50 protein-coding genes and 1 tRNA gene are annotated in these 57151 nt (G+C 63.9%); 13 read left to right on the top strand and 38 right to left on the bottom strand.

The genetic code is table 11. The annotated features are described in order from the left end of the window. Window positions 1-240: 240 nt before the first annotated feature. Together AC0L3A_RS22760 and AC0L3A_RS22765 are read left to right on the top strand one after the other, a co-directional pair. Complete coding sequence (locus AC0L3A_RS22760) at window positions 241-780, top strand: RDD family protein (RefSeq protein WP_007611123.1); 540 nt, start codon at window positions 241-243, stop codon at window positions 778-780. Between the two features lie 149 nt (window positions 781-929). Next, window positions 930-1706 carry an arginyltransferase gene (locus AC0L3A_RS22765; protein ID WP_007603416.1) on the top strand — a complete coding sequence of 259 codons (777 nt, stop codon included), beginning with the start codon at window positions 930-932 and terminating at the stop codon, window positions 1704-1706. Between the two features lie 119 nt (window positions 1707-1825). Here AC0L3A_RS22765 and AC0L3A_RS22770 read toward each other — a convergent pair whose 3' ends face one another. Beyond that, a complete protein-coding gene (locus AC0L3A_RS22770) occupies window positions 1826-3178 on the bottom strand; it encodes an Nramp family divalent metal transporter (protein ID WP_473255229.1) in 1353 nt (450 codons plus the stop codon). 168 nt (window positions 3179-3346) lie between these two features. Here AC0L3A_RS22770 and AC0L3A_RS22775 point away from each other — a divergent pair, with 168 nt between their 5' ends. Continuing rightward, window positions 3347-4591 (top strand): MFS transporter, encoded by a 1245-nt coding sequence (locus AC0L3A_RS22775; protein ID WP_007603414.1) that lies wholly within the window; start codon window positions 3347-3349, stop codon window positions 4589-4591. A 154-nt stretch (window positions 4592-4745) separates the two neighbouring features. Here the strand turns inward: AC0L3A_RS22775 and AC0L3A_RS22780 are convergent, their stop codons facing one another. Next, window positions 4746-6005 (bottom strand): adenylate/guanylate cyclase domain-containing protein, encoded by a 1260-nt coding sequence (locus AC0L3A_RS22780; RefSeq protein WP_219684701.1) that lies wholly within the window; start codon window positions 6003-6005, stop codon window positions 4746-4748. A 183-nt stretch (window positions 6006-6188) separates the two neighbouring features. On the opposite strand from AC0L3A_RS22780, the gene AC0L3A_RS22785 reads away from it, so the two are divergent. Both AC0L3A_RS22785 and AC0L3A_RS22790 read left to right on the top strand, forming a co-directional pair. After that, on the top strand, window positions 6189-7346 hold the full coding sequence (locus AC0L3A_RS22785) for an MFS transporter (RefSeq protein WP_473255230.1): 1158 nt from the start codon (window positions 6189-6191) through the stop codon (window positions 7344-7346). 31 nt (window positions 7347-7377) lie between these two features. Further along, on the top strand, window positions 7378-7569 hold the full coding sequence (locus AC0L3A_RS22790) for a hypothetical protein (protein WP_473255231.1): 192 nt from the start codon (window positions 7378-7380) through the stop codon (window positions 7567-7569). Here AC0L3A_RS22790 and AC0L3A_RS22795 read toward each other — a convergent pair. From AC0L3A_RS22795 to dmeF, 3 genes are all read right to left on the bottom strand, one after another. Beyond that, entirely contained in the window at window positions 7566-8444 is an 879-nt protein-coding gene (locus AC0L3A_RS22795) for a DMT family transporter (protein WP_354128886.1), read from the bottom strand. The two genes, AC0L3A_RS22790 and AC0L3A_RS22795, sit on opposite strands and share 4 nt — an antisense overlap. 83 nt (window positions 8445-8527) lie before the next feature. Further along, window positions 8528-9358: an N-acyl homoserine lactonase family protein gene (locus AC0L3A_RS22800; RefSeq protein WP_219684703.1), complete on the bottom strand. Its 831-nt coding sequence runs from the start codon at window positions 9356-9358 to the stop codon at window positions 8528-8530. A 78-nt stretch (window positions 9359-9436) separates the two neighbouring features. After that, the gene (gene dmeF / locus AC0L3A_RS22805) at window positions 9437-10387 is read right to left on the bottom strand and encodes a CDF family Co(II)/Ni(II) efflux transporter DmeF (RefSeq protein ID WP_354128884.1); all 951 of its coding nucleotides are present in this window, start codon (window positions 10385-10387) and stop codon (window positions 9437-9439) included. Between the two features lie 195 nt (window positions 10388-10582). On the opposite strand from dmeF, the gene AC0L3A_RS22810 reads away from it, so the two are divergent. Both AC0L3A_RS22810 and chrA read left to right on the top strand, forming a co-directional pair. Then, window positions 10583-11401, top strand: a complete 819-nt coding sequence (locus tag AC0L3A_RS22810) for a chromate resistance protein ChrB domain-containing protein (RefSeq protein ID WP_007603409.1) — start codon at window positions 10583-10585, stop codon at window positions 11399-11401. Further along, the gene (gene chrA / locus AC0L3A_RS22815) at window positions 11401-12786 is read left to right on the top strand and encodes a chromate efflux transporter (RefSeq protein ID WP_473255232.1); all 1386 of its coding nucleotides are present in this window, start codon (window positions 11401-11403) and stop codon (window positions 12784-12786) included. Before AC0L3A_RS22810 ends, chrA begins: the two co-directional genes overlap by 1 nt. A 107-nt stretch (window positions 12787-12893) precedes the next feature. On the opposite strand, the gene AC0L3A_RS22820 is transcribed toward chrA, so the two are convergent. The 14 genes from AC0L3A_RS22820 to rpoZ all read right to left on the bottom strand — a co-directional run bounded on the left by AC0L3A_RS22820 (window position 12894) and on the right by rpoZ (window position 28459). Further along, window positions 12894-13244 (bottom strand): hypothetical protein, encoded by a 351-nt coding sequence (locus AC0L3A_RS22820; RefSeq protein ID WP_007603407.1) that lies wholly within the window; start codon window positions 13242-13244, stop codon window positions 12894-12896. A 1045-nt stretch (window positions 13245-14289) separates the two neighbouring features. After that, complete coding sequence (locus tag AC0L3A_RS22825; protein WP_473255233.1) at window positions 14290-15834, bottom strand: GMC family oxidoreductase; 1545 nt, start codon at window positions 15832-15834, stop codon at window positions 14290-14292. A gap of 4 nt (window positions 15835-15838) precedes the next feature. Next, complete coding sequence (locus AC0L3A_RS22830; protein WP_473255234.1) at window positions 15839-17389, bottom strand: ABC transporter substrate-binding protein; 1551 nt, start codon at window positions 17387-17389, stop codon at window positions 15839-15841. A gap of 254 nt (window positions 17390-17643) precedes the next feature. Beyond that, on the bottom strand, window positions 17644-19902 hold the full coding sequence (gene parC, locus AC0L3A_RS22835) for a DNA topoisomerase IV subunit A (RefSeq protein ID WP_473255235.1): 2259 nt from the start codon (window positions 19900-19902) through the stop codon (window positions 17644-17646). 61 nt (window positions 19903-19963) lie between these two features. Continuing rightward, window positions 19964-20248, bottom strand: a complete 285-nt coding sequence (locus AC0L3A_RS22840) for a hypothetical protein (RefSeq protein WP_219684707.1) — start codon at window positions 20246-20248, stop codon at window positions 19964-19966. 99 nt (window positions 20249-20347) lie between these two features. Next, window positions 20348-21100, bottom strand: a complete 753-nt coding sequence (recO, locus tag AC0L3A_RS22845; RefSeq protein ID WP_007603400.1) for a DNA repair protein RecO — start codon at window positions 21098-21100, stop codon at window positions 20348-20350. Window positions 21101-21178: 78 nt separating this feature from the next. Continuing rightward, window positions 21179-21559 carry a hypothetical protein gene (locus AC0L3A_RS22850; protein WP_007603399.1) on the bottom strand — a complete coding sequence of 127 codons (381 nt, stop codon included), beginning with the start codon at window positions 21557-21559 and terminating at the stop codon, window positions 21179-21181. 21 nt (window positions 21560-21580) lie between these two features. After that, entirely contained in the window at window positions 21581-22507 is a 927-nt protein-coding gene (gene era / locus AC0L3A_RS22855; RefSeq protein ID WP_219684708.1) for a GTPase Era, read from the bottom strand. Continuing rightward, window positions 22497-23348 carry a ribonuclease III gene (rnc, locus tag AC0L3A_RS22860; protein WP_473255236.1) on the bottom strand — a complete coding sequence of 284 codons (852 nt, stop codon included), beginning with the start codon at window positions 23346-23348 and terminating at the stop codon, window positions 22497-22499. Before rnc ends, era begins: the two co-directional genes overlap by 11 nt. Beyond that, window positions 23345-24109 carry a signal peptidase I gene (lepB, locus tag AC0L3A_RS22865; RefSeq protein WP_007603395.1) on the bottom strand — a complete coding sequence of 255 codons (765 nt, stop codon included), beginning with the start codon at window positions 24107-24109 and terminating at the stop codon, window positions 23345-23347. Before lepB ends, rnc begins: the two co-directional genes overlap by 4 nt. A gap of 248 nt (window positions 24110-24357) precedes the next feature. Then, window positions 24358-24777 (bottom strand): holo-ACP synthase, encoded by a 420-nt coding sequence (gene acpS / locus AC0L3A_RS22870; protein ID WP_354128879.1) that lies wholly within the window; start codon window positions 24775-24777, stop codon window positions 24358-24360. Next, entirely contained in the window at window positions 24774-25526 is a 753-nt protein-coding gene (locus tag AC0L3A_RS22875; protein ID WP_473255237.1) for a pyridoxine 5'-phosphate synthase, read from the bottom strand. Before AC0L3A_RS22875 ends, acpS begins: the two co-directional genes overlap by 4 nt. A 45-nt stretch (window positions 25527-25571) precedes the next feature. Beyond that, entirely contained in the window at window positions 25572-27857 is a 2286-nt protein-coding gene (locus tag AC0L3A_RS22880; protein WP_219684710.1) for a RelA/SpoT family protein, read from the bottom strand. A gap of 209 nt (window positions 27858-28066) precedes the next feature. Then, window positions 28067-28459, bottom strand: coding sequence for a DNA-directed RNA polymerase subunit omega (gene rpoZ, locus AC0L3A_RS22885; protein ID WP_007603391.1), 393 nt, complete (start codon window positions 28457-28459; stop codon window positions 28067-28069). Window positions 28460-28788: 329 nt separating this feature from the next. Between rpoZ and AC0L3A_RS22890 the strand changes: the two genes are divergently transcribed. Together AC0L3A_RS22890 and AC0L3A_RS22895 are read left to right on the top strand one after the other, a co-directional pair. Then, complete coding sequence (locus AC0L3A_RS22890; protein ID WP_007603390.1) at window positions 28789-29436, top strand: LabA-like NYN domain-containing protein; 648 nt, start codon at window positions 28789-28791, stop codon at window positions 29434-29436. After that, window positions 29417-30091 carry a uracil-DNA glycosylase gene (locus tag AC0L3A_RS22895; RefSeq protein WP_007603389.1) on the top strand — a complete coding sequence of 225 codons (675 nt, stop codon included), beginning with the start codon at window positions 29417-29419 and terminating at the stop codon, window positions 30089-30091. The genes AC0L3A_RS22890 and AC0L3A_RS22895 overlap by 20 nt, the downstream gene beginning before the upstream one ends. On the opposite strand, the gene AC0L3A_RS22900 is transcribed toward AC0L3A_RS22895, so the two are convergent. From AC0L3A_RS22900 to dapA, 4 genes are read right to left on the bottom strand one after another with little or no spacing between them, the layout of a single operon-like run. Further along, entirely contained in the window at window positions 30088-30681 is a 594-nt protein-coding gene (locus AC0L3A_RS22900) for a peroxiredoxin (RefSeq protein WP_473255238.1), read from the bottom strand. The genes AC0L3A_RS22895 and AC0L3A_RS22900 overlap by 4 nt on opposite strands. A 4-nt stretch (window positions 30682-30685) precedes the next feature. Then, window positions 30686-31159 (bottom strand): SsrA-binding protein SmpB, encoded by a 474-nt coding sequence (gene smpB, locus AC0L3A_RS22905; RefSeq protein WP_007603387.1) that lies wholly within the window; start codon window positions 31157-31159, stop codon window positions 30686-30688. A 59-nt stretch (window positions 31160-31218) separates the two neighbouring features. Further along, window positions 31219-31662, bottom strand: coding sequence for a large conductance mechanosensitive channel protein MscL (mscL, locus tag AC0L3A_RS22910; protein ID WP_473255239.1), 444 nt, complete (start codon window positions 31660-31662; stop codon window positions 31219-31221). A gap of 25 nt (window positions 31663-31687) precedes the next feature. Beyond that, window positions 31688-32578 (bottom strand): 4-hydroxy-tetrahydrodipicolinate synthase, encoded by an 891-nt coding sequence (dapA, locus tag AC0L3A_RS22915; protein WP_007603384.1) that lies wholly within the window; start codon window positions 32576-32578, stop codon window positions 31688-31690. 293 nt (window positions 32579-32871) lie between these two features. On the opposite strand from dapA, the gene AC0L3A_RS22920 reads away from it, so the two are divergent. Both AC0L3A_RS22920 and AC0L3A_RS22925 read left to right on the top strand, forming a co-directional pair. Then, the gene (locus AC0L3A_RS22920; protein ID WP_473255262.1) at window positions 32872-35277 is read left to right on the top strand and encodes a lytic transglycosylase domain-containing protein; all 2406 of its coding nucleotides are present in this window, start codon (window positions 32872-32874) and stop codon (window positions 35275-35277) included. Window positions 35278-35356: 79 nt separating this feature from the next. Beyond that, complete coding sequence (locus AC0L3A_RS22925; RefSeq protein WP_035994781.1) at window positions 35357-36166, top strand: YkgJ family cysteine cluster protein; 810 nt, start codon at window positions 35357-35359, stop codon at window positions 36164-36166. A gap of 138 nt (window positions 36167-36304) precedes the next feature. Here AC0L3A_RS22925 and AC0L3A_RS22930 read toward each other — a convergent pair whose 3' ends face one another. The 6 genes from AC0L3A_RS22930 to AC0L3A_RS22955 all read right to left on the bottom strand — a co-directional run bounded on the left by AC0L3A_RS22930 (window position 36305) and on the right by AC0L3A_RS22955 (window position 46549). Continuing rightward, complete coding sequence (locus tag AC0L3A_RS22930) at window positions 36305-37960, bottom strand: arylsulfatase (RefSeq protein WP_354164302.1); 1656 nt, start codon at window positions 37958-37960, stop codon at window positions 36305-36307. 56 nt (window positions 37961-38016) lie between these two features. Next, window positions 38017-38940 carry a formylglycine-generating enzyme family protein gene (locus AC0L3A_RS22935; RefSeq protein ID WP_473255263.1) on the bottom strand — a complete coding sequence of 308 codons (924 nt, stop codon included), beginning with the start codon at window positions 38938-38940 and terminating at the stop codon, window positions 38017-38019. Between the two features lie 123 nt (window positions 38941-39063). Next, entirely contained in the window at window positions 39064-40092 is a 1029-nt protein-coding gene (locus AC0L3A_RS22940; protein ID WP_473255240.1) for an HAD family hydrolase, read from the bottom strand. Between the two features lie 352 nt (window positions 40093-40444). Next, on the bottom strand, window positions 40445-41557 hold the full coding sequence (locus AC0L3A_RS22945) for a SphA family protein (RefSeq protein WP_376707528.1): 1113 nt from the start codon (window positions 41555-41557) through the stop codon (window positions 40445-40447). Between the two features lie 264 nt (window positions 41558-41821). Beyond that, entirely contained in the window at window positions 41822-43429 is a 1608-nt protein-coding gene (locus AC0L3A_RS22950) for a porin (protein WP_007603368.1), read from the bottom strand. 504 nt (window positions 43430-43933) lie between these two features. Beyond that, window positions 43934-46549, bottom strand: a complete 2616-nt coding sequence (locus tag AC0L3A_RS22955; RefSeq protein WP_473255241.1) for a tetratricopeptide repeat protein — start codon at window positions 46547-46549, stop codon at window positions 43934-43936. A 465-nt stretch (window positions 46550-47014) separates the two neighbouring features. On the opposite strand from AC0L3A_RS22955, the gene AC0L3A_RS22960 reads away from it, so the two are divergent. Next, window positions 47015-47107: transfer RNA gene (locus AC0L3A_RS22960), tRNA-Ser, on the top strand. A 154-nt stretch (window positions 47108-47261) separates the two neighbouring features. Here the strand turns inward: AC0L3A_RS22960 and AC0L3A_RS22965 are convergent. The 9 genes from AC0L3A_RS22965 to AC0L3A_RS23005 form a co-directional block, all read right to left on the bottom strand. Continuing rightward, window positions 47262-47528 carry a hypothetical protein gene (locus AC0L3A_RS22965; RefSeq protein WP_007603354.1) on the bottom strand — a complete coding sequence of 89 codons (267 nt, stop codon included), beginning with the start codon at window positions 47526-47528 and terminating at the stop codon, window positions 47262-47264. 1704 nt (window positions 47529-49232) lie between these two features. Continuing rightward, window positions 49233-50717 carry an Asp-tRNA(Asn)/Glu-tRNA(Gln) amidotransferase subunit GatB gene (gatB, locus tag AC0L3A_RS22970; RefSeq protein ID WP_007603352.1) on the bottom strand — a complete coding sequence of 495 codons (1485 nt, stop codon included), beginning with the start codon at window positions 50715-50717 and terminating at the stop codon, window positions 49233-49235. Further along, complete coding sequence (locus AC0L3A_RS22975) at window positions 50714-51610, bottom strand: class I SAM-dependent methyltransferase (RefSeq protein ID WP_473255242.1); 897 nt, start codon at window positions 51608-51610, stop codon at window positions 50714-50716. The genes gatB and AC0L3A_RS22975 overlap by 4 nt, the downstream gene beginning before the upstream one ends. Further along, the gene (locus AC0L3A_RS22980; RefSeq protein ID WP_473255243.1) at window positions 51607-51912 is read right to left on the bottom strand and encodes a hypothetical protein; all 306 of its coding nucleotides are present in this window, start codon (window positions 51910-51912) and stop codon (window positions 51607-51609) included. The genes AC0L3A_RS22975 and AC0L3A_RS22980 overlap by 4 nt, the downstream gene beginning before the upstream one ends. Continuing rightward, on the bottom strand, window positions 51903-53378 hold the full coding sequence (gatA, locus tag AC0L3A_RS22985; protein WP_473255244.1) for an Asp-tRNA(Asn)/Glu-tRNA(Gln) amidotransferase subunit GatA: 1476 nt from the start codon (window positions 53376-53378) through the stop codon (window positions 51903-51905). Before gatA ends, AC0L3A_RS22980 begins: the two co-directional genes overlap by 10 nt. After that, on the bottom strand, window positions 53375-53587 hold the full coding sequence (locus tag AC0L3A_RS22990; RefSeq protein ID WP_007603337.1) for a hypothetical protein: 213 nt from the start codon (window positions 53585-53587) through the stop codon (window positions 53375-53377). Before AC0L3A_RS22990 ends, gatA begins: the two co-directional genes overlap by 4 nt. An 83-nt stretch (window positions 53588-53670) precedes the next feature. Then, a complete protein-coding gene (gene gatC, locus AC0L3A_RS22995) occupies window positions 53671-53958 on the bottom strand; it encodes an Asp-tRNA(Asn)/Glu-tRNA(Gln) amidotransferase subunit GatC (RefSeq protein ID WP_473255245.1) in 288 nt (95 codons plus the stop codon). Between the two features lie 76 nt (window positions 53959-54034). Further along, on the bottom strand, window positions 54035-55111 hold the full coding sequence (locus AC0L3A_RS23000) for an NAD(P)H-dependent flavin oxidoreductase (RefSeq protein ID WP_473255246.1): 1077 nt from the start codon (window positions 55109-55111) through the stop codon (window positions 54035-54037). A 17-nt stretch (window positions 55112-55128) separates the two neighbouring features. Then, a complete protein-coding gene (locus tag AC0L3A_RS23005; RefSeq protein ID WP_219684735.1) occupies window positions 55129-56103 on the bottom strand; it encodes an NAD(P)H-dependent flavin oxidoreductase in 975 nt (324 codons plus the stop codon). Between the two features lie 95 nt (window positions 56104-56198). Here AC0L3A_RS23005 and AC0L3A_RS23010 point away from each other — a divergent pair, with 95 nt between their 5' ends. Then, complete coding sequence (locus tag AC0L3A_RS23010) at window positions 56199-57089, top strand: LysR family transcriptional regulator (protein WP_473255247.1); 891 nt, start codon at window positions 56199-56201, stop codon at window positions 57087-57089. The last annotated feature ends 62 nt before the right edge of the window (window positions 57090-57151 follow it).

Raw genomic sequence — 57151 nt, forward strand, 5'->3', positions numbered from 1 at the left:
TGGTACGTTCGCCGGTGTCGATACCGCGTGCTCTTGATAGATCACGCGGTATGGGTCTTGGCTTTCGCCAGGACGACACTGAGGGGTGTGGCGCCAGCTCCCTCTCTCCCGGCTACCGCCGCCCCCGAATCGCCGGAATATTTCGGCTTGTTAATGTCGGCACCCTTGGCGCGCGGACGACCTGTTCCCATGTCCTTCCACGGGAGTCCTGCCACGGGAGTTTCCCTCGGGAGAACGGTCATGTCGTATTCGGACTCGGGCAATGCCTGGCGCAATGACGGCGGGGCGCAGCCGCATGCCTATGATCCCTATCTGCACCCAGAACTGTTCCGCGGCGTTGCGACGCGGCGGGTGTTCGCCTTCCTGATCGACATGGTCGTGATCTCGGTGCCGGTGATCCTCGGCTACCTCTTCATCGCGGTGTTCGGCGTGGTTACGCTCGGCATCGGCTGGGCGCTGTTCTGGCTAGCCTGGCCGGCCTCCGTGATCTGGGCCATCGTCTATTACGGCGCCTGCATCGGCGGTCCGTCGTCCGCGACCATCGGCATGCGCGTGATGGATCTGGAGCTCCGCACCTGGTACGGCGCGCCCGGCTATTTCGTGCTCGGCGCCACCCACGCCGTGCTGTTCTGGGTGACCGTTTCGTTCCTGTCGCCCTTCGTGGTGCTGGTCGGGCTGTTCAACGGCCGCAGGCGCTTGCTGCAGGATTTCGTGCTGGGAACGGTCGTGATCAACAATTCCGTTCGTGCGCCGGTGCCTCAGGGCGCCAGAACCTACTGATCAAAGGACCTACTGATCAACCAACCCGGATCAAGAACCTATCAACCTGGACCCGCTATGCTGACCGATCTGACCTGCCGAGTAGACCGATTGACCGGGGGCTTTTGTAGCGCGATGCTGATGCACATTTTGGAGGCCCACGACGTCCCTTGACCCAGCACTCGCGCGACACCCCACAATTTTACCTCACGGCGCCGTCCCCCTGCCCCTATCTGCCGGGCCGACACGAGCGCAAGGTGTTTACGCACCTCGTAGGTGAGCGCGCCGGTGACCTCAACGACCTCCTGACCCATGGCGGCTTCCGTCGTAGCCAATCCATCGCCTACCGTCCGGCCTGCGACCAGTGTCGCGCCTGCGTCTCGGTCCGGGTGATCGCCAACGAGTTCCGCCCCTCCCGCAACTTCCGCAAGGTGATCGCGCGCAACGCCGACATCATCGGTGAGCAGCGCAGCGCGGTGCCGACCTCCGAGCAATATTCGGTGTTCCGCGCCTATCTCGATTCCCGTCACCGCCACGGCGGCATGGCCGACATGACCGTGCTGGACTACGCCATGATGGTCGAGGACAGCCACGTCGAGACCCGCATCATCGAGTACCGCAAGCGTGGTCCCGACAGCGGCATCACCGGCCGCGGCGAGGAGCTGATCGCGGTCGCGCTGACCGACGTGCTCAGCGACGGCCTGTCGATGGTCTATTCGTTCTTCGAGCCCGGCGAAGTCAGCCGCTCGATGGGCACCTTCATGATCCTCGACCACATCGCCCGCGCTCGCCGGCAAGGACTGCCTTACGTCTATCTCGGCTACTGGATCGAAGGCTCGAAGAAGATGGACTACAAGGCCCGCTTCCTGCCGCAGCAGCGCCTCGCGCCGTCAGGCTGGCTGCGCATCGACGCGCAAGGCGACGCGGCATCCGAGCCGCAGGATTAGCTCTCCGTCGTGCCGCGAAATCGGGGCATCCAGTACGCCGCGGCTTCTCGGGTCAATCACAACCGTCTCTGGAATACTGGGTCGTCCGGTCGAGCCGGACGACGACAGCCGCGATGTGTTCACCCGAACAGCGTATCCGCCAGCAGCTTCAAGTTCAAAACCACGATGATGCCGGCAACGATCCACGCGATCGCCGCGACCCACGCCGGGATGACGAACTTGCCCATCTTGCGGCGGTCGGAGACAAAGCGGACCAGCGGGATGACGGCGAAGGGCAATTGCATCGACAGCACGACCTGGCTGAACACCAGCAGATCAGCCGTGCCGCGCTCGCCGTAGATCGCGGTGACGACGATCACGGGAACGATCGCGATGCCGCGCGTCAGCAACCGGCGCGCCCAGCTCGGCAGGCGCAGGTCGAGAAAGCCTTCCATCACGATCTGTCCGGCGAGCGTCGCCGTCACCGTTGAATTGAGGCCCGAGGCGAGCAGCGCCACCGCGAACAGCGTCGAGGCGATGCCGAGGCCAAGCAGCGGAGACAGCAGCTCGAAGGCCTGGCCGATCTCGGCCACGTCAGAATGGCCGCTCTTGTGGAAGGTTGCGGCAGCCACGACCAGGATCGCGGCATTGATGAACAGCGCCAGCATCAGGGCGACGGTCGAGTCCGTCGTCGCCCATTTGATCGCCTCGCGCCGGCCGGTGTCGTTGCGCTCATAGGCGCGGGTCTGCACGATCGAGGAGTGCAGATAGAGATTATGCGGCATCACAGTGGCGCCGATGATGCCGATTGCGATGTAGAGCATCTCGGGATTGGTGAAGATCTCGGTCTTCGGCACGAACCCCCTCAGCATCTCGGCCACCGGCGGTGCTGCCGCGGCAAGCTGGACCGTGAAGCAGACAGCGATCACGACGAGCAGTGCGATGACGAAGGCTTCGAGGAAGCGGAAGCCACGGTTCATCAGGATGAGCAGCAAAAAAGCATCCAGCGCAGCGATCAGCGCGCCGCCGATCAGGGGAATGCCGAACAGGAGTTTTAGCGCAATTGCCGTGCCGATCACCTCGGCGAGATCGCAGGCGATGATCGCCGCCTCGCAGGCGAGCCACAGCATGAAGTTCACCGCCGGCGAATAGGTCGCGCGACAGGCCTGCGCGAGGTCGCGGTCGGTGACGATGCCGAGCCGCGCTGCCAGCGACTGGAGCAGGATCGCCATCAAATTCGAGAGCAGAATGACCGAGAGCAGCGTGTAACCGAACTTGGACCCGCCTGCGAGGTCGGTCGCCCAATTTCCGGGGTCCATGTAGCCGACCGAGACCAGATAGCCCGGGCCGACAAAGGCGAGCAGGCGCCGCCACCACACCCCCGCGATGGGGAGGGCGACCGAGGCATTCACCTCCGCCAGGCTCTTGGTCGCAGGCGCATCATTGCGCCAGCCGGCGGCGTCTCGGGTCAGATCGGGAGAGCGAGCATCCATGGGGCGAGAATACCGAAGTCGAGCCTTATTGCAACTCATTTGCAACTGCATCTAGCCGCATCGGTCCCTCGGCGGCCGCTATGTGCCGCCCCTGTCGGGAAGCGGGTGGGTTTGGCGGCCTTCCGAGGCAGATACTCGGCGCCAACCCGACTTTGCAGGAAATGAGCCATGTCAAATCCGCTTCGCCTCCCCGAGACATTCAACCGCCTCGCCTGGTCGAACCTGGCGGCACAGTCGGCCGAACAGATCGCGCTGGCCGCGGCCCCCATCGTCGCGGTGCTGACGCTCGGCGTCGCCGAGGGCCAGACCGGCCTGCTCCAGACCGCGCTGACCCTGCCCTTCGTCCTCTTCGCCATCCCGGCCGGCCTGCTGGCCGACCGCATTTCCCGCCGTTCGCTGATGGCGGGCGCCGAGGCGCTGCGGGCCGCGGCCCTTGCAGCGATCGTGCTGCTGCTCGCACTCGGCGCGCTCAATCTGCCGCTGCTGGCTCTGCTCGGCTTCGCCGCCGTGTGCGGGACCGTCGTCTACAGCGTGGCCGCGCCGGCGCTGGTGCCCTCGCTGGTGAGTTCGGACCTGTTGCCGGCGGCCAATGCGCGGATCGAGCTTGCACGCACCATCGCCTTCGCCAGCGGGCCTGCGCTTGGTGGCGCGCTGGTGGGGTGGTGGGGCGCGAGCCCGGCCTTCGGCTTCGCGGCCGCGCTCTCGGCTATCGCCGTCGTGCTGCTCTCCGGCATCTACGAGCCCGCCCGCACGCCGGCGCCACGGCGGCATCCGCTCCAGGACATCCGCGAGGGCGCGGCCTTCGTGTTTCATCATCCGCTGCTGCGGCCGGTCTTCATCACCCAGTTCATCTTCAACACCGGATGGTTCCTGCAGATCGCGGTGTTCGTGCCCTACGCCGTACGTCACCTCGGCCTAAACGCGGTCGGCGTCGGCACCGTGCTGACGATGTACGGTGTCGGCATGGTGATCGGCGCGCTGTTCGCCACGCGCGTGATGAAGCGCGTCGCGTTCGGCACGGTGGTCGGCCTTGGCCCCGTCACCGGCTTCGTCGCCGCAATGGTGATGGCGCTGACGGTGCTGGTCCCCTCCCCCTGGCTTGCCGCCTTGAGCTTCTTCCTGCTCGGCGTCGGGCCGATCCTGTGGGTGATCTCGACCACAACGCTGCGCCAGTCGGTGACGCCGCCTCGCCTGCTCGGCCGCGTTTCCGCCATCAACATCATGAGCTACGGCGCCCGCCCGGTCGGCTCGGCGCTGGGTGCGATCGTCGGCGGCCTCTGGAGCGCGGAAGCGTGCCTCTATCTCGCCGCCGCCGTGTTCGGCGTGCAGGCGCTGGTGATCTGGCTCTCGCCCGCGGTGGCCCTGGACCGGCAGCCCGACATGGTGGGCGATGAGGCGGTGGCGCGGTGTTAGGCAGTTCCTCCGCCGTCGTCCTGGCGAAAGCCAGGATCCATTACCCCAGGGAGAAGTTTGGCAAAAATCGCCAACTATGAGTCTTCGCAAAACTGCAGGCGGTGGTTATGGGTCCTGGCTTTCGCCAGGACGACATTGGGGGGCACCGCGGAATTTAATTCGCCAGATACCGCTCGTAGCTCCCCGTCACCGGCTCGCTCGCATCCACCTCGGGATCGAGCGTGTAGAGATCCTGCGCGCGGCCGATGCCGCGCAACGCGTAGCGGCCGGTGGAGACGAGATAGCGGCGGCCGGCGGCATCGAGGCCCTTGTAGAACTCCGCCGAGGCCAGCAGCTCGCGATCGACCGAACGGCTCATCGAGGCGATGCGACTGACCTCGTTCACGGTCGGACCGACCACGGTGAAGTCGAGCCGGTCCTCGCTGCCGATATTGCCGTAGAAGACCTCGCCGACATGCAGGCCGATATAGGCGGACGTGGTGGGACGGCCCTCGGCGCCCCGCCGCAGATTGAGCGCTGCAACGTTCTTGCGGAATAGATGCTCGGCGCGCAGCGCCGCGCGCCGGGCATACGCCATGTCTTCGCCGGTGAACATCGCGAGCACGCCGTCGCCGATCAGCTTCAGCACGTCGCCGCCGGCGTCGTGGATGGCATCGATCACGGCCTGCGCATAGTCGTTCAGGAACGGGATGATCTCGTCGGGGCCGATGCTCTCGCTGATTCCGGTCGAGCCGCGCAGATCCGAATACCACAGCACGGCGTTGATGCGCTCGGTGACGCCGCGCGAGATGCGTCCGCTCAAGACCTGCTCTGACGCATCGCGTCCGAGATAGACGCGGCCGAGCGTGCGCGCGATGTCGACCTGCTGCGCCGACTTGATCGCGAGCCCCAGCACCGGCACGAGATCGCGCAGCGCGGCGAGCTCGCCTTCGGCGAAGCCGCTGTCGCGTCGCGTTGTCCAGGAGGAGTAGAGGCAATCCATCTGCCCGAGCGCTCCGGTCTCCCCGAAGCGATGCACAAAGGCCAGGAAATGGCGGTGACCCGTTTCAGCGAGCTCGCCGATCTGCGAGAAATCGAGCGAGGGCGCGTCGGCGAGATCGATCACCATCTCGTCGTGACCATGCTCGAGCAAATGATAGAACACCGACCGGCGCCAATTGTTGGCCGCGTCGCCCTCGGCCGTCGAGCCGTATTCGACCACGTCGCTCTCGTTGGTCGGCGTATCGCTCCAGCGGAAGGCGCGTCCCTCGTAGATCGGGTGCAGCGTATCGATGACGACAAGCCCACGCGAGAGTTCCAGCCCCTCGGCGCGGCAGCGCTCGCAGAAGCCCCGCAGCAGTTCGGGTTCGGGCAGGCCGGTGAGCCCCTGGCCGGCCAACCAGTTCATCAGCGCAAGGCGCGAGGTCAATTGCATGCGCCATTATGCCGTGCATTCGTGACGAGCGAAAGGCGGCGCGCGGAGCTTGCGCCGCCAAAGCTCCGCTCACGGGCAAGGCTCCCACCGGCGGCAGGTCGCATATGTCGCGGACGCTGTTGACGTCCCCCCGCCTCGGGCGCAAATGCGAATGATGACACGGCCGATCAGAAATACGGGGATATGAGCCAGCGCCAGCTTCCGATCATCCTGGCGCTCGGTACCACGCAGACCCTGGCCTGGGCCTCGAGCTACTATCTGCCGGCGCTGCTTGCCGATCCCATGGCGCGCGATCTCGGCATCTCCTCCAACTGGGTCTTTGGCGCGTTCTCGGCCTCGCTGGTGATCTCTGCGCTGCTCGGGCCACGCATCGGGCGACAGATCGATCTGGTCGGCGGCCGGCAGGTCCTCTCGGTGTCGAACCTGACGATCGCTGCCGGTCTCGTTCTGCTCGGCCTCTCGCAATCGGTGGCGGTGATGGCGATGGCCTGGCTCGTGCTCGGCATCGGCATGGCGATGGGGCTTTACGACGCCGCCTTCGCCGCGCTCGGCCGCATCTACGGCACCGAGGCGCGCAGGCCGATCACCGGCATCACGCTGATGGCGGGCTTCGCATCGACCGTCGGCTGGCCGCTCACCGCCTGGGGCCTTGCCCATATCGGCTGGCGCGAGACCTGCTTCGCCTGGGCCGTCGCCAACATCCTGATCGGCCTGCCCCTGAATTTCTTTGTGCTGCCGACGATCAAGGGCGCCAGGCAAGCTAAGGCGGCGGCAGAGAAGCCGCATCTGCCGCTCGACCGCACCATGATCCTGCTCGCGTTCGTCTTCGCCGCAGTCTGGACTGTCACCGGCGCGATGGCCGCGCATTTCCCGCGCATCCTGGAGACCACCGGCGCGACGCCGGTCGAGGCGATCGCGGCCGGTGCGCTGATCGGCCCCGCGCAAGTGGCCGCACGGGTTCTGGAGGCGGGCTTCCTCAGCCGCTTTCATCCGCTGTGGTCGACGCGACTGGCCTGCCTCACCCACCCGATCGGCGCTGTGGTCGTGGCGATCTTCGGAGGCGCCGCGGCCAGTGCGTTTGCGCTGTTCCACGGCTCCGGCAACGGCATCCTGACCATCGCGCGCGGCACGCTGCCGCTGTCGATCTTCGGTCCCAAGGATTTCGGCTATCGCCTCGGCATCATCGGCGCGCCGGCACGGATGGCGCAGGCCGTGGCGCCGCTGGCCTTCGGCCTGCTCATCGATGTCATGGGCGCCAAGGTGCTGATCGTCTCGTCCGCGCTCAGCCTCTCGGCGCTGGCCGCGCTGTTCATGATCCGCGCGCAACCGCGGCCGGATTGACCGGGCGGGAGCTTTCGCGCACAAGCGGAGCATGACCGAAGACACCCGCCCGCCCCGCACATTCAAAGGCCTCTTGCGCTGGGCGACCACGCCGCCACAGGCCTGGGGTGTCTATCTCCTCGCCATCATCCTGGTCTGGCTGATCTCCTTCTACGCCGGCTCGCTGAAGCCGAAGAAGGCGCCGGACGCGATTCCGCCCGCCGTGACCGCACCGCGCAGCTAGGCCGGCTTGGTTTCACTGGTCGCGATCCAGATGCCGGCGAACACGGCGACCAGCCCGATCAGGAGATTTGGCGTGATCGGCTCGCCGATCAGCAGCGCGGCGAGCAAGGTGGCGGCGATCGGGTTGACCGTCATCGTATTGGCGACCCGGGTCGGTGTCGCGCGCGCCAGCGCCATGACCCAGAGGATGAAGGCGAGCGCGCCGCCGCCGATGCCGAGATAGATGCCGGCGATCCACTGCCCCGTCGTGAACTGCCCGAGCGCTGCGAAACTCCCCTTCACCAGACCCGCCAGCACCAGCACGGCGGCGCCCGCGCCCATGCCGACCGTGAGAAAGCCGAGCGGACTGGAGCGCTGCATCAGCGGCCGCGACAGCACGTTGTAGAACGCCATGCAGAACACGGCACCGGTCATGATCAGCTCGCCACGCCAGGCCTCGGGCGGGCTTTGCGCCAGGCCCGCGGCCAGCGCCGCCGCCACGCCGAGCACCGCGATGCCGACACCGATGATCTTGCGCGCCGTCAGCCGCTCGACGCCGAGGATGGCGCCGACCACCATGGTGTGGAGCGGCAGCGTCGCCAGCGCGAGACTGGCGCGCGCGGCGGTCGTGTAGGACACCGCGATGTTGTAGAGGATGAAGAACACGCCGAAAAAGCAGATGCCGAGCAGCGCCACGGCCGGCCAGTCGGACCGCTGCGGCCAGCGCACGCCGAGCAGAAGCGCGCACGGCAGGAGGCAGAGAAAGCCGATCCCCCAACGCAGGATCGCGAGCAGGATCGGATCGGCGCCGCCGACCAGATAGCGGGTGATCGCCGCGGCCGTGCCGCCAAGGCTGCTCGACGCCAGCGCGATCGCAACCCCGGCCCACTCACCCACAATCGTCTCCCGTTGCGGAGCTTGTCGAGGGCGCTAGCACGCCCCTGCTGCCACCGTAGTGGCAACAGGGGCGTCTCGGGAAGCTAGTCGTAAAACTCCGGCGACATCTTCTGGCTGTCGCGCTGGATCTTGTCGTGGTTGATCCAGAGCTGCGCCTTCTCCTTGCCGAGGGTGTCGGCGATCTTCTGCATCGAGGCCGCGCTCTGGTCCTTGTTGGCGTTCATGCTGGGCACACGGCGGTTGTCCCAGTTGTCTTTGAAGTGCACCGCATCGCCCGACAGCACCACGGCGCCGGTCTTCGGCAGCTTCACCAGCAGCGACTGGTGTCCCGGCGTATGGCCGGGCGTCGACAGGATGGTCACGCTGCCGTCGCCGAATACGTCCTTGTCGCCCGCAAGCAGCTCGACCGGATGCGACGGCTTGAATCGCGGCTCGTTGTTGGCACCGGGCCAGTCATACTCGGCCTTCTGCACGTAGAGCATGGCCTGCGGGAACAGCTCGACATTGCCGGTGTGGTCGGGATGGGTGTGCGAGACCGCCATCATCTTGACGTCATCCGGCTTGAGGCCGAGCTGTTCGAGCTGGGCGGCAAGCGTCTTCGGCCGCCGCCAGGTCACCGCCTTGGGATCCGCGGGCGCAAGACCATTCGGCATCGCGGCGACTGCGTCGGCGATGCCGGTGTCCCACAGGAACCAGCCCTTGGCGTGCTTGACGAGATAGCAGCTGTCGACGAAGTCCATCGTCTTGCCTTCGTTGAGGCCGGGCGTCCACCGCGAGATGTCGCCGGCGGTGCCCTCCCCGCAATTGAGCACGTAGAGCTTTTCGACACCGGTCTTTTCCGATTGCGCCAGCGCCGCATGGCCGGACAGAGCGAGCGCGGCGACGGCGAGAGCGAGCATGATCCTTGGCGTCATTCGTTCCTCCCTTGCAGCCATTGTCGGCTGTGACCGAGGGTCAACCCCGGCCAGTTCGCAGAATTCCCGCAGACCGCTTCAATGCGGGCAGGTCTCGACCTCGACGGTGACATGGCTGAGGCCCTTCAGCCCGGCGAGCCGCTTCTTGTAGACCGCCGGCTGCTTCGGCTTGTCCGAGACCACCGACACCAGCACGGCGCAATGGCCGGGACCGACCTGCCACAGATGCAGATCCGTGACGCGGTCGTCCCCGATCTCCATGCGCGCCCGGATCACACGCTCGAGCTTCTCGTCGGCGCGCACATCGAGCAGCACCGCGCCCGATGTCTTGATCAGGCCGAACGCCCAGCTTGCGATCACGGCACTGCCGATCAGGCCGACCGCCGGATCGGCCCAGGCCCAACCCGAATACATGGCGACCACGAGCGCGGCGATCGCCAGCACCGAGGTCGCTGCGTCCGCCATTACGTGGACATAGGCGGCGCGGAGATTGTTGTCGTGGTGGTGATGATGATGATCGTGGTCATGATCATCGTGATCATCATGCGCATGGCCATGATGGTGGTGATCGTGGCTGTCGCGGAGCAGCCAGGCACTGGCGAGGTTGACGCACAGGCCGAGGGCAGCGACCGCGATGGCCTCGCCATAGACGATCGACACCGGCGTGAACAGCCGCAGCACGCTCTCATAGGCGATCTCGACCGCGATCAGGCCGAGGATGACCGCGCTGGCGAAGGCGGCGAGATCGCCGAATTTGCCGGTGCCAAAGCTGAAATGCGAGCTCCCCAGGTGCCGCCGCGCAAAGCGATACGCGAATGCGGCAATCCCCAGCGCCGCCGCATGCGTGCCCATGTGCCAGCCGTCGGCGAGCAGCGCCATCGAGCCGAACAGCGAGCCGGCGACGATCTCGCCGACCATCATGACCAGCGTCAGCACGACCACGAGCCAGGTGCGCCGCTCGTTCTCGTCGTGCTTGTCGCCCAGAAAGGCGTGGTCATGGGTCCATTGTTCGATGGAATGGGAATGCATCGCAAAGTCTCCGAAAGGTCCGGGCCGTTGACCCCTAATATAGACCTGCGAGTCTTCTGGGCAAAATCGCCGGAATGAGCCGATTGACAGGTCGGTGCCGTTTCGGTGTAATGAAGGCCATGGGGATTTGAGCGATCTCCCCACGAGGCGACATGCCCAAGTATCGCGTCCCGTTTCTTCTTACGAGGGCGCATCATGTCTTCCTACACGACGATATCATCTGAAAAAATGGCACGGCTGATCGGCACGGCGAATGCCCCTGTCCTGATCGACGTGCGCACCGACGAGGATTTTGCCGCCGACCGGCGGCTGATCCCCGGCTCGATCAAGCTCAGCCACGAAAATGTTCCCGACTGGGGCGCCAACTTCGCCGGCCGTTCCGCGATCGTCTCGTGCCTGCGCGGCGAAAAGCTCGCGCAGGGCACGGCGGCCTGGCTCAGGCAGCTCGGCGTGCAAGCCGAGACGCTGGAGGGCGGCTTCGAAGGCTGGAAGGCGGCAAAACTGCCGCTGGTCGACACCCGCAAGCTGCCGCCGCGCGACGCCAAGGGGCGAACCGTCTGGGTCACGCGGGCGCGGCCCAAGGTCGACCGCATTGCCTGCCCCTGGCTGATCCGCCGCTTCGTCGACCCTACGGCCGTGTTCCTGTTCGTGGCGCCTTCGGAAGTGGCGGCCGTCGGGCAACGCTTCAACGCAGCCCCCTTTGACATCGAGAACGTGTTTTGGAGCCACCGTGGCGAGCTCTGCACCTTCGACGTGATGATCGAGGAGTTCGGGATTGCCGCGCCGGCGCTGCTCCGGCTGGCAACGCTGGTGCGCGGCGCCGACACCGGGCGGCCCGACCTTGCGCCGGAGGCGCCCGGCCTGCTCGCAGCTTCGCTCGGGCTGTCGCGGATGTATGATGACGACCTCGAACAGCTCGAAGCCGGCATGCTGCTCTACGACGCCTTCTATCGCTGGTGCCGTGACGCTACGTCTGAGACCCACAACTGGCCGACCAACAAGGCGAAGGCTTGATGGATACGCGTACGATCGAAGCAGGAGCTGATGCCGGTCACGGCGTCAGCTTCAGTGAAGCGTTTCGCGTCTGGCTCCGTGTCGCCTGCCTGAGTTTTGGCGGGCCCGCGGGCCAGATCGCGGTCATGCACCGCATCCTGGTCGAGGAGAAGAACTGGATCTCGGAAGCCCGTTTCCTCCACGCGCTCAATTACTGCATGCTGCTGCCGGGCCCGGAAGCGCAGCAGCTCGCGACCTATGTCGGCTGGCTGATGCATCGCACCGCCGGCGGGCTGATGGCTGGCGGTCTGTTCATTCTGCCCGGCATCATCGCCATCATGGGCCTGAGCTACGTCTACGCCGCCTACGGCAATGTCAGCTTCGTGGAGGCGCTGTTCTTCGGCTTGAAAGCCGCCGTGCTCGCCATCGTCGTCGAGGCCGTGGTGCGGGTCGGCAAGCGCGCATTGAAGAACCGCATCATGATCGCGCTCGCCGCGATCGCCTTCGTCGCGATTTTCTTCTTCGCGATCCCCTTCCCGGTCATCATCATCGCCGCCGGCATCATCGGATATATCGGCGCCAAACAGGGCCGTCCGGAATTCGCGCCGGCCGGTCACGGCTCTGCCGGCAGCAGCGCCGTGATCGACAGCATGCTCGGCGACGCTGTGCCCGAACATGTACGCCCCAACACCGCGCGCGCGATTCGCGTCGGCGCGCTCTGGCTTGCGCTCTGGCTGGTGCCGGTGATCGCGCTGTTGCTCGCTGTTGGACAAGACAATGTCTTCAGTCACATCGCGCTGTTCTTCTCGAAGATGGCGCTGGTCACCTTCGGCGGCGCCTACGCAGTGCTGGCCTATGTCGCCCAGCAGGCGGTCGAGCATTATCACTGGCTCAAGCCGCACGAGATGCTCGACGGTCTCGGCATGGCCGAGACCACGCCGGGCCCGCTGATCATGGTGCTTCAGTTCGTGGGCTTCATGGCCGCCTACCGCGACGCCAGCGGCCCGTCGCCGATGCTCGCGGCCACGCTCGGCGGATTGCTCGCGACCTGGGTCACCTTCACGCCCTGCTTCCTCTGGATTTTCGTAGGCGCCCCTTACGTCGAACGGCTGCGCGGCAACAAGGGCCTCGGCGGTGCGCTCAGTGCCATCACCGCTGCCGTCGTCGGCGTGATCCTCAACCTCTCGATCTGGTTCGCGCTGCACACGCTGTTCCGCGACACCGTGCCGGTGCACACCTTCCCGTTTGCCTTCGACATGCCGGTCCTGACCAGCGTCGATATCCCTGCGCTCGTGCTGTCGATCGCGGCCGCAACCGCGATCTTCCGATTCAAGCTGGGGATGTTGACGGTGCTGGCCGGCAGCTGCGCGGCTGGTGTGGCGCTGCGGCTGGCGGGGGTGATTTAGGACGCGGAGTCATTGGTTCGTCGCGTCCGGTTTGCCAATGGAAGGCGTCACTAAGCCGTCAGAGTTGCATGGCGGCTGCTATCGACCACAAGCCGGCATCGCTGCCGCTAACTCCGTGGCCCCGGCTGCGGTGGCGACGGTTTCGTTTCCGGCTGCTGCGATGACGTAGCGGGGGGTTGCTGCTGCTGAGCATTGACCGGCTGCTGATCGCCGCCACCATGCGGGACACACGTCCCAACGTTGCTCAGCAGTCGTTTAGCTTCGACATCGCGAGCTTTCTTGTAGTCCCTGCGCCGGTCGATCCTTGCCGCAGCCATGCGATCCCACGCCTCGAAGGCATCAGCGTAGTGCTGTCGCATTTGCTCTTCAGCGGCGAGACAATCACTGAACTTGTCGAACACAAGATCGGTGTTGACGGGCGAGACGCCGCTTACCAAAACCACCAGCATCCATTTCATAGCTTCTGCCTGCGTTCGCCCCGCTCACGGGAACGACGAGGCCTTGGCAAAGTTCCCAGTGGCTTTGCAAGGCCGCCGGCTGATCCATCGAGGTGGGCAGATGGATCTAGCTACAAACTTCAACAGTTTCGTTGACCGAGCCGAACGACTTCCGCTCTGCCCTCAAACGCTAGCGTCTCTTGGCACACGCCTTGGGCGAAAGCCGTCACCCTCGCCCCCGCATGCCCGTCGGGCAAAACAGCCGACCACTTACGCCACTCTCCCTGTCAAGCCCACCTCGCAAAATATTCCACTTTACCGAAATTCGGATTTGACGTATAAGCGACACACCCTGGCCCGAGACAAGGGGCGGATCGCGATCGTCACGAACCGCGGGTTGGGTAGCGATGGACGCGACGGCGTCGAGTACGATCGGCATTGCAGGGCGGCTTCGGCTGTGAGCAATGGCTTTCGTGCCTACGACACGACGCCGAAAGCGTTTTCGCATGGCCTCGGGTGTGAGCACACGCCAGCACTCGAAGTTCCAGCGAAGACGTGCGCGGACGAACAAGTCGTGTGGTCCTGACGCCCGGGGTCTGTGCGTCAAGTCCTGCGGTGATGTGGCGGCCCGACCGGGCGCGCGCATCAGTCATCTGCATGGCGACGGGGGCAATAGTGCATCGCTCCCCGGGGAGAGCACGAAGGACACGTTAAAACCATCGCGCAGGGAAGGCCGGGCGATCCGGCGAACCTGTGATCCACCCCGTGTGCATTTCTATCGCCCACGGATCTGCGGGTGCCAGCCGGCGCCCGGTCTTCCCTGCGCCCTTGTCTCAACGAGGGCAATGCGCCGACGCAAAACTCGGGCGGAACGCGCCGCGAGAGGGCGAACGCTCGTCCGTTGTTTGAAACGTGTATCGGCGCGACGACTAGTCTAGCCCACTCTCCGTGTCATCGTCCGCGAAGGCGGGCGATCCAGTATTCAACGGCGGCATTGTGCGAACCCAGCGGCGCCTCGGAGTACTGGATGCCCGCCTTCGCGGAGCATGACACTGTCGTTTTCGCTCTACCGCATCATCATCCGCGCAATCGCTTCCCCGATCACCACCGTCGTGAAGTGGGTGTTGGCCCGGCAATCCGACGGCATGATCGAGGCGTCGGCGACGCGCAGGCCCGCGATACCCTTCACCGTGCCGTCAGGGTTGACCACGCCGTCGGCGTCGTTGACACCAGTCATGCGGCAGCTGCCGGCGGCGTGCTGGATGTCGCCGGTCTCACGGCGCAGCAGCGCGTCGAGCTCGTGATCCGGCAAGGCCGCGGCTTGCTGCAGCGTCAGATCGGTGTCGGCGAGCCGGATCCAATCGGTGATGCCTGATAGCGCCGGCTGGGCGGTGATCACGGCTAGCCGCTTCACCGCATCCATCATGCGCAGCATGTCGCGGGGATCGGCCAGCATGTTCTCCTCGACGACAGGATCGATCGCGGGGTCGGTCGAGGCCAGCTTGAGCGTGCCACGCGAATACGCGTTGAACAGCCCGGCGCCGATGGCCCCCGGCACGCCGATGCCGCGATGATTGAAAGCGATCATGATCATGTCGCGCTTGCCTCCGTCGGCGAGGCCCGACGAATAGGTCACGCAGCAATTGGTGTGGCGGGTGTCGGGATCTGTGGGCCGCAGATTTTCGTGGAGCTGGATCGTGGCGCGAAACAGCGGGTGGTCGAAGAAGTGCCGACCGACCGGCAGGTCGCGCTCGACCGCGATCCCCATCGCCTTCAGCTCATCCGCAGGTCCAATGCCCGAGCGCAGCAGGATTGCCGGACTGTGGATGGCGCCGGCGCACAGCACGATCTGGCGCGCGCTGATCTCGCTGGTGCCCTGCCCCTCGATGTGAACGCGAAGGCCGGTCGCCCGGCCGTCGCTGATCAGCACGCGGTCGACCAGCGCATGCCCGCGAATTTCCAGATTGGCGCGGCCCCGCGCGGGCTCCAGATAACCCTCGTTCGTGGTGATGCGGCGGCTGTCGCGGCTGTTGATGGGATAGCAGGCGGCGCCCTCGCCGTCCGGGCCGTTGACGTCGGCGCACCAGGGATGGCCGCTCGCCAGCGCCGCATCGCGCAAGCCGCGATCGATCGGTCCCCATTTGTCCGGCGGCGCGCGATAGACCGGCAGCGGTCCGCCGCGGCCATGGCCGGCAGTGTCGCCGAATTCCAGATCATCCTCGATCACCGAGAACAACGGCATGACGTCCTTCGCCGACCAGCCGGTGCAGCCATTGGCGGCCCATTCGTCGAACGCAGCGGCGACGCCGCGGATGGCGATCTGGCCGTTCATCATCGACGAGCCGCCGAGCCCCTTGCCGCGCCAGTAGAAGCGCGGCTCCTGGCCGGCCACACGGCGCGTCAGAAGATCCGGCCATTGCCATTTCTCCTGGTACTCGCGCTTGTGAATGATCGGGATGGGATTTGGCGTCATCACTTCCCAGGGCGCCTCGTCGGCGCGCCAGTCCAGCCCCGCTTCGAGCAACAGGACGCGCCGTGCGGGATCTTCCGAGAGCCGCGCCGCAACGGCGGCGCCGGCGGAGCCGCCGCCGACAACAATGACATCGTACATCGGGCTACTTCTCAACGTTCCAGAACACCGGGATGGCTGACGGTATCAGACCGCGCAAACTGGCGCGAGAGGCGGCAGGCTGGGCGAATTGGCCCCACGGTATTGCGGGTGCCTGATCGTACATGACGGCCTGGATCTCGCCTGCGATCTTCTTGCGATCCCCCTCGGCGGGCGCCTTGGCAAAGGCCTCCATCAGCGGCGTGATGCGCGCGTCACACTGCCAGCCGGTGAAGTCGGCGCAGTTGAAGGCGACCATGACGTTGGTCAAGGGCGAGCCGAGGTCGAAGCCGCCGGCGTGAACGCCGTAGACGCTCCAGCCCTCCTTCTTGGCGCGGCGTGCCAGCACGCTCGCCCAGTCCATCACCTGGAGATCGACGGTGAAACCGGCCTGCTTCAGCCGCTCGGCCAGCACCTGCGCCGAGACGCGCGGGGCTTCGAGATCGTTCGCCTCCATCACGATAACAGGCTCGCCGGCATATTTCGTCGCCTTCAGTGCCGCCCTCGCCGCCTCGATCGACGGGCTCACCGCGGCCTCGGTGCCGGCCTTGCTGTCATAGGTGGTGCCGCAGGTGAAGTATGTCGCGCAAGGGGCCGCGTATTTGGCGTCCAGGCCGAGTGCGTCCAGCACCTCGCGCTGATCGACCAGCTTCCACAGCACGCGCCTGATGGCGGGATCGTCGAACGGCTTCGATGCGGCGTTGAGGCGATAGGCGCCCGCGAACATGTTGCCGCCGGTGAAATTGACGAGCTTGACCCGTGAGTTCTTCTCCATGGTCGGCAGCAGATCGAATGGCGCGTATTGCATGAAATCGACTTCGCCGGCCTGCAGCGCGGAGGCTGCGGTCGCACCATCTGGAATGACGCGGATCTCGAGTGTGTCGATGTTGACGCGCTTGCCGCCGGCGAGGAAGTCGGCAGGCTCGGGACGCGGCACGTAGTCGGCGAACTTCTTCAGGACCATGCGATCGCCAGTGCGGTGATCGGCCATGCTGTAGACGAACGGGCCGGAGCCGACGATCTCGGTGATGCGCCGGTCGCCAGGCGTCTTGGCAATGCGCTCAGGCATCATGAAGGCGACCGGACTGACGGGATTGCCGAGCGCATCGATGACGAGACCAGATGGCTCCTTCAGCGTCAGCACGAAGGTTTTTGCGTCGGTGGGCTCGAGCGAGGTCGTGATCGCGAAGATGCGGCGGCCGAGCGCACTGCGGGTGCCCCAGCGGCGTAGCGAAGCGACGCAATCGGCGGCCGTGACCGGCTGGCCGTCATGCCATTTCAGGCCGTCGCGCAGCGTGAAACTGTAGGTCAGGCCATCGGCCGAGACATTCCAGTCCTGCACCATCTGCGGCTTGATCTCGCCTTTGGAATCCTTCGCAAACAGCGTGTCGAACACCATGTAGCCGAACGTGCGCGTAATATAGGCCGTCGAGAAATGCGGATCGAGCGTGACGATCTCCGCCTCGAGCACCGCGACGAGATTACCCGCCGCATGCGCCGGCGGCGCGGTCAGCGCCAACGCGAACAGCGCTGGAATGAAAGCCTTCAGTTTGGACATTGGTGCCTTTTGCCTTTTGACCAGCTGTTTGCTGTCGCCAGGAAAAGGCAATGTTCGTGCCCGTTCGAGGAAGGCACTCATGCGCTCACGGCTATCTGCCGCGCGTTTGCGCGCTACACCCTGGCTGTCATCGCCCGGCTTGACCGGGCGATCCAGTATTCCAGAGAAAGCTATGATTGAGCCGAGAGGTCGCTGCGTACTGGATGCCCCGCCTACGCGGGGCATGACACTGTCGTTCGGCGACGGCCTGCGCCCTACCCGATCACCCTGCCGAACTTGTTCGACTTCGGGAATCCCTTCGGCGGCAGGCGGCCGGCATCGGCGCGGGTGCCTTGCCACTCGGCGAGCTCCTTCATGGTCGCGGAGAATTCGCGGCCCGCGGAGTCCTTCCAGGTCAGCCCCGCCTTGGCGTCGAACACGACGACGTCCGAGAGGCCGCCGTCCTTGTATTTCTGCAAGCGAACGCCGCGGCCGCGGGCCATCTCCGGCACCTGGTCGAGCGGGAAGACCAGCATCTTGCGGTTCTCGCCGATGACCGCGACGGTGTCGCCGAGCACTTCGGTGACCGTGCGCGCCTCGTTCGGCATATCGACGTTGAGGACCTGCTTGCCCTTCTTGGTGGTGCCGACGCAGTCGTCCTCGTTGACGACAAAGCCCTGGCCCTCGTGGCTCGCGACCAGGAATTTGCGTCCGCCCTTGTTGACGAACAGCACGACGGGAGCGGCCTCCGGCTCCAGGTCGATGAACTGGCGGATCGGCTCGCCATGACCGCGACCGCCCGGCAGCTTTGCGACATCGAGCGAGTAGAATTTGCCGTTGGTGGCGAACAGCAGCAGCTTGGACGTGGTCTCGGCGAAGAAGGCAAAGCCGAGCTTGTCGTCCTGCTTGAAGGCAAGCCCCGAGAGATCCTCGACATGACCCTTCAAGGTGCGGATCCAGCCCTTGTCCGAGACGACGACGGTCACCGGCTCGCGCTCGACCAAGGCCTCCTCGATGGCGGCGAGATCGTGCTCGGGCGCATCGGCAAAAGTAGTGCGGCGCTTGCCGAGCGGCGTCTTCGGCCCGAACATGTCGCGGACCTTGGCGACCTGCTCACTGACCTTCTTCCACTGCTCGGGCTCGGACGCCAGCAGTCCCTCGATCCCCTTCAGCTCCTTGCGCAGATCCTTGTCCTCGGTGCGGATCTCCATCTCCTCGAGCTTGCGCAGGCTGCGCAGCCGCATGTTGAGGATGGCTTCGGCCTGCACCTCGGTGAGCTTGAACGCCTTGATCAGCGCCGGCTTCGGCTCGTCCTCGTTGCGGATGATCCTGATCACCTCGTCGATGTTCAGATAGGCAATCAGCAAGCCGCCGAGAATCTCCAGCCGGCGCTCGATCTCGGCCTTGCGATGGTTGGTCCGGCGGATCAGCACGTCGCGCAGATGGTCGAGCCATTCGCGCAGGCACTCAGCGAGCCCCACCACCTTGGGGACGCGGCCCTTGATCAGCACGTTCAGGTTCAGCGGAATCTTGTTTTCGAGCTCGGTCAGCCGGAACAGCGATTCCATCATCAGCGCGGGATCGACGTTCTTCGACTTCGGCTCGATCACGATGCGGACGTCTTCGGCCGACTCGTCCCTGATGTCGCCGACCAGCGGCAGCTTCTTCTGGTCGAGCAGCTCGGCGATCTTCTCGATCAACCGCGACTTCTGCACCAGAAAGGGTATCTCGGTGACGACAACGACCCAGGTGCCACGCGCGCCCTCTTCCTGCTCCCATCGGGAGCGGACGCGGAACGAGCCGCGGCCGGTGGTGTAGGCTTCAGCGATCGCCTGCTTGGAATCGACGCAGATGCCGCCGGTCGGGAAATCCGGACCCTTGACCCATTTCAGCAGCGCTTTGGATTTCGCGTCCGGTTTCTCGATCAGATGCAGCGCGGCCTCGCAGAGCTCGGCGGCGTTGTGCGGCGGGATCGAGGTCGCCATGCCGACCGCGATACCTTGCGCACCGTTGGCGAGCAGGTTCGGGAAGCCGCCCGGAAGAACCACCGGCTCCTTGGACTGGCCGTCGTAATTGGGACGAAACTCGACCCCGTCCTCATCGATGCCGTCGAGCAGAAGCCGCGCGACGTCGGTCATGCGCGCTTCGGTGTAGCGATAGGCGGCGGGATTATCGCCGTCGATATTGCCGAAATTGCCCTGGCCGTCGACCAGCGGGTAGCGCGAGGAGAAATCCTGAGCGAGACGCACCATGGCGTCGTAGATCGCCTGGTCGCCGTGCGGATGGAACGAGCCCATCACGTCGCCGACGATTTTGGCGGACTTCTTGAAAGCCGTGCCCGGATCGAGCCGGAGCAGGCGCATGCCATAGAGGATGCGCCTATGCACCGGCTTCAGGCCGTCGCGGGCATCGGGCAGTGCGCGGTGCATGATGGTGGAGAGCGCGTACGCGAGATAGCGCTCTTCCAGCGCCTCACGCAGCGGCACCTCGTGAATTTCGGCCGGTTCCTCCGGCGGAATCAATCGTTTTCCCATGCCGCCCGGTTAAACCGTGGGAGCGAATCGGGCAAGGATCGATTGGTTCCCTGTGGGCGGCCTACTGGCCGGCCCAGCCTGCGGTGAAGGTCTGGGTGGGTTGGGCGTTTTTGGCCTGCGTGGTGGCCGGGGTATTGGTCAGGCACCGCCGGGCCGTCTCGATCTCGGCCTCCGTCGCGCCCTTGGACCGGGCCCATGCCTCTGCTGCCACAGCAGAATATTTGGCCACATAGAATCTGACGACGGTACAGGAGGCACGGCGAAAGACGCCCGGCTGCTCACCCGCGAGAGCGTCCGGCGCCAGCGCGATCAGCGCTGCCGATATCACAAGTCCCTTGATCAGCATCAGGATATCCCCGGTTGGAACCCCGGGGGCAAGTCAGGGAAACCCGATTTCGTTCCACGGCGGGCCGACATATTGCGACAATGCAGAGCCGCGTTTGGCTCATGGCGCGGGAATCGCGGCCTTTGCCTGCTGCCGCGTCAACGCGCTGATGAAGCCTGCCCGCGCGTCGGAATGGCCTTGCCCGCGCGGCTCCAGCACGTGGCGCAACAGGAAAAGGCCGGTCAGTCGAAAGCCGTCCTGAAGATCCTCGTCGGTGAGGTCGCCCTGCACCTCGCCCTGGCGCAGGAACGGCGGCAGCCGCAATAGCCGGTCGCGCCACGGTTCGCCCGCCCCGCGCGACACCGCGCCGCCGGATTTGGGCGAGACGTAGATCAGGTCGGTGGTCTCTCCGGTTACGGCGCAGTTTTCCAGCGCCAGCCCGAAGCCGAGCTCGGTGAGCATTGCCAGTTCGAAATGGATCACGTGTACGGCGGCGCTGCCGATGTCGTCGAAATCGTCCAGCGAATGTTCGAGCAGCGCCAGGAGGTTTTCGTGCGGATCGCGCTCCGGCAGCAACCGTGCGATCGAAGCGAGGTGGGTGATGCCGTAGACTCCGTGGGATGATCCCAGCAGCGTCGCCGCCCGCAGCTTGAGGCCCTCGATGGCATAGGTGCCGAGATGCTCGTCGAGCCGCGCCCGCCACACCACGCTGAGGCTGTTGCCGGGCTGCAGCAGCGGCCGCATCCGCGAGCCGGCGCCGCCGCGGACGAGACCGAGATGGCGGCCGTGCGCACGGGTCAGCAGCTCGACGATGGCGCTGCTCTCGCCATGCCGCCGCACCCCCAGCACGATGCCTTCGTCGGTCCATTCCATGGGTGAAGTCTAGCGGATTCCGGTCTTCAATCGTAGGGTGGATTGGCGGGATTGCGCGCCAATCCACCCGACGCGGCCTCACGCGTTGAACCAGCCCTGCGCGTCGCCGCGGAACGAGAAATACAATCCCATCGCCGTCAGCACGCAGGAGACGATCTCGATGGCGCTGTCGAGTTCCATGCCCTTCTCGCCGATGATCTGGCCGAGCGAGATCACCGACAGTACGAGTGCTGCCGCCAGCACCCAGCGCGGCCAGTTCTTGCGCCCGCGCGCGGCCAGCCGGACGAAATAAACCAGCAGCAGGATCATGCCGCCGGCAAGGAGCGACGACGTCATGATCATCTGTTCGGTCATCTCGGCAGTCGGCGTGCGGTCCTGCACCGCCACCGACAAGGCATCCAGCATCAACGATGCATAGAGCAACGCTTCGAAGCGCCGTACGTTGCTGGGTACGCTCATCGCCGACCGATCTTTTCTTGGTTATTCTTTGGGAAATTCCAGGCCCATCTCGCGGTAGCGATCGGGATCGTCGCTCCAGTTCTCGCGCACCTTGACGAACAGGAACAGGTGCACCGGCACGCCCAGGATCTCGCCGATCTCCTTGCGCGAGTCCGCGCCGATCGACTTGATGGTGGCGCCGCCCGCGCCGAGCACGATCTTGCGCTGGCTTTCGCGCTCGACGAAGATCGTCTGCTCGATGCGCACCGACTTGTCCTTGCGCTCCTCCCACTTGTCGGTCTCGACGGTGGACTGGTAGGGCAATTCCTGGTGCAGCTTGCGAAAGATCTTCTCGCGGGTGATCTCGGCCGCAAGCTGCCGCATCGGCGCGTCCGACATCTGGTCTTCGGGATAGAGGAACGGCCCCGGCGGCACGATCTCGGCCAGTGTATGCCTGAGGTCGTCGACACCGTCGCCGGAGATCGCCGCGATCATAAACGTCTGTGCGAAGGCCATGCGCTCGTTGGCGGCCTGCGCCAGCGCCAGCAGCTTCTCGCGCTGGACCAGGTCGACCTTGTTGATGACCAAAATCTTCTCGTGCTTGACGCTGGCGACCTTGGTGAGGATCGCCTCGGCTTCCTCGTCGATGCCGGCCTTGGCATCCAGCAGCACGCACACGAGGTCGGCGTCATGCGCGCCGCTCCAGGCGGTCGAGACCATGGCGCGGTCGAGCCGGCGCTTGGGCAGGAAGATTCCGGGCGTATCCACCAGGATGATCTGCGAATTGTTCTCGATCACGATGCCGCGGATCAGCGCGCGCGTGGTCTGCACCTTGCGCGAGACGATCGTGACCTTGGCCCCGACCAGCGCATTGACCAGCGTGGATTTGCCGACGTTGGGCGCGCCGATCAGCGCGACGAAGCCGCAGCGCGTAGCAGTGGGCGCCTCGCCGCTTGCTTCAACCGTCATTGCCGCCGCCAACGCCTTCACGTTCGATCATCACTGAAGCTGCCACTTTCTCTGCCGCGCGCTTGCTGCCGCCGATGCCTTCCGCCGGCGCCAGCCCCGGCAGATCGACCGCGACGCGGAATTGCGGATCATGATGCGGGCCGGTGCGCTCGACCTCGCGGTAAACGGGGGTCGGCAATCCCTTGCCCTGTGCCCATTCCTGGAGAACGGTCTTGGGATCGCGCAACGGACGCCGCGGCTTGTGCATGCGCTCGGTCCAGTTGCGCTTGACGAAATCGGCCGCCGCCGCGTAGCCGCCATCGAGGAAGACGGCGCCGATCACGGCCTCGCAGATATCGCCGAGCACGCTCTTGCGCAGGCGCGCGTCGGCGCTGGAGCCGACCGAGCCGAGCTTGATGTCGTCGAGCAGACCGAGCGACTTGGCGACATCGGCGCAGCTCTCCTTGCGCACCAGTTCGGCAAGTCGCTTGGACATCTCGCCTTCGTCGGCGTTCGGGAAGGCGTGATAGAGCATGTCGGAGACGACGAGCCCGAGCACGTGGTCGCCGAGGAATTCCAGGCGCTGATAGCTGTCACCGCGCTTGCGCCCGGACTTCAACGCGGAGACATGCGTGATGCCTTGTATCAAAAGGTTCGGATCGGCAAAGCTGTAGCCGATGCGTGCCTCGAGCCCCGCGTTCGCATCCGAGCCCCTGGCCTTGCTGCTCCGCACCCGCTTCTTCTTTGCAGGCGTCTTGTTTTCAGGCGTCTTGCTCTCAAGGCTCTTGGTCGCAGCTTCGCCGTCGGGGCCCGCTTGCGCCTCGGTCGGCAGGGTCGCGATGTCCTTGGCTTCGTCTTTCATCGGACGATTTTGAAGAAGCGATTCCAGCGCACCGCCCACGGCCAGCGCCAGAACATCCATGCATGCTCGCCTTCGGCGATCGAGAAGAAGATCATCTGGGCGCGCCCGATCAAATTCTCCTGCGGCACGTAGCCGACCTGGCCGAGAAAGCGGCTGTCGGTGGAGTTGTCGCGGTTGTCGCCCATCATGAAGAAGTGGCCGGTCGGCACGGTGTAGACGTTGGTGTTGTCGACGTAGCCGTTGTCGGCGCAGTCCAGCGTTTCGTAGGACACGCCGTTCGGCAGCGTTTCCTTCCAGCGCTTCACCCGGGAGACGCCGCTGCCTTCGGCGCCGCAGGGGTCCTCGCCGACAAATTCGCTCATGCGCTGCCGTTCGACCGGCGTGTCGTTGATGTAGAGCAGCCCGTCCCGCATCTGGATGCGGTCGCCGGGCAGGCCGATCACGCGCTTGATGTAGTCGGTGGAATCGTCCTTCGGCAGGCGGAATACGACGATGTCGCCGCGGTTCGGGTCCGAGCCCCAGATCCGCCCCGAGAACAGCGGCGGTGAGAACGGGATCGAATAGTGGCTGTAGCCGTAGGAATATTTCGAGACGAACAGATAGTCGCCGACCAGCAGCGTCGCCTTCATCGAGCCGGATGGGATGTTGAACGGCTGAAACAGGAAGGTGCGGATCACCAGCGCGATCAGGAGAGCGTGGATCACGACCCGGATCGTTTCGCCGACGCCGCTCTCAGTTTTCGTTCCTGAAGTCACGCTCATTGCTCTCTCAATTCCGGCGGGCGGTCACAGCGCGCCCTCCTCCCGCGAACAGCCCATCGCTCGCGGCCCAAGGAGATTGTCCTGATTCTGATAATGAGGGCCAATTCCGGCGTAAAGCCGAATTCGCCCAGCCTGATTTGCGTCCGCGGACTTTTAGACGGTTGTCGGAGGCCACGCAATCAAGGATCGCATCAAAACTGCATAAGCATTTGATTTTGAATGCGAATTATAAAATGATCGGTGCCCAATCAGGGTTTGGCCAGCGGCACGGCGGAAATAATGACGAAGGCCTGTGCCAACGGCCAGTCATCGGTGATCGACAGGTCGATCTGCGCCGTGAACCCCTCCGGCGTCAGGGCCTGGAGCCGGGCCAGCGCCCCGCCCGTCAATTGCATGGTTGGCCGCCCTCCCGGCAGGTTGACCACCCCCATGTCGCGCCACCAGACGCCGCGCCTGATGCCGGTGCCGAGCGCCTTGGAACAGGCCTCCTTGGCGGCGAAGCGTTTGGCGTAGGTTGCCACCACCATCTTCTCGTTCTTGGCGCGCCGTTCCGCCTTGGCCCGCTCGGCCGCGGTGAAGATGCGGTCGAGGAAGCGCTCGCCATGGCGGTCGATCACCTTGCCGACACGGGTGATGTCGATCAGATCGGAGCCGATGCCGATGATCATGCCCGGCTCCGGCCGCGGTCCATCGCCGCGCGCATGCTGCGCACCGTCTCGGCGAGACCGACGAACAGGGCTTCGCCGATCATGTAGTAGCCGATGTTGAGCTCCATGATCTCAGGCAAGCCGGCGATCGTCTCCGCCGTCGCGTAGTCCAGCCCGTGTCCGGCGTGAACCTCCAGCCCCGCTTCCCTCGCCAGCTTCGCTCCCGCCACGATCCGCCGCCATTCGGCCTCGGCCTTATCAGTGTGGCCGTCGACGACGGCGTCGCACCAGGCGCCGGTGTGGATCTCGATCACGGGCGCGCGCAGTTGCGCCGCCATCTCGATCTGGGCGGGATCGGCCGCGATGAACAGCGACACCCGGATGCCGGCATCGTTCAGCCGCGCGATATAGGGCGCCAGCGCATTGTGCTGGCCGACGACGTCGAGCCCGCCTTCGGTCGTCACCTCCTGGCGCCGCTCCGGCACGAGGCACACCGCGTGCGGCCTGGTGGCGAGCGAAATGCGCATCATGTCGTCGGTCGCCGCCATCTCGAAATTGAGCGGCTTGGAGATCTCGGCTTTCAGCCGCGCCATGTCCTCGTCGCGGATGTGCCGGCGATCCTCGCGCAAATGGGCGGTGATGCCGTCGGCACCGGCCTCGATCGCCAGCAGCGCCGCGCGCACCGGATCGGGATTGCGGCCGCCGCGCGCGTTACGCAGGGTCGCGACATGATCGACATTGACGCCGAGGCGGAGCGGAGGTGCAGGCATTTCGGGACTCACGGAATCACAGGAATAGACCAGGACGGAAGGCGTCTATCCATTAACACGTTCGGCGCGGGCGACGACCGCCTTCGCGCGCAGCTGGGCCAGGATCGCGCTCAAATGCTTGAGATCGTAGACTTCGAGATCGATCGTCGTCTCCGTGAAGTCCGGTGAGCGGCGCTGCATGCTGATGTTGTCGATGTTGCCGTCGTGCTCGGCGATCACGGTCGCGATCTGCGCCAGCGCGCCGGGCTCGTTGACGTTCTCGACCTTGATGCGGGCCGGGAAGCGCTGCGGCGCGGAGTCCTCGATGTCCCAGCGCACGTCAAGCCAGCGCTCCGGCTCTTCCTCGAAATCCTTCAGGGCCGGCGCCTGGATCGGGTAGATGGTGATGCCCTCGCCCGGCGTGACGATGCCGACGATGCGGTCACCGGGCACCGCGCCGCCGTTCGGCGCGAACTTCACCGGCAGATCGGAATTGATGCCGCGGATCGGAATCGCGACCGGGCTGCGCGGCGGTTCGGACGACTTCTCCTTGAGCTTGCCGGCAAGCCCCTTTTTGACGCCGTAGCGCGCGATGCGCTCCTCCTTGTAGTCGGGATACATCGCACGCGCGACGTGGGAGGCCTTGATCTCGCCGCGTCCCACAGCCGCCATGACGTCCTCGATCGAGGTTCGTGCCAGTCGCGGCAGCGCGCCCTTGAGCTTGTCGTCGGCGTATTCGATCTTGGCGCGCTCGAACAGGCGCTCGACGATGCGCCGGCCGAGACCGACATATTGATCGCGCACCGCAGTCCTGGTGGCGCGACGGATCGCAGCGCGTGCCTTGCCGGTGACCGCGAGCGTTTCCCAGGCCGACGGCGGCGCCGCTTGCGCTTCCGAGGTCAGCACCTCGACCTCGTCGCCGTTCTGGAGCTCCGAGGACAGCGGCGCAAACTGACCGTTGATCTTGCAGCCCACTGCGCTGTTGCCGACGTCGGTGTGTACGGCATAAGCGAAGTCGATCACGTTGGCATGGCGCGGCAGCGCGATCAGCTTGCCCTTCGGGGTGAAGCAGAACACCTGGTCGTGGAACAGCTCGAGCTTGGTGTGCTCGAGGAATTCCTCGGGGTTGGCGCTCTCCGAGAGAATGCCGATGGTGTGGCGCAACCAGGCGAACGCATTGGACTCGCGCTTGAGGAATTCGGTCGGCGAGCCCACGCCTTCCTTGTAGAACACGTGCGCGGCGATGCCGCGCTCGGCGATTTGGTCCATCGCCTCGGTGCGGATCTGCAACTCGACGCGCTGGTTGCCGGGGCCGATCACGGTGGTGTGGATCGAGCGGTAGTCGTTCTGCTTCGGCGTCGAGATGTAGTCCTTGAACCGGCCGGGCACGACCGGCCAGTTGGTGTGGACGATGCCGAGCGCGCGGTAGCAGGCCTCGATGTCGTTGACGACGACGCGGAAACCGAAGATGTCGGACAATTGCTCGAAGCCGACCGACTTGCGCTCCATCTTGGTCCAGATCGAGAATGGCTTCTTCCGGCGGCCATAGACCCGCGCCCCCAGGCCCCGGTGGCGCAGATTGTTGGAGAGCTGGTCCTCGATTTCGCCGATCAGATTGCGGTTGCGCTCGGCCAGCGCATCGAGCCGCTGCATCACCACCGAATAGGCTTCCGGGTCGAGGGTCCGGAACGACAGGTCCTCCAGCTCCTCGCGCATCTCCTGCATGCCCATGCGTCCGGCCAGCGGCGCATAGATGTCGAGCGTCTCCTCGGCAATGCGCCGTCGCGATTCCGTCGGCACGAAGTCCAGCGTGCGCATGTTGTGCAGGCGATCGGCGAGCTTCACCAGGAGCACGCGGACATCGTCGGCAATGGCCAGCAACAATTTGCGCAGATTCTCGGCCTGCTTGGCCTCCCGCGATACCAGTTCCAGCCGCTTCAGCTTGGTCAGGCCCTCGACCAGCGCGCCGATCTCGGGCCCGAAGATCTGGTCGATCTCGGCCCGCGTCGCTTCGGTGTCCTCGATCGTGTCGTGGAGCAGCGCAGCCACGATGGTGGCGTCGTCGAGCTTCAGGTCGGTGAGAATCGCCGCCACTTCGAGCGGATGGGAGAAGTACGGGTCGCCCGAGGCGCGGGTCTGCGAGCCATGCGCCTTCATGGCGTAGACATAGGCGCGGTTCAGCAGATCTTCGTCGGTGTTGGGATTGTAGGACCTGACGCGCTCGACAAGGTCATATTGACGCATCATGCGGGCGCGAGGCTTCGCCGGGCGCGCCACCGGCGCAGTCGGGGCCACGGCAACCGATTCGGTTGCGGCCTGCATCTGCGTTGGTGTGCGGCGTCGATATACCATGCCGTCCTGCCTTCAAACGGACCACGACAGAGCCCGTTGTATACATCTTAGCTCCGATCGCGCGCGTGTCCGATCAATTCAGTGACAGGGACAGGCGCGAACCGACGACGCTATGGTAACCACGAAAACGCAAACAAAAGCAAAGGCCCGAACAACGGTTCGGGCCTTTGATCAGATCACAAAGAAGTCGATGAGCGCGACGGGACGATTTACTCGTCCTCCTCGGGCTGCTCCTCGGGAGGCGCGAGGCCTTCGAGACCCTTCAGGAGCTCTTCTTCGGTCATGCGCTCAACCGCGACTTCGGTATCGTCTGCATCCACGCTTGCACCGGCGGAACCGATCAGCGGCACAGTGTCCGGCTCGGGCTCGTCGACCTCGACGAACTTCTGCAGCGAGTGCACCAGTTCCTCGCGGAGGTCCTCCGGCGAAATGGTGGTCTCTGCAATTTCGCGCAAAGACACAACAGGGTTCTTGTCGTTATCGCGGTCAACCGTTAGTTGTGAACCAGACGAAATCATGCGGGCACGGTGGGCGGCCAGCAGGACCAGGTCAAACCGGTTGTCGACCTTGTCGATACAATCTTCTACGGTGACGCGAGCCATCGACTGTCGCTCCGTTGTGGGTGGGACGAAATATGTGGATGAATGCCGGTAGTTATAGGTGCCGGGAGGGTTTCGCAAGGCCAATTTGTGATTTGGTCTCGCCAAACGGCTCTGCTACCCCCACATTGGGGCTGGGATGGGTGGTTTCCCGGGCTGCCGGCGACGGCGGCGCCGGGAGTGTGCGAGTTGGCCATAACTATACCTTGATTGCACCGACTTCTCCGGATTTGCGGTTTCGACGGGTTTCGGCGGGACTTTAGAAGTGCGCGGCTTGCTGTCGCCGCGCCAACAAAAAACGATCAATCACGAACTCTACGCGAGCAAACTGAATGTCACCTTCCTCTACCGACAAGATCGCGCTCTTCATCGATGGAGCCAATCTCTACGCGACGGCGAAAACTCTGGGCTTCGACATCGATTACAAGCGTCTGCTGAAGGAGTTTCAGAGCCGCGGGACGCTACTTAGAGCGTTCTACTACACCGCGATCATCGAGGATCAGGAATACTCCTCGATCCGGCCGCTGATCGACTGGCTCGACTACAACGGCTACACCGTGGTCACCAAGGCGACCAAGGAGTTCATCGACGCCTCCGGCCGCCGCAAGGTCAAGGGCAACATGGACATCGAGCTCGCCGTGAACGCCATGGAGCTCGCCGAGCACATCGACCAGATGGTGCTGTTCTCGGGCGACGGCGACTTCCGCTCCCTGGTCGAGGCCGTTCAGCGCCGCGGCGTGCGGGTCACCGTGATTTCCACGATCGCCAGCCAGCCGCCGATGATCGCCGACGAGCTGCGCCGCCAGGCGGACGTCTTCACCGACCTCGTCGAGCTGCAGTCCAAGCTCGGCCGCGACCCGTCCGAACGCCCCGCACCGCGTGACCGCGGCGACCGCGAGGCGCGCCACCACGCTCCGCAGTTCCTCCAGCGCGCAACCACGATGGCGCCGGCGAGGGGCGATGACGACTTCGAGGAGTGAGGCGGCCCGGTCAAGCCGCCAGCCTCTCAGCCTCGTCCCCGACCGTGACTGTCCGCTCTGTCCGCGCCTGGTCGCCTTTCGCGAGGCGAACCGCGCGCGCGAGCCATTGTGGCACAATGCACCGGTTGCGCCTTTCGGCGACATCAAGGCGCGCCTGCTGATCGTCGGCCTCGCGCCGGGGATGCAGGGCGCCAACCGCACCGGCCGTCCCTTCACCGGCGATTATGCCGGCGATCTGCTCTACGCCACGCTGCTCGAATACGGCTTCGCCAAGGGCCAATATCAGGCGCGTCCCGACGACGGCCTGAAGCTGGTCGACTGTCGGATCGCCAATGCGGTACATTGCGTGCCGCCGCAGAACAAGCCGCTGCCGGTCGAGATCAACACCTGCCGGCAGTTCCTCGCGGCTAATCTCGCAACGATGCCGAACCTGCGCGCGATCGTCGCCCTCGGGCGTATTGCGCACGACACCGTGCTCAAGCCGCTGAACCTAAAGGGATCACAGGCCCCCTTCGGCCACGGCGCCGTGCATCAGGCCGGCGCATTCAGGCTCTACGACAGCTATCACTGCTCCCGCTACAACACGAACACCCGCGTGCTGACGCCGGACATGTTCCGCTCCGTGTTCGCGAAGGTGAAGAGCGACCTCGATTAATCCTTAGACGAGCCCTTGGCCGGGTTGGCCTTCAGCCAGTCCAGGACATCGCCGGCGTTCCGGTCGGGCGGAAACACCGGATAGAACACATGCATGATCCTGGCGTCGTCGACGATCAGCGCGAGGCGCTTGATCAGCGTGAGGCCCGCGACCTCCATGGTCGGCAAATTCAGGGCGCGCGTGAGCACCAGCTTCTCGTCCGAGAGCACCGGGAACGGCAGATGCAGCCGCGAGGCCATCTCGGTCTGGTACGCGTTGCTCTGGGTCGAGAGGCCGTACACCTGCGCGGCACCGGCGGCCTTCAGCTCGGCGAACAGATCGCGAAATGCGCAAGTCTGCGGCGTGCAACCGCGCGCGCCCGGGATCATGTCCCAATCGTCGACCAGCGCGATCTTGCCGGGCTCGCCGGTGCGCGGATAGGCGAACACCACGGTCCGGCCACGCAGCGCCGACAGCGCGACTGACGTGTCGTCAGTGGCGAGCAGACTGACCGGCGGCAGCGTCATGCCTTGCAGGTGCGCGGCGCCGCCGTCATCCGCCGGGGCGGGAATCCGGGTCCAATCGACCTCGAGCAGGTTTCTCTGAGTCATCCCGCTATCCCCTCGCCCGCATCAGGCGGCCCTTCTCCCGGCTCCAGTCGCGCTTCTTCTCGGACTCGCGCTTGTCGTGCAGCTTCTTACCCTTTGCAACCGCGAGCTGTAATTTGGCGCGACCCCGCTCGTTGAAGTAAAGCTTGAGCGGGATCAGCGTCATGCCTTCGCGGTCGACCGCGCCCATCAACTTGTTGATCTGCTTGCGATGCAGCAGCAGTTTTCGCGGCCGCTTGGGCTCGTGATTGAAGCGGTTGCCCTGGAGATATTCCGGAATGGTGGCGTTGATCAGCCAGATCTCGCCGTCCTTGGAATCGGCGTAGGATTCCGCGATCGTGCTCTTGCCGTTGCGGATCGACTTGACCTCGGTGCCGGTCAACGCAATGCCGACCTCGATCGTATCCTCGATCGCATAGTTGAAGCGGGCCTTGCGGTTTTCCGCCATGACCTTGATCGGACGTTCGTTCTTGTCGGCCATGGAAGACAAACCTGATCGAGATGCGCGAGGACGCTAACAGTTTGGATGAAGCGAGCGCGTCAAGACTTCTTGAGGAGATCGCGGATCTCGGTCAGCAGATCGACCTCGGCCGACGGCTTTGGTGGAGCGGCAGGCTGCGCCTCGTCCTTGCGCTTCAACTTGTTCATGGCACGGATCACCAGGAACAGCACGAAGGCAATGATGATGAAGTTGATCGTCAGCGTGAGGAAGTTGCCCCAAGCCAAGACGGCGCCCTGCTTTTTCGCGTCCGCGAGATTTGCGGCGGTGACCTTGCTCGAAAGCGGCGTGAAGTAGTTCGAGAAGTCGAGGCCGCCGGTGGCCGCACCGATGATCGGCATGATCACGTCGCCGACCAGCGATGTGACGATGGCGCCGAAGGCCGCGCCGATGATGACGCCGACCGCGAGATCGACGACGTTGCCCTTCATGGCGAACTCGCGGAACTCCCTGAGCATCCGCGTGCCTCTTTCGTCGATCGCCATGAAAGCTCCCCGATCGGCTAGCGCGTCAGTTGATGAGGCCGGCATGAACCATCGCGCTGCGCACCGCAACGCGGGTCGGCTCGGTGACCGGCACCATCGGCAGCCGCAGCGTCTCGTCCAGCTTGCCGAGCAGCGACAGCGCGTACTTGATCGGCGCCGGATTGCTCTCGATGAAGAGGTTGTTGTGCAGCGGCATCAGCTTGTCGTGCAGCTTCAGTGCGGTGGCATGGTCGCCTTTCGCCCAGGCGGCCTGGAACTCCGAGCACAGCCGCGGCGCGACGTTCGAGGTCACCGAGATGCAGCCATGGCCGCCATGGGCCATGTAACCGAGGATGGTCGCATCCTCGCCCGAGAGCTGGTTGAAGTCCTCGCCCATCGCCGCGCGCTGCTGTGAGACGCGGACCATGCTGGCGGTGGCGTCCTTGACGCCGGCGATGTTCTTCAGCTCCCACAGCCGCGCCATGGTGTCGACCGACATGTCGATCACCGAGCGCGGCGGGATGTTGTAGATAATGATCGGAATCCCGATCGCGTCGTTGATCGCCTTGAAGTGCTGGTACATTCCTTCCTGGGTCGGCTTGTTATAGTAGGGCGTCACGACCAGAACCGCGTTCGCCCCCGCCTTCTCGGCGTGCTGGGCGAGCTCGATCGCCTCTTTTGTCGAGTTGGACCCGGCGCCGGCGACCACGGGCACGCGGCCTTTTGCTTCCTCGATGCACCATTCAACGACCTTCTTGTGCTCGTCATGGCTCAGCGTCGGGCTCTCGCCGGTGGTGCCGACCGGGACCAGGCCGTTGGTGCCCTCTGAAATCTGCCAGTTGACCAGGGAGCGGAACGCCGCCTCGTCCAGCGAGCCGTTCTTGAACGGCGTGACCAAGGCGGTGAACGATCCCCGGAATTTCGTCTTGGCTGCCATGGACTTCCTCCGTACGCGGCGATCTCGAGCGAGCCGCATTCATATCGGGTCTATCCCGCCGGTAAAAGACCCGCCTCGGCGTGACGCACCGTTTAGGCCGCGATTTTGCCGCGGTGGTGGTGCAAACCCGGCGAAGGTAAGCGGCTGTTGGTATTTTGTCCGCATATTCAATCAAATACAGCCAGATCTTGTACAGCTAGGTCTTGAGCCAATTGACTGATTCGGGGCGACGAAACGCCGTGATCTCCTTTCCGCGCGCCGCATGGCGATCCACCGGTCTGATCGTGTGCCTGATGGCAGGGCTGTCCGCGGGCTGCGCCGCCTGGGCCAAATCCAATGAGACAACCGCGGAGACCGCCAAGGAAACCGCTAAGGAAACCGCGAAGCCCGCCGCCAAGCCAGCCGCCAAGGACACTTCGAAGGGCGCGTCCAAGGGAACCGGTAAGGAACCTTCGAAGGACGCCGCCAAGGGGGCAAGTAAGGGCGCAAGCAAGGGCGCGACCAGTCCCCCCGCCAAGGATGCCGCGAAGAAGCCTGGCAGGGATGCTGGCAAGAACGCAGGCAAGGAACCTGCGAAGGACAAGCTGAGGCCTGCGGCTGCCGCGCCAAAGTCAACGCCGACCGCTGGCGCCTCTGTCCCGAGAACCGCACCCGCGCCGGCTGCGACGGCCACCATCAGACCCACCGCTCCGGCCCCCGCCAAGCCCGTCGCGGCTCCTGTCCTGGCTCCGGCGACCCGCCAGCATGCCGCCCCGCGCAAGCCGGTCACACCGGCTGCGGTTGCCGCGACCTCCTCGACGTCGCAAGCCGACAAGGACACGCTGGAGGCCGTGATCGAGCTCGTGCGCAAGCGCAAGGCGGGCGACGCCACCAATGCCGCGGGCACGATCTCAGATCCCGTGGCGCGAAAGCTCGCGGAATGGATCATCCTTCGCAGCGAGGACAATGGCGCGACTGTGGAGCGCTACCGCGCCTTCCTCTCCGCCAATCCGAGCTGGCCCTCGCAGACCTTCCTGCGCCGGCGCCTGGAGGCCGCGATGTGGGACGACAGGCGCGACGACCAGGTTGCGTGGTCGTGGTTCGAGAACGAATCCCCCGTGTCCGCCAAGGGCCGCTTCACGCTCGCCAAGGCGATGCTGGCGCGCGGCGACCGCGCCAACGCCGAACGTCTGGTGCGCGACGCCTGGCGCAGCGACCCGATGTCGGAAGAGACCGAGAACAACGCACTCGACCAGTTCGGCGCGCTGCTGACGCCCGGCGATCAAAAGGCGCGGATGGACACGCTGCTCTATGGCAGCGAGAACGAGGCTGCATTGCGTGCCGCGAAGCGCCTCGGGGCCGGCTATGTCGCACTCGCCAAGGCCCGAATCGCCTCCCTCAAGAAAGCCCCGAACGCACGTGCGTTGCTCGAAGCCGTGCCGCGCGAGCTGCACGGCGATCCCGGCTTCATCTTCAGCAAGATCCAGCTGCTGCGCCGCGAGGAGAAATTTGCGGAAGCCGCCCAGCTCATGCTGTCGGCACCGAAGGATCCGGGCCGTCTCTACAATCTCGACGAATGGTGGATCGAGCGGCGCCTCCTGGCGCGCAAGATGATCGACACCGAGGAATTCCGCAGCGCCTATCTGATCGCGCGCGATGCCGCCCTGCCCTCGCGCGACATCTACAAGACCGAGCAGGAGTTCACCGCCGGCTGGATCGCGCTGCGCTTCCTCAACGATCCCGCGGCCGCGACTCAGCATTTTGCCCGCATCGGGATCGGCAGCGTCAATCCGACCACGCTGGCGCGCGCCGGCTATTGGCAGGGCCGCGCCGCCGAAGCTGCAGGCCGCCAGCAGGAGGCGCGCAACGCCTACGCGCGGGCCGCCGAGCAATCCACCAGCTATTACGGCCAGCTCGCACGTGCCAAGCTCGGCCTGCCGCAGATCGAGCTCAACGCTCAGCCGCGCAGCCGCGGTGCCGAACGGCTGGAGATCGTGCGCGCCGCGCAGCTGCTCTACGAGCTCGACGAGCGCGAGATGGCGATACCGATGCTCGCCGACATGGGTGAGAACGGCGATCCTGAAGCGCTAGCCGGCCTTGGCGAGCTCACCCAGCGCCACAGCGACGCCCGCGGCATGCTGCTGCTTGGCAAGGCCGCGCTCAATCGCGGGCTGCCGTTCGATTTCTATGCCTATCCCGTCAACGGTATTCCGCAGTTCACGCCGATCGGCCCCGAGGTCGAGCGCAGCATCATCTACGCCATCGCGCGGCAGGAGAGCGCCTTCAACCCCTCGGTCGTCTCGCCGGCGCAGGCCTATGGGCTGATGCAGGTGACGCCGGACGCCGCGCGCTATGTCTGCAAGCGGCACGGCGGGACCTACGATCTGGGACGTCTGAAGAACGATTCGGCCTACAACGCCACGCTCGGCTCGGCCGAGCTCGGTGGGCTGCTCGAGGACTATCGCGGCTCCTACATCATGACTTTTGCCGCCTACAATGCCGGCCGCGGCAGTGTGAAGAAGTGGATCGATCGCTACGGCGATCCGCGCGACCCCAAGGTCGATGCGGTCGATTGGGTCGAGCTGATCCCGTTCTCCGAGACGCGCAACTACGTGCAGCGGATCATGGAGAACCTTCAGGTCTACCGCGCCCGCTTCGGCGGCGGCACGCGGTTGCAGATCGAGGCCGATTTGCGCCGCGGCGCCGGCAGCGTGGAGTAACTGCGTGCCCCTAACGACTCCGATGACAAAGCATCTACGCATGCAGCGCAGATAGGGCGCGCAATAATAAGAGACGAAAATGGATCAGACAATGTTGAGCGTCGTCCGTGCGGTACAGGCAGGCGCGACGACGATGAAGGGCGTGATCGACGCCACCGGACTATCTCGTCTCAAAATCGAACGTGCGTTGAATGCCCTAGAGAAGCAGCAGCTCCTGGTTCGAGACGGCCAGGGGTTTAGGTCGACCAGTCTGCCGAAGGCAGCCCGGCAGTGCGGATCGTGCAATGCCTGCTGCGATATCCTCGAGGTGGCCGCCGTCGACAAGCCCGTGAACCAGCTGTGCAGGCATTGGCAGACGGGCACGGGATGCACCATCTACGACCGCCGTCCGCAGATGTGCCGGTCCTTTGTCTGCGCCTGGTTGCAAGGTCACCTCGACGACGACTGGTTTCCAGCGAAATCGGGCATCATCGTGCATTTCAGCCAGGATGCGGTCAACGTCACCGTCGATGACCATTGCCCCGATCGCTGGCGCGAGGAGCCTTATTTCAGCAAGCTCGCCGAATGGTCGCTGAACGGCATCAAGAGAATCGGAAACCGCGGTTACGCGACCCTCGTTGTGTCCGGTGCCGATAAGTTCCTGCTGCTGGGACGGACCATCGTTCCCGAACCGACGCTGTTCGGAACAGCGTTCCTGCCGCTTACGGCCGACACTTTCCGGTTCTGGCGGGCGAAATCGCAGGAGCATTTGCAGCGGCTGCACGAGCGCATCGCCGAGATCGAGCGGATCAGACAGGAATTCGGCTCCTGCGCGATTCCCGACGAACTGGATGACGACCCCTACCCGCCCTATCGGTCGGCTCTTCTGCGCTGGTCGAATCACGCCTGAACTCCCACGCGGTCCACGCGGAGTAATTCGCCGTATGCCGCTCGATGCGCGCCGGTCGCGATCGAAACGTGGCGGCGGGCACGCGCGAAAGACGCCGCCCCGGGAGTTCGGGACGACGTCTTGAGGCTGGAAGCTACGCTACTTGGCGATTGCAGCTTGCGCGGCTGCGATCTTCGCCTTCACGGCATCGAGATTGAAGCTCGCGCCCTTCTGCATGGGCGGAAATTCGATCGCCGTCATCGCCAGCTTCTCAACCTGCTGCTGGACAAAGACAAAGCGCCAGAATTCGTATTTGAACCAGTCGAAGTATTGCTGGGCCCCGTATTTGGTCCCGCTATCGGGCCAGCCCGTGCGCTCGAAAGGATCGAGGCGAAGGTTGGTCAAATAGGGCACGTCAACCTTGCTTTTATCACCCAGCCAGCCTCCGGGCTGGTCGATGAAACGATACTTGTAGTCGTCGATGCGCACGGCCCCCAGCTCGCTTTCGCCGAAATAAAAGATTTCATGCCGATTTGACGGCCCCTTGCCAGTGATCATGTCCAGCTGATTGTAACCATCCAGATGGCACTTGTAGGTGCGGTCACCGATGTGTTTACCCTTTTTGAGCTCGTCGACGATGTTGGGATTGCCTGCAGCGGCCAGGAAGGTCGGGAACCAGTCCAGTCCGGACATGATGCCGTTCTCGACCTTGCCGGCCGGCACCTTGCCCGGCCAGCGGATCATCGCCGGCGCGCGGAAGCCGCCCTCCATGATCGTGCCTTTGCTCTGCGCGAATGGCGTCTGTCCGCCATCGGGCCAGGTGAAGACCTCGGTGCCGTTGTCGGTCGTGAATACCACGATGGTGTTGTCATCGACGCCCATATCCTTCAGCTTCTGCATCACGATGCCAACGTCGTCGTCGAGCTGCGCCATGCCGGCTTCATGGATGGACCAACCATTCTTGGAGTTGCGCATCGCCTGGTACTTCGGCGACAGGTGCGTAACGATGTGCATGCGGGTCGGATTGAGCCACAGGAAGAATGGCTTGTTGTCGGCCTTGGCCCTGTCGATGAAATTGAGCGCGAGGTCGCGGATTTCATCATCCACGGTTTCCATCCGCTTGGGATAGAGCGTTCCGGCGTCCTCGATCCTCTGCTTGCCGACCTTGCCCCAGCGCGGATCCACGGTGGCGTCGTCCACATTGGTCGCCCACGAGTGGACCATGTTGCGCGGACCGACTGTGTTCAACAGCTCCTGCGGATAAGCGGGGTGGGCCGGATCTTCCATCGCGTCGAGGTGATACAGGTAGCCAAAGAACTCGTCGAAGCCATGCACCGTCGGTAGAAACTCGTTTTTGTCGCCAAGGTGGTTCTTGCCGAACTGGCCGGTGGCGTAGCCCATACCTTTCAGCGCCGCAGCAATGGTCACGGCCTCCGCCGGCAAGCCGGTGGGAGCGCCGGCCTGGCCGACTGTGGTCATGCCGGTGCGGATCGGCAGCTCGCCGGTGATGAAGTTGGCGCGGCCCGCCGTGCAACTCGCCTCGGCATAGTAATCGGTGAACAGCATGCCTTCGGCGGCGATCTTGTCGAGGTTTGGCGTCCGCCCGGCCATCATCCCGCGGTGGTAGGCGCCGATATTCCAGATGCCGATGTCGTCACCCATGATGACGACGATGTTCGGCCGTTGCCCGGGCGCAGCGGGCGCCGGCGCCGCGGCTGGTTGCTGCGCTTGTGCAGGGCTCGTCAATCCGATGGCCGAAAGCGCCGAAGCGGCGGCGAGAGAACTACCACTTAACAAGAGATCGCGGCGTTTCATTCCGCCGCCGTTTGGTCCCGCGCTCATCTCAGGCTTTTCCGGAATCCTATCGTTACTCATGACGCGATCCTCTTCCTGGTGATGCACCTGAAGCCGACATGGCTTGCTGAGGTGTCGATCGGCTCGGCATGACGCGCTGCCGGACGATAGCGGCGGCAATAGTTAGGCGCGCAAAGATGCGAGCCGCCCTTAAGCACCTTGCGCGGAATTCTTATCTTCGGATCTCGGGCGTCGTAGCTCGCATTTTCGGGCCCACCCCGCGGATTTTGCGGAATGCAACACGCCTTCGGCGAATCGGCTTCGTGCACCGGCGAATACCAATCGGCCGTCCATTCCCAGACATTGCCGATCATGTCATGCAGCCCGTAACCGTTGGCCGGGAACGCTGTGACCGGCGAGGTGCGCTCGAAGCCATCGGTCGCCAGATTCTCGTGGGGGAAATTACCCTGCCAAATGTTCGCCATATGTTGGCCGCCGGGTAACAGCTCGTTACCCCATGCGAATTCGGCACCGTCTCGTCCGCCGCGTGCAGCGAACTCCCATTCAGCCTCGGTCGGTAATTCCTTGCCGGCCCATTTGGCATAGGCTTCGACATCTCGGTAGGCGACGTGCACGACGGGATGGTTCTCGAGCCCGCGCAAGTTACTGTGCGGCCCGTAAGGACGACGCCAATTGGCTCCGAACTTGAACGTCCACCATTCGCTCCAATGGTGCACGTCCACCGCTTGCTGCGGGGGTGTGAAGACGAGAGAGCCGGCTTTGAGCATGCGCGGCAATGCGCCAGGATAGTCCTTCGCATGGGGTGTCAGTTCAGCGAGGGTGACGTAGCCAGTCGCGTTGATAAAATCGCGAAATTGGCGATTGGTGACAGGCGTTCGGTCTATCCAAAATCCGTCCACAGTGACCCGGTGGACCGGCGCCTCCTCAGGATAGTGAGTCTCGGAACCCATCCGAAAAGTTCCGCCGGGGATATAAACCATCTCCTGGTTTGCTTGCCCCTCAACCGTTGGCCCGGAAAAACATTCCCCACCGGTGAAATTCATTTCATCTTGCCCCTCAACTAACCTTATGGCGGTGTCACGGACCTCCGATGGTTCGCGTTCTCACTCGAAGGCGAATATCCGCTTCCAGTCATTCTTCATGTCGACCACCGTCCATCGATTCACCGCTGCGGCGTCCAGGGCCTTGTCCAATTTCCCGAAGTGGGATTGGCGGTCGTAGGCATATTCGCGCTCGGCGTCAGTATGGTGGACGAGCAAACCGAACCGCGCGCCGGGGGCGAGCGTCGCCCATTGGAGCATTTCAAGGTCTCCATCCGAGTTGCCAAACGCCGCGATGGGGCGGCGGCCGATATGTTCATTGATTCCGATTGGCTTACCGCCCTTGTCATCGATGAAATTGACCTCGGGCAACCGGAACAGGACCGGGGTGCTGTCGCGCATCTCAAACCGGGTCTTGATCGAGGATCCGACCACCTGCTCTGGAGGGACGCCGTAGATTGCATCCGTCCACGGCCGCATGAACTCAACACCGCCGCCTGAAACGATGACAGTCTTGAAACCGTTCGCCCTAAGGTAGGCGAGCAATTCCAACATCGGTTGGTACACCAACTCGGTGTAGGGTCGTTTGAAGCGTCTGTCGCGCGCCGTCGCAAGCCAGTCCGCGACGATCGTCTCAAACTCTGCCGTCGTCATACCGGCGTGGGTGACCGCGACCAGTTCGGCAACGCCCTTTTCGCCGGAAGCTGCGAGCGCGTTCATCTCGCCGTCCAGCACCGCCGCGAAGGGCTGTTTGCCCTTCCATTCCGGGTGCATCGGAGCCATGCCCTTCACGCGAGCGAGCACAAAGGCAAGCTGCACATACATGGGTTGTTCGATCCACAGCGTGCCGTCATTGTCGAAGGTTGCGATCCGCTGTTGGGGCGGCACGAAATATGGGCCGCCCTGGTCCGTGACGCGCCTAACGAAGTCGACGATAGATGTCTTCGCCGAACCGTCATTCCAGGAAGGCAACGGATCGCGCTGGGATTGTGCCAGCGCCGACCTGGAGTAAAGCGAGGCTGAAAGCAGCGGAAGCACCGCCAGGGAAGAAAGAAGAGCGCGCCGATCCAGAAATTCAATGATTGGCGTCATACCCATCTCCAATTGCTCTGCAAAAGGGGTCGCAACATGCGATCATTCGCCGCGGGCAGCATCTCGTAGTGTTGAAGGATGCTCGAACGATTTTCTGTGGTCAGACGACGATCTCGTCTCCGTCAGCTATTTTCGGGTAATAGGTCTTTTGAGGGCAAGTAAGGCTTACAGAAACGGAGCGGCGCACTTCGGGGTTGATCTAGATCAAGCGATAGTCGCTGTAGGCGAAGGTGCAGGATCATGATCCCAGTCGCGCACGGCGGAATATCGAGAGGCGTCTCTCGCACGCCCTTGCTAAAGCTTTTGGAGGCGATCGATGTTCGAGAGCCGGTAATCCGGCGGTTAGCTGGTCTTAGTATTTTCTAACGATGGGCTTTGTCGTCGCAGGCGTTCCAGGCGCGGGCGGCGAGATTGAGAAGGTGACCCAAGTGTTCCAGCCGGATGGCCGATTTTCCGCGGCGAACTCTCCGTAAGCCTTCAGATTGAGATAGCCCTGCATGTCGCCGACCGGAAACAGAAAACCGATCTGGGGACCGACACCAGCTACCTGGGACTGGAAGCAACCGACGCGGTCACCTGCACCGCTATCGCAGCCCAGTCCCTTGTAGACATAGCCCACGAGGCCGACCATGACCTGCTTCGACAAGAACTGCGATGCACCCCAGTCGAAGTGCATGTCGACACCATTCTGATACTGCGTCGCCGTATTCTTGAAGTTGTAGGTGAAGCCGAGCACCCCGGAAAATTCGTGACCGGTCTGCGGATTGAAATAGGTGTAGCCGCCGCCGGCGTCGATCGCTCCGTGTCCGATGCCCAGGTTCGACAAACGATCGGATTGGTAAGCGCCGACAGGGATGTCACCGGTGATATAGGTCATGTAGTTGTGGACGCCGGCGTTCCAGCGCAATGCGAATTGCGGCGCCAGATCCCCAAAGCCCCACGTCGTGTCGCTGATCGTGTCGGACCGCGCGAAGGGAACATTGCCGAACGGCGTCGTGATCACGCCGGACAAGGTCCCCGCCAAGCTGGTGCCGACGACTCCATAGGCTGCGAGGAGCGAAACTGACGCCTGGCCGCCGAGCACCGGCGTTGCAAATACATAGCTCGGAAGCACAAGGCCGAGATCGCCGGTGGCGTTCACATTCAGATTCAGATTTGCGTTCACGGCAAAGTTGGCCGGGACCCTGCCGAGCGTAAATTCACGCGCCCGCGCGACGTCGGCGCCGGCGGATACGGAGGTGTGGTAGTAGATGGTCGCCAAGGACCAGCCCGGCTGCTGCGGCGTGGCCGCGAGGCTTCCGAAGAGGCCGGGGATCCAGAAACTGATGCCGTTTTCGTCGGCGACGGCAGACTGCGCAAAAAGCAACAGAGTGGACGTCAGGAGGGCTGCAGAAATAACTCTGCGTCGATGTGCTGGGACTGAGCGCTCGCTTTTCGCAGCAGCAAGCGCGGCTCTCACCGTCACATTGTGGCTCCAAAACTGGTCGCCTGAGAGTAGAACTGTACGCCATTGTGCGGCTTAGGCAAGTAGCAAGTTCAGCCATGACCCGATGGCCGAAAATAGATGAATGGATTGAGGGAAGCCACAGCGCAAATTGGATATGGCAGAGTCCGCGTGCGGCCCTGTGACAGACGGTTAGCTCCCGCGCACCACCCAGCCAAGGATCATCTCAAACAAAAGCCCCGGCGGTTTCCCGCCGGGGCTTTCCGTTAGGTCGTTAGACCGTACTTACCAGTTGCGCTGAGCGCGGAGGAGCAGAACGACCGAGTCCTGGTCCTTGAGCTCGTAGGTCGCGACCGGCTTGGCGGGGATCGCCACGACAGCGGCCGGGGTCACGATGCCAGCGTACTTCTGGTCGAGGTGGGTCCAGGCAACGTCAGCCGAGAACGTCAGGTTCTTGACCGGGGTCCAGCGGGTGATGAGACCCACCTGGCCGATCGCGAAGTCCGGGTTACACGAGGTCACGCCGGCAAACCCACCACCGATGATGCCACCACCAGCACCACCAGCGCCGCAGAGCGTGGTCTTAGCCAAGCTGCCGAACTGGGCCTGAGCGTAGGCACCGTAGATCGCGGTGTTCCAGTATGGATCCCAGTTATGGGTGTAGGCACCGCGGAAGCCCCAGGTCTTGATCGTTTCCTGCTGGCTGCCCGTGACGTACACGGTGTCGGGAGCCGAGGCGATGCCGAGGCTGCCGTAGGCAACGTTCGAGCCGCCCCACATCGTGTAGGAGCTACCCGCGAGGTTCTGGAAGTTGTAGCGGGTCGCACCGTCGGTGTAGACGCCCGAAATGTTGATCACGTCACCCGCACCAGTCGGGATGTTCTTGATCGACAGAGCCAGCTGAACTGCCCAGCCCCACTTGTCGTCGGGATGACCAGTCGGTTCGGACGCGCCGTAGTAACCGACGTGGTTGTCATGCGCAGCCACCGACGCCTGGAAGAGACCCCAAGCCTGGTCGACACGCACCATACCAACGAGGTTCGGCGAACGGGTGCCGCCGATGGCGTTGGAGCCGTAAGCAGCACCGAGTGTGCCGGCCGCAGTGGCGCCGGACATGTTCAGGTTGCCGGCCTGGTAGTACGCCGAGACGTCTTCAGCCGAGAACGACGCCGTCACGCCCTGACCGAAGTCAGCGGTGTAGGTGAACTGGTTGACACCAGTGACCGTGCCGGAACCGCCGACGAGGCTGTCGAAGTTGTTGCCCGGGTAGTTGGTCCAGGGCGCGTCGAACTGCGACACGGCCTTACCCATGGTGAAGCCGGCGAACTGGATGAAGGCGTAGTACACGCCGAGCGAACCGCCCGAGGTGGCGCCGTCGGTGCCGTTGACCGAGCCGCCGCCCGATCCAAAGAGCGACGTGGTGGTCGCACCAGGAGTGGTGGCGGTAGCCAGCGTGCTGCTGTATGCGGTGGTGCCGGTGGCCGAACCGGTGCCGACGTAGTTGCCGGAGGTCCAGGAGAACACGCCGTCGAAGAAGGTACGGACAACGCCGTACTCGGTCGCGGTGCGCGTGTCGATGTTGAGATCTTCACGAGCGCGCATGGTGTAGTAGTTCGTCAGACGGTTGCGGGAACCGTTGGCGCCCTGGGTCGTCGTGTTCAGATTGCCGCCGAAATCCGAGTTGGTGCCCAGCGCGACTTCAGCGCGCAAGTAACCACCCAGCTTGATGCAAGTGTCGGTGCCGGGGATGTAATAGAAACCCGCACCGTACAGGGAGCAGATCTTCACGTATTCGACCGCTTTGGCCTTCACGGGGAGATCGGCTGCCTGCGCTCCGCCAACAGCGATCAGACCCGCTGCGGAACCGAGCAAAAGGCTCTTAACCAACTTCATGTTAAACCTCCAAGTTTGCCATAGGGAAGGTTCCGGATCCGCTGGGTGAAGACACCCTAAGGTTGGTTCCCTTGTCCCTTAAATTCACCGCTTAGTCGCTTCGCGCCTTCGGACACACCCGCTGAACGCGAGGGACTTAAGCGAACCACCTAAGACGGGACGACCTCGGGATGCCCCCCTCCGTCGCTCAGTCACAATTACCGAACGCCCTTGCACACACAACAACAGAACGCTTCAGAACCGGCCGATGGAGCGTGTTTTCCGACGGGTGTTGCACAAATAACACGCAGATGTGATCAGAACGACTTTGTAACACCTTGAATCTGCGGCGTTTTTTCGACGGGTTTCATTTGCCGTCCAAAGTTCCGGCACGGGCCCCACATGAGCGGAGATGCTCTGTTGTGGGGCAAGGCGTCCGAATCGTGGAATCAACCAAGGACCCGGCACGGACCAAACCCTCGGGAACTGGCTGCCCTGATTAGTAGGCGGCCGCGACGGCCGTCCTCATCCGCGCGCTTGAATGTCGATATGATCCGGCGGCAAGCCGGCCTGATGTCGTAGATACATAGCCTCGTAAGCCGTCTCGAGCCGCCTGGCGTAGAGCGCCGCATCAAAGAGTGATGCGGTCAGGCGGTTCCCTTGCAGCCGTCCGCGAATATCCGCCAGCTTCTGTTTATCGAGCGCTAGCTCGATCGCGAGTGCTTCATAATCCGCACGCGTTCGCGTGATCAGCTCGGGCAGACCGACAGCGCTCAGCAAGCTCGCGGCCACGCGGCCGGCGAAACTATTCCCGATATGGGTCACCACCGGCAGACCGGCCCACAACGCATCGCTGGCCGTCGTATGTGCGTTGTAGGGCAGCGTGTCGAGGAAGAGGTCTGCGAGGCGATGGCGCGCCAGATGTTCGGATGAAGACGCAACGCGCCTTGCAAACACCAGTCGATCCGGGTCGACGCCCCGGCCCTTGGCTTCCTTCCGCAGATTTGATTTTGCGATCTCGCCCACGTCGGACAGCCACAAGACCGACTGATCCACGCTCTTCAAGATCTCCATCCAGGAGCCAAAGACAGCCGGATTGATCTTGTAGGCATTGTTGAAGCAGCAAAACACCGTCCATTCCTGCCGCAAATCGTGATCGGCCCGATTGGGCGCAGCATCGTCGATCGTCGCGACGTGATTATCACGCGGCATGAAGCTGCCGGGCAGACGAACGACCTTCTCGTCGAAGAACTGGCTGTTTTGATCTGGCAGCACGATTGGATCGGCAATGATGTAGTGGAAGAGCTCCCTGCTCCCCAGCGTTCCCGCGAAGCCAAGATAGTTGACGACGATCGGAGCCGGGCTGGACGCAAACAACGACAGCCTGGCATTATGCGTATGGCCAGCAAGATCGACAAGAATATCGATCTGCGCATCGTCGATCGCTTTCAGGACTTCACGGTCGAGCTTGTGCTCGCAATCGACAAAGCGATGAAATGACTTTTCGAGCCGCCTGCGCAGATCGCTGTTGTCGTCAGGACCGATTGAAAACGCGTAGGTCTCGAAGCGGTCGGCATCGTGATTCTCGAAGATCTCGGCAGTGAGATACCCGACCGGATGCTTGCGAAAATCAGGTGAAACATATCCGACCCGGATCTTGTCGTGGCGACGGATGTCACCCCCTGACCTCGTTTTGGAGACATGCGGGAGCTTTGCCCTGACCCAGGTCCTGGCGCAGCCGAGCTGATCATCGGGAGAATCCGTCAGGGACAGCAAAGCAAAGGGAGAGCTATTGGCCTTCCCGAGCCGTATTGCTGCCGTCAACCGGCCGATCTCTTCGTCCAGATTGTCCCAATTGCACAGGTTCATCTTCGCAAGAAGACGCAAACCCTCGATACCCTCGAGGTCGGGCCTGATCGACACCGCCTTGTCGAAGGCGATGAAGGCTTCGTCATGGCGCCCGAGCTCGGTAAAGACGTTGCCACGGCCGATCCAGGCCCCCTCTATGTCGGCCTTGATCGCGAGCGCCTTGTCATACGCGGCAAGAGCCTCCTCGTAACGCTTCAGCCCCCACGCCACATTGCCGCGACCGAGCCACGCCTCGGCGAGATCAGGCTTGATCGACAGCGCCCGCTCATACGCCGCGAGCGCATCGTCACGGCGCTTGAGCTCGGTGAGAACATTGCCGCGGCCAAGCCAGGCTTCCGCCAGGTCAGGCCGGATCGACAACGCCCTGTCATAGGCAGCCAACGCCTCGTCAAGGCGTTTGAGATCGAAGGACACGTTGCCCCGACCAAGCCACGCGTTCTCCAGGTCGGGCTTGATCGAGAGCGCCCTGTCGTAGGCTGCCGAGGCTTCGTCGTAACGCCTCAGGCTCCAGAAAAGATGGCCGCGGGCAACCCATGCGCTCTCGAGATCAGGCTTGATCGAGATCGCCTTGTCGTACGCGGCAAGCGCCTCGTCGTGGCGCTTGAGATCGGTGAAAACTTCACCCCGGCCAACCCATGCACTCGGGAAATCCGGCCGGACCGACAGCGCCTTCTCGTACGTGGCAAATGCGTCGTCGTACCGCCTGAGATTCCGGAGTGCATTGCCTCGACCAAGCCATGCAGTCTCCAGGTCAGGCCTGAGCGACAACGCCTTGTCGTAGGCGACGAGGGCATCCTCGTAACGCCTGAGCTTTTCAAGGCAGCCGCCCTTGCTTGCGTAGGCATCGGCAAAGTTCGGATTGTAGAATGTCGCCTTGTCGAATTGCTCGATCGCTTCGCCATAGCTTCTCGCGAACTCGGCAAGGATCGTACCTCTGTTGTGATATGAAAGGGGATTGCGCGGATTCACCGCCAATGCGCGCGTGAAATAGGCCAGAGCTTCCTGAGGCCGGTTCAGCGCTTTGAGCGCATATCCATAATTGCTGAGGGCCTCGTCGCTGCTTCCGTTCAGGGCCACGGCCGCCCTGAGATGGATCTCGGCCTCGGCAAACCGGCCTTGTACGAGCTTCACCACGCCCAGGAGATGTTCGACTTCGAAGATGTTCCTGGCGGATTTTGCGATCTGCTGCAGTATTCTTTCCGCTTTGACCAAATCATGGGCGTGAAAGGCTTCGACAGCACGTCGAAATTTGGTCTGCAGTTCACCCGCCAAGTCCATTCCTCCCTCGGGACGTCGGTCAATCATACCATCGGTCCCGACATTGCAAGATGAGACCGTAGCGGCGTCGCGCGGCCGTCGAGGGACGAGCGAGCGTTTCAGCCCGGCAGCCTTCGCTGATTACGGCGACGCCTGGCGCGGCGGAGCGGCTCCTGGGCCGGCGAGCGAGTTATCCCGACTAAACTAATAAGAGCGCCTGTCCCGCAACCTGACACGGGACCCTGTCGGCCAATCGGAGAGCGATCACCGCTCCATAGCTTGGGGCGAATCGCGGAAAGATTCAACCAAATCAATTGCTTGCAGGTCGATCACTTGAGAGAAGCGGTCGGTGACAAAGGCAGTTGTCCACCGCTCAAGCCCACCCGCCGCTTGGTTTCGCAATTCGCTGGGAATATTCGAGCAAAAACACACGCTTCCAAATTGACCAGCCCGAGTAATTAGATGCATAAGGCTCGCACCGGAGAGGTGGCCGAGTGGCTGAAGGCAACGCTTTGCTAAAGCGTCATACGGTCTCAAGCTGTATCGAGGGTTCGAATCCCTCCCTCTCCGCCACCCCGCAGCAGAATCCGAGATCTGTGCGTTCCTTCACCTGACACGCGACGGTGGCCTCATGCCGCCCCGAATCCGGTTGGCGGAGCACGAGGGAACCTGATTCAGCGAAAATCAGCTTTCACCTGCAAAACGACGGCCAGGACGTGATCTGCACTCAGTGGGCGGAAACCCATGCCCTCGCCTCGCGCTGGGCGGCCGAGATATCGGCGTCCGACATCTGCCCGGCGACTTCCTGGCGCAGCGTCACGGCGTCCTTGCGGCCCTTGAGCGCGGCGAGGTTGAACCATTTGTGCGCGGCGACGAGATCGACGAGACCGGAGCGTCCGCTCGCCCAATAGAGGCCGCGCTCGAACAGCACGTCCGACAGCGCGTCTGCGTCGATCGGCGTCGCGGTCTCCAGATCGAAAGTACCCTGAAACATAACGCATCCCCTTTTTTTGTGCCGTCCCGTCCCCCGAGCGCGGCTCCCGTCCAATCAACTGTTCAACTCATCCCCGAGGCTTCTTGCCCGTGCCGTTTGCCGGCTTGTTGGAGGTAATGATGGCGGGCAAATTTGAATGGCAGTTTAAGTATCGCGATGAAGCAGACGTAAACGCGCCCGCGCCAGGCGCGTGCGACAAATGCAAGAAGTCCCAGTTTTGCAGGCACTTCTGCAATTCGTCAGATTCGGTTTACCTTGGGATTTTGGGAGAACGATAACCATTGCACACGGTGACGTCGGTTCTGCGGCGTCCCCGCCCGCTGTCGTCACCAGTATTCAAGAGACAGCAATGGTCCCAGGGGAGCTGCGGCGTCCTGGATCGCCCGATCGGAGCCGGGCGATGACGCCGCGAATGGACCAGCGGCGCGCGAACAGCGAGCAATTGCGCCGCAGCCTCCCTGCTCGAGCAGGGCGCGCATATGAAGAAACATATGGCTGGAAGCTCGACTGCGGCCATCCTTCGAGACGCCCGCCTGCGGCGGACCCTCAGGATGAGGGATGAGGATGCGGCAGCAGCAACGCAGATGGGTGCAGCTGAGCCTCATCCTGAGGAGGCCGCGAAGCGGTCGTCTCGAAGGACGAGGCGCTCGCTCAGGCGCCGCTGAGACCTCATATGCGAACCCGCCTGCTCAAGGGCAGAACGGCCACGTCGCGATCAGATCAACAATGTCGGGATATGGGAATGCCGGCAATACCCCGGCCTCATCAGAACGAGGGCGTCGGCGAACACGTCAGGACCAGCTTCCACGTTGGCCCGAAGGCCACTTGTGAAATTGCGGAGCCCCTTACGGAGAACCGCACGAACGAAGAAAACTTGTTTCTTCTGCCGGACCGGCCTTTGGCGAGCGAACCCGCGAAAGAGAACGATCCGACCGTTGACCTGATGTCTCGCCGACACCCTCTATCGTCGACCAGAACCTTTTGAGAGGCGCTGATGACGTGCCGGCTCTCTAGGAGCCGGCAACTTCAAAAAGCGAAGTTACTTCTTCTTGGCGACCTTGCGGGTCTTCTTCGCAGTCTTCTTCACTGCGCTCTTCGCCTTCTTCGCCTTCTTTGCCTTCTTAGCTTTCTTGGCCATGTTGCCCTCCGATGTGTGAGATGGCTTAATCGCTGCATGCAGTCGGGGATCGAGTGCACACTCATCCCGAATACACCAACACAACGAAAAAAACAGCGTCTCGCTTAAAGAAGTGTTGACGACGCAACGCGCCTGCGCTTGGCGAACGCGATGCAAGCGGTCTGCATGACGTGTGCTTGCGATCGCGGAGAGTGCCCGCAGCATCGACCTTTGCGAGAGATGCGATTGCAGAAAAACGCTATGCAGAAAGTATTTTTTTGCGCGCGCGCATCGCGCGCGATCGTTGCAATAATGCATCCTGCCGATCGCGCGAGCGCCTCGCGAAGGCGTTTCGCGGACTCTGAGTCGCGACTTTTGGCAACGAAAATATTTTAATGATTAACGGCGCGAACGCTCGTCAGAGCGCGTGCAAGTCGCCGTTTTGCGCGAATCGCGTGACGGCGATTCGGTCGGCGTATCGCGTTCGATCGGGATGAAGTTCGTCGCCGAGGATGCGCGCGAGCGTCGCATCGCGAACCGAAGCGAGGTGACGACGCCCGTCCGTCACCTCGTTCGAACGCGCGAGGTCAGATGCCGAGCTTGGACTTGAGCAGCTCGTTGACGCTCTGCGGGTTGGCCTTGCCGCCGGATGCCTTCATCACCTGGCCGACGAACCAGCCGAGTGACTGCGGCTTGTCCTTGACCTGCGCCGCCTTGTCGGGATTGGCCGCGATGATGTCGTCGACAACCTTTTCGATCGCCGAAAGATCCGTGACCTGCTTCATGCCGCGGCTTTCGACCAGCGCGCGGGGATCGCCGCCCTCCTGCCAGACGATCTCGAACAGATCCTTGGCGATCTTGCCGGAGATCGTGCCCTCGCCGATCAGGTCGATGATCCCTGAGAGCTGTGCGGCATCGACCGGAGAGTCCGTAATATCCCGGCCTTCCTTGTTGAGACGACCGAACAGCTCGTTGATCACCCAGTTCGCGGCGACCTTGCCATCGCGCGCGCGGTTGGCGAGCTTCTCCAGCACGGTCTCGTAGAACACCGCGCTCTCGCGCTCGGCGACCAGCACGCTGGCGTCGTAGGCCGACAGGCCGAGATCCGCGACGAAGCGCGTCTTCTTCTGGTCTGGCAGCTCGGGCAGCTCAGCCTTCAGCTCGTCGACGAAGCTTTGCGAAAACTCCAGCGGCAGCAGGTCGGGATCGGGGAAGTAGCGATAGTCGTGCGCCTCTTCCTTGGACCGCATCGACCGCGTCTCGCCCTTGTTGGGGTCGTAGAGCCGGGTCTCCTGGTCGATCGCGCCGCCGTCCTCGAGGATTTCGATCTGGCGCCTGGCCTCGTACTCGATCGCCTGGCCGATGAAGGTGATCGAGTTCATGTTCTTGATCTCGCAGCGGGTGCCGAGCGGCGCGCCCGGCTTGCGCACGGAGACGTTGACGTCGGCGCGCAAGGATCCTTTCTCCATGTCGCCGTCGCAGGTGCCGAGATAGCGCAGGATCGAGCGCAGCTTGGTCACATAGGCCTTGGCCTGCTCGGCATCGCGGATGTCGGGCTTGGAAACAATCTCCATCAGCGCCACGCCGCAGCGGTTGAGGTCGACATAGGACATGGTCGGCGACTGATCGTGCAGCAATTTGCCGGCGTCCTGCTCCAGATGCAGTCGCTCGATGCCGATGGTGGCGGTCTTGCCTCCGTCCAGTTCGACCACGACCTCGCCTTCGCCGACGATCGGCGACTTGTACTGGCTGATCTGGTAGCCCTGCGGCGAGTCCGGATAGAAATAGTTCTTGCGGTCGAACACCGAGCGCAGATTGATCTGCGCGTTCAGCCCGAGGCCGGTCCGGACAGCCTGTCTGACGCATTCCTCGTTGATGACGGGCAGCATGCCCGGCATCGCCGCGTCGACCAGCGACACATGCGAGTTCGGTTCGCCGCCGAACGCGGTGGAGGCGCCGGAGAACAGCTTCGCGTTCGACGTCACCTGAGCGTGGACCTCCAGGCCGATGACCATCTCCCAGTCACCGGTTGAGCCCTTGAGAAGCTTGTGGGGTGCGGCAGGTGCGTTCATGGCTTGACTGGTTCCTTTATTGGTCCCTTGACCGCTCGCGCTTCACCGGCTTCGAGAAGCCCGTTGAGCGACCGAAGCACATCGACCGGCTGGCGCAACGCGATCTCGCGGCGGCCCATCACCTCAATCTCTCCGAACAGCGCGTCGACCTCCGGCGAGGAGGCGAACACGAAGCCGTCGAACGACGTGCTCTGCTCCTCGAAATCGCTGGAGATCTCAACGCGGTAGCCGTGCGCCTTGAGACGATCGACGACCTCGTCATGGAGGGCCTGCAAATGGGTTGCGATGAAGAGATAATCGACGCGGCGCTTGGCGAGCACGCTCTCCGCGCCTTGCAGCATCTCGACCTCGAAGGCCTGGATATCGGCATGCAAGATGTCGAGATGCTTAATCTTCCTGTCCCTGAAGAAGGCATCGACCTCGAATTTACCCTTGCCAACGAAGGCCTTGACGAATTCGGCCCGCAGTCCGTTGCGCGCGAAATTGTCCTGACCGGTCTTCAGGCAAGCGGGATCCGGCTCGACCAGGATGACCTCTGCCTTGGGCCGCGCCTTCTTGAGCCACATCGAATAGTGGCCCCAATAGGCGCCGAGCTCGATCATCGAGGGCGCTTCGCCCAGCCGCTTCAGCAATTCCTGGAAGACATATTCTTCCAGCGGCTCGTGGACGCCGCGATTGATGATGAGCACACTGCTGAAAGGTCCGTAATAGGCTCCGGGCCCGATGCCCGGAACCTTCAGGCCGTTATGCAGATAGACCTGGTCGCCTTCGACGAGGCCTGCCATCGGGACGCGTTCGATCAGGAGGTTGAGCGGATCGGAAACGATCTCGCGAAAACGGCCGAATAAATCCTCCGGCTTCGCTTTCGGACCCGTGAAACCAGGCTCGCTCATGCGGATGCACTCCCACCCAGCGTATCGGCGATGCGCTGCCATTCTGCTTCAAGCGAATCCGTGGCCACGGGCTGGCCAGCCTGGCGGTACCAATAGCCGGCATTGCCGAGGTCGCCCTCGACCCGGTGCAGATAGGCGTGCACCCAGGCGGCCTCGCGGCTGCTCTCGTCCTGGACGATTCTGTGCGCCTGGTCCCAGTCGCCTTTGGCGGCCCACCACAGTGCGGCGAGCGGCGCGCTGAGATCCGGCGGCGGCGCGACGCCGTCGAGGCTGGCGATATACGCCGCCATGTTCACCACCATTTCGCCGGCGTGAAGCGGCCGGCGGCCTGCTCGATCACCTCGCCGAGCGAGAACAGCGTCTCCTCGTCGAAGGGACGGCCGATCAGCTGCAGGCCGAGCGGCAGGCCCTGCGCGTCCTTGCCGGCGGGCACGGCGATGCCCGGCAGGCCCGCCATGTTCACGGTCACCGTGAAGATGTCGTTGAGGTACATCTCGACGGGGTCCGCCCCGCCCTTCTCGCCGATGCCGAAGGCCGCAGACGGCGTCGCCGGCGTCAGGATCGCGTCGACGCCCTTGGCGAAGCAATCCTCAAAGTCCTTCTTGATCAGCGTGCGCACCTTCTGGGCGCGCAAATAGTAAGCGTCGTAATAGCCGGCCGAGAGCACATAGGTGCCGATCATGACGCGGCGCTTCACCTCGGCGCCAAAACCTTCGGCGCGGGTGTTCTCGTAGAGCTCGTTGATGTTGCGGCCCTGCTCGCGCAGGCCGTAGCGCACGCCGTCGTAGCGCGCGAGGTTGGAGGACGCCTCCGCCGGCGCCACGATGTAATAAGCCGGCAACGCGTATTTGGTGTGTGGCAGCGACACTTCGACTAGTTCGGCGCCTGCCGCTTTCAGCCAGGCCGCGCCCGCTTCCCAAAGCTTTTCGATCTCGGCCGGCATGCCGTCGAGCCGGTATTCCTTGGGAATGCCGATCTTCATGCCCTTCACGGACTTGCCGATCGCGGCCTCGTAGTCCGGCACAGCCATGTCGACCGAGGTCGTGTCCTTCGGATCGTGGCCGGCCATCGAGCGCAACAGCATCGCGGCATCGCGCGTGCTGCGCGCGATCGGACCGGCCTGGTCGAGCGAGGAGGCAAAGGCGACGATGCCCCAGCGCGAGCAGCGGCCATAGGTCGGCTTGATGCCGACCGTTGCGGTGAACGCCGCCGGCTGGCGGATGGAGCCGCCGGTGTCGGTCGCGGTGGCGCCCATGCAGAGCAACGCGGCCACGGCGGAGGCCGAGCCGCCAGACGAGCCGCCCGGCACCAGCGTCGCGTTGCTTCCGTCGCGCCGCCAGGGATTGCCGACCGGGCCGAAGCACGAGGTCTCGTTCGACGAGCCCATCGCGAACTCGTCATTGTTGAGCTTGCCCAGCATCACCGCGCCGTCGCGCCACAGCTGCGAGGTGATGGTGGACTCGTAAGTCGGCACGAAATTGCCGAGGATTTTCGAGCACGCCGTGGTGCGCACGCCCTTCGTCGCGAACAGGTCCTTGATGCCGAGCGGAATGCCGGCGAGCGGCCCCGCGTCGCCCTTCCCGATCCTGGCGTCCGCCTCGCGCGCCATGGTCCGCGCCTGGTCCGGCGTCTCCATGACGAAAGCATTGAGCACACGCGCGGCTTCGATCGCGTTCAGATGCGCGTCGGTCAGCTCGAGGGACGTGAAAGTCTTGGCCGCAAGGCCCTTGCGGGCCTCGGCGAGCGTCAGCGATGTCAAATCGGTCATTTATTGATCGGGCTGCAGAAGAACGGAGACAGGGACTTGTCGTTGGCCGGGTCGTCTTTTTTGGCGGACGCTTTGGCCGCCGCCTCGATCTCGTCGAGCACGGCATTGACGGCGACATTGGGGTCGGCGGCCTTGCCCTGCCGCTCCATCTTGTCGAGATAGTTCATATAGGCCTGATAGGCCTTCTCGTCGTCGCAAAGCATGCACATCGGACCACGTCCTAAGACTCTTTAGTTTGACGCGTTTTCTTTACGCGAACCGGCTTCCACTTCGCTCGAAAACGCTATGCAAGTTACTCGACGACCTTCGGCACCAGAAAGAAGTGACCTTCGGTCGCGGGCGCGTTGGCAACGATATCGTCGGCGATCTCGCCGTCATTGACCAAATCCTGCCGCTTCTTCATCTGCATCGGGGTGACCGAGGTCATGGGCTCCACACCCTCGACATTGACCTCCGAGAGCTGCTCGACAAAGGCGAGCATGGCGTTGAGCTCGCCCTGCAGATGCGGAACCTCGCCCTCGGAAACCGCAATGCGCGCCAGATGCGCGATGCGGCGGACGGTAACGGCGTCGACGGACATTATATAAGGCCTCTCACGGCAAAACCTAAGTGCCGTATAGCAGAGGCCGCTTTTGCGCCGCAACCGGCGGCGAGATCTATCCAGCCAGCGCTTTCATGCGAGCCAGGGCCGATTTGGCGAGATCCCGGGTCAATTCGGCTGCCGGGACCTCGCGGCCGAGGGCGATCGCCTGCCCGGCCCAGAGATTGGTGAAATCTACCCTGCCCTGCTTTTCGGCAGCCGCCTTCAGCGGTCCGAGCGCGGTTGCGGCATGGGGAAATGGCGGCGCGTCCGGCGAAATCGGGCCGGCCTCGCGCATCAGGCGGTTCTGGACGCCGCGCGCCGGCCGCCCCGTCATGACATTGGTGATAACGGTGGAATCATCCCGCCCCTCGGCGAGCGCCGCGCGTGCCGCTGCACTGACTTTGGATTCCGGACAGCGCAGATAGGCACTCCCGATCTGCACGCCGGCCGCGCCGAGCGCGAAGGCGGCTGCAATGCCGCGGCCATCCGCAACGCCGCCGGCCGCAATCACCGGGACCTTCACCGCGTCGACCACCTGCGGCACCAGCGCGAAGGTGCCGGGCTGTTCCGAGATCTTGTCGGTCAGGAACATGCCACGATGACCGCCGGCCTCCGCGCCTTGTGCGATCACCGCGTCAGCGCCGTGCTGCTCGAGCCAGACCGCTTCCCTCACCGTGGTCGCCGAGGAGATGACGAGACATCCGGCCGCCTTGACCCGCTTGAGCAGCGCGGCCTCCGGCAGGCCGAAGTGGAAGCTGACGATCTCGGGCTTCAGCTCCTCCACGACCTCGCAGAAGCCGGCGTCGAACGGCGCGCGGTTCGCGGCATTGATGGGTGCGGCGGGATCGAGGCCATGCTCATTGTAGTAGCCCGCGAGGCGCTGCTTCCAGCGCGCCTCCGCCTCGGCTGTGAGCTCGACCGGTGTGTGGCAGAAGAAATTCAGGTTCACCGGCGCGGAGACGCGCTGCCGGATGATGTTGACCTGCTCGCGTGCCTTGTCCGGCGACAGCATCGCGCTCGGTAGCGAGCCGAGCCCCCCGCCTTGCGCAACGGCGATCACCAGCTCCGCGTCCATCACGCCAGCCATCGGCGCCAGCACGATCGGGAATTCGGTCTTGAAGAGATCGATCAGTCGACGGTTCGGCCACATGGTTGTTCTCTCGCAGTTTAGGCGGACACGCTGGAATTTCGCCGGCCGGTTAGCAGTTGCTCGGCCTCGGTCGCAATCCGTTCGACGATTTCGGCGGCGGACGGAATATCATGGATCAGGCCGACAGCCTCGCCGGCAAAGACCGCGGCGACCTCGAAATTGCCCGCGGCCTTTGCCGCGGCATATTCGACGGTCACCTCGGCGGCGCGCTGCATCAGCTCGATCTCGCGGCCCGTCCAGCGCCTGATATGATCGTTGACCAGCGTTCGCGCGGTGAACGGGGCCGGCCAGAACAGGCTGCGCGACCAGTCGACGATGACGCCGCGCACCGTGTCATTGGGATCAGCGTCGCGAATGCGCTGCTTGGCTTCCTCCGCGCCATTGGCCTCCACGCTGGCATAGAAGCGCGTGCCGATCAGCACGCCGGAGGCGCCCAGCATCATCATTGCGGCCAGCCCGCGACCATCGGCAATTCCGCCGGCGGCAACCACCGGCACCCGCCCGGCCGCGAGATCGACGATCGCAGGTACGATATCGACGGTGGTGCGCGATGCGCCGTGGCCGCCGGCCTCGGTACCCTGCGCGATCAGGATGTCCGCACCGGCGTCGAGCGCCTGCTTCGCCATGTCCTCGCTCTGCACCTGGCAGATCAAGCGCACCCCGCACGTCCTGATGCGCGCTGCAAATGGCGCGGGATCGCCGAATGACAGCATGATCGCTTGCGGATTGGCGTCGAGTGCGATGTCGAGAAGTCTTGGTTTTTTTGCGAGGCTCCAGGTGATGAAGCCGATACCGAACGAAGCAGAGCCGCTCAATTGCCTGGTCTCGGCCTCGAGCCGCTCCTGATCGCCGTAGCCACCACCCAGGATCCCGAAGCCGCCGGCCTCGCTGACCGCCCGCGTCAGCCGGCTGCCGGCGATCGTGTCCATTGGAGCCAGCAGGATCGGATGTTTGATCCCCAGGAGCTGGGTCAGCGGCGTGATGATCGGCATGGCTCCTCCGCTCTCGACACGAACATTAGTCCAGAATACCATTCTCTAAAATTGAATTCTAACGAACGCTACCATCTCAAAAGAGAAACGATATTATGGAACTCAGCGACATCCAGACCTTCGCTGCCGTCGCCCGCACCGGCGGCATCACCCGCGCGGCCGAAGAGCTCAACACGGTGCAGTCGAACGTGACCCAGCGCGTGAAGGCGCTGGAGGCGGAGATCGGTACACCGCTGTTCGAACGCCATAGCCGCGGCATGACCCTGACGGGCGCGGGCAAAAGGCTGTTGCCTTACGCGCAACGGATGTCCGCACTCGCGCGCGAGGCCGTGCTCGCGGCCTGCGACGACGGCGAGCCCAAGGGACCGCTCGCGATCGGCTCGATGGAAACGACCGCGGCGGTGCGGCTGCCGCCGCTGCTGGCCGATTTTCATCGCCGCTTTCCCGCCGTCCGGCTGAGCCTGCGCACCGCGCCCACCGCCGACCTCGTAGCGTGCGTGCTCGAACGCACGCTCGACGGCGCCTTCGTCGCAGGTCCGATCGCGCATGCCGATCTCACCGCGACAAGCGCGTTCCGCGAAGAGCTGGTGCTGGTCAGTGCGCGGCGCTGGGCCACGCTCGCCGACCTGCGTGCCGGCACGCCGGAATCCGGCCCGACCGCGCTGACGTTCCGCACTGGCTGCACCTACCGGCAGCGGCTGGAACAGATCTTTGTCGAGTTCGGCTGGCCGTCAGCCGCACGCTTCGAGCTCGGCACGCTCGACGGCATGATCGGCTGTGTCGCCGCCGACATGGGTGTGACGCTGCTGCCGCGCGCCGTGGTCGAACGCAGCGCGATCAATGGCAGCGTGTCGATGCACGCGCTGAGCCATTCGCACGCGCAAGTCGAGACGCTCTTCATCCAGCGTCGTGCCGGACATCAAACCAGCGCGCTGAACGGGTTTTCCGCCTGCCTGAAGCAGGACGACGAATTCATCGCGGCCTGAGACCCCAGCGCCGCAGTGGCCCAGATCGCCTCGATCAGCCCGAACGGCCAGGCCCCTTGCAG

Source organism: Bradyrhizobium sp. MI1.3 (genome assembly GCF_055811695.1).

Coding starts and splice junctions, on each gene's coding strand:
- AC0L3A_RS22920 (WP_473255262.1), top strand. CDS start 32,872: ATGGCAGGGCTGTCCGCGGGCTGCGCCGCCTGGGCCAAATCCAATGAG.
- AC0L3A_RS22785 (WP_473255230.1), top strand. CDS start 6,189: ATGAGCCAGCGCCAGCTTCCGATCATCCTGGCGCTCGGTACCACGCAG.
- AC0L3A_RS22880 (WP_219684710.1), bottom strand. CDS start 27,857: ATGGTATATCGACGCCGCACACCAACGCAGATGCAGGCCGCAACCGAA.
- AC0L3A_RS22965 (WP_007603354.1), bottom strand. CDS start 47,528: ATGTTTCAGGGTACTTTCGATCTGGAGACCGCGACGCCGATCGACGCA.
- rnc (WP_473255236.1), bottom strand. CDS start 23,348: ATGAAAGACGAAGCCAAGGACATCGCGACCCTGCCGACCGAGGCGCAA.
- AC0L3A_RS22810 (WP_007603409.1), top strand. CDS start 10,583: ATGTCTTCCTACACGACGATATCATCTGAAAAAATGGCACGGCTGATC.
- gatC (WP_473255245.1), bottom strand. CDS start 53,958: ATGTCCGTCGACGCCGTTACCGTCCGCCGCATCGCGCATCTGGCGCGC.
- AC0L3A_RS23005 (WP_219684735.1), bottom strand. CDS start 56,103: ATGCCGATCATCACGCCGCTGACCCAGCTCCTGGGGATCAAACATCCG.
- AC0L3A_RS22790 (WP_473255231.1), top strand. CDS start 7,378: ATGACCGAAGACACCCGCCCGCCCCGCACATTCAAAGGCCTCTTGCGC.
- dapA (WP_007603384.1), bottom strand. CDS start 32,578: ATGGCAGCCAAGACGAAATTCCGGGGATCGTTCACCGCCTTGGTCACG.
- AC0L3A_RS22850 (WP_007603399.1), bottom strand. CDS start 21,559: ATGAGCGTACCCAGCAACGTACGGCGCTTCGAAGCGTTGCTCTATGCA.
- AC0L3A_RS22950 (WP_007603368.1), bottom strand. CDS start 43,429: ATGAAGTTGGTTAAGAGCCTTTTGCTCGGTTCCGCAGCGGGTCTGATC.
- AC0L3A_RS22780 (WP_219684701.1), bottom strand. CDS start 6,005: ATGCAATTGACCTCGCGCCTTGCGCTGATGAACTGGTTGGCCGGCCAG.
- lepB (WP_007603395.1), bottom strand. CDS start 24,109: ATGAGCGTGACTTCAGGAACGAAAACTGAGAGCGGCGTCGGCGAAACG.
- gatB (WP_007603352.1), bottom strand. CDS start 50,717: ATGAACGCACCTGCCGCACCCCACAAGCTTCTCAAGGGCTCAACCGGT.
- mscL (WP_473255239.1), bottom strand. CDS start 31,662: ATGGCGATCGACGAAAGAGGCACGCGGATGCTCAGGGAGTTCCGCGAG.
- AC0L3A_RS22975 (WP_473255242.1), bottom strand. CDS start 51,610: ATGAGCGAGCCTGGTTTCACGGGTCCGAAAGCGAAGCCGGAGGATTTA.
- parC (WP_473255235.1), bottom strand. CDS start 19,902: ATGGGAAAACGATTGATTCCGCCGGAGGAACCGGCCGAAATTCACGAG.
- AC0L3A_RS23000 (WP_473255246.1), bottom strand. CDS start 55,111: ATGTGGCCGAACCGTCGACTGATCGATCTCTTCAAGACCGAATTCCCG.
- chrA (WP_473255232.1), top strand. CDS start 11,401: ATGGATACGCGTACGATCGAAGCAGGAGCTGATGCCGGTCACGGCGTC.
- AC0L3A_RS22895 (WP_007603389.1), top strand. CDS start 29,417: ATGACGACTTCGAGGAGTGAGGCGGCCCGGTCAAGCCGCCAGCCTCTC.
- rpoZ (WP_007603391.1), bottom strand. CDS start 28,459: ATGGCTCGCGTCACCGTAGAAGATTGTATCGACAAGGTCGACAACCGG.
- AC0L3A_RS22820 (WP_007603407.1), bottom strand. CDS start 13,244: ATGAAATGGATGCTGGTGGTTTTGGTAAGCGGCGTCTCGCCCGTCAAC.
- acpS (WP_354128879.1), bottom strand. CDS start 24,777: ATGATCATCGGCATCGGCTCCGATCTGATCGACATCACCCGTGTCGGC.
- AC0L3A_RS23010 (WP_473255247.1), top strand. CDS start 56,199: ATGGAACTCAGCGACATCCAGACCTTCGCTGCCGTCGCCCGCACCGGC.
- dmeF (WP_354128884.1), bottom strand. CDS start 10,387: ATGCATTCCCATTCCATCGAACAATGGACCCATGACCACGCCTTTCTG.
- AC0L3A_RS22980 (WP_473255243.1), bottom strand. CDS start 51,912: ATGGTGGTGAACATGGCGGCGTATATCGCCAGCCTCGACGGCGTCGCG.
- AC0L3A_RS22840 (WP_219684707.1), bottom strand. CDS start 20,248: ATGCTGATCAAGGGACTTGTGATATCGGCAGCGCTGATCGCGCTGGCG.
- AC0L3A_RS22925 (WP_035994781.1), top strand. CDS start 35,357: ATGGATCAGACAATGTTGAGCGTCGTCCGTGCGGTACAGGCAGGCGCG.
- AC0L3A_RS22770 (WP_473255229.1), bottom strand. CDS start 3,178: ATGGATGCTCGCTCTCCCGATCTGACCCGAGACGCCGCCGGCTGGCGC.
- AC0L3A_RS22830 (WP_473255234.1), bottom strand. CDS start 17,389: ATGTCCAAACTGAAGGCTTTCATTCCAGCGCTGTTCGCGTTGGCGCTG.
- AC0L3A_RS22900 (WP_473255238.1), bottom strand. CDS start 30,681: ATGACTCAGAGAAACCTGCTCGAGGTCGATTGGACCCGGATTCCCGCC.
- AC0L3A_RS22775 (WP_007603414.1), top strand. CDS start 3,347: ATGTCAAATCCGCTTCGCCTCCCCGAGACATTCAACCGCCTCGCCTGG.
- smpB (WP_007603387.1), bottom strand. CDS start 31,159: ATGGCCGACAAGAACGAACGTCCGATCAAGGTCATGGCGGAAAACCGC.
- era (WP_219684708.1), bottom strand. CDS start 22,507: ATGACGGTTGAAGCAAGCGGCGAGGCGCCCACTGCTACGCGCTGCGGC.
- gatA (WP_473255244.1), bottom strand. CDS start 53,378: ATGACCGATTTGACATCGCTGACGCTCGCCGAGGCCCGCAAGGGCCTT.
- AC0L3A_RS22825 (WP_473255233.1), bottom strand. CDS start 15,834: ATGTACGATGTCATTGTTGTCGGCGGCGGCTCCGCCGGCGCCGCCGTT.
- AC0L3A_RS22800 (WP_219684703.1), bottom strand. CDS start 9,358: ATGACGCCAAGGATCATGCTCGCTCTCGCCGTCGCCGCGCTCGCTCTG.
- AC0L3A_RS22935 (WP_473255263.1), bottom strand. CDS start 38,940: ATGGTTTATATCCCCGGCGGAACTTTTCGGATGGGTTCCGAGACTCAC.
- AC0L3A_RS22990 (WP_007603337.1), bottom strand. CDS start 53,587: ATGTGCATGCTTTGCGACGACGAGAAGGCCTATCAGGCCTATATGAAC.
- AC0L3A_RS22930 (WP_354164302.1), bottom strand. CDS start 37,960: ATGAAACGCCGCGATCTCTTGTTAAGTGGTAGTTCTCTCGCCGCCGCT.
- AC0L3A_RS22890 (WP_007603390.1), top strand. CDS start 28,789: ATGTCACCTTCCTCTACCGACAAGATCGCGCTCTTCATCGATGGAGCC.
- recO (WP_007603400.1), bottom strand. CDS start 21,100: ATGGAATGGACCGACGAAGGCATCGTGCTGGGGGTGCGGCGGCATGGC.
- AC0L3A_RS22940 (WP_473255240.1), bottom strand. CDS start 40,092: ATGACGCCAATCATTGAATTTCTGGATCGGCGCGCTCTTCTTTCTTCC.
- AC0L3A_RS22875 (WP_473255237.1), bottom strand. CDS start 25,526: ATGCCTGCACCTCCGCTCCGCCTCGGCGTCAATGTCGATCATGTCGCG.
- AC0L3A_RS22760 (WP_007611123.1), top strand. CDS start 241: ATGTCGTATTCGGACTCGGGCAATGCCTGGCGCAATGACGGCGGGGCG.